A 57,671-nucleotide genomic window follows, 5' to 3' on the forward strand; every position below is an offset into this window, starting at 1 on the left:
GAACCGGCCCGCGACCGTCCGCTGAGCCTGTCGAAGCGTCGTGAGCCGAACTGTGGTCCAGGCCCTTCGACAAGCTCGGGGACCGGGCCTTCACCCCAGGGAGCGGGCTTGCGGCACCGACTCGCGCTCGTCCGCTGAGCCTGTCGAAGCGTCGCACGCCGAACTGTGGTCCCGGCCCTTCGACAAGCTCAGGGACCGGGCTTGCGGGACCGACTCGCGACCGTCCGCTGAGCCTGTCGAAGCGTCGTGAGCCGAACTGTGGTCGCGGCCCTTCGACAAGCTCAGGGACCGGACACTCAGCGGATGGACCGGGCTATCAGCTCAGGGGCCGGCGTTTGCGTTGCGTCGGACCGCGCCGCGCTCTCAGGTCGGCCAGTTCAACTGCACTGCACGCCGGCCCTTCTCGACGTCGGCGTGCGCGCCGCGGAGCGCGGCCGCGACCTCGGGATCGCTGTGCTCGAGGCGTCGCGAGCGGCGTTCCAGGTGGTTCTTGAAGTACGCCCACAGCCCCACGAGCAGGAGGAAGCCGCCGAGACCCGCCCACATCGTCCAGTCCATGACCTCACGGTACGCGCTCGCCATGAGAATCCGTACACAAATCCGCCATCTGATTAGGAAATCGTGACGTCCTGACCTAACCTCGGTTCAGCTCAGTCGACCGGGCTCGGCACGCGGAGCGATTCTCCCGTTTGTGCCATCCGGAGCCTCCGTGAACCCGACTTCCCATCCCACTCGCCGACGTGCGGGTGTAGCGCTCGCCATCGCCGCTCTCGCGGTCGCCGCGGCAGCGACGCTCTCCGGCTTCCACGTGGGTCTGCACGACATCGATCCGCCTGGGTCGAATCGGGCCAGCGAGCTCACGACGGCGCAGACCGTCGGCATCCGCACATGGCAGCCGCACGGTGGCGTTCGCATCGAACCCGATGTGACCTACGGAACCCGGGACGACGGCACGCGCCTCGACCTCGACGTGTGCTCGCCCGCCGCCGAACCGGCGAACGGGCAGGAGCGCGTCGGCGTCCTCTCGATCCACGGAGGCAGCTGGGCGCGCGGCGACAAGGCGAACGACGACTGGCGTCGGGTGTGCGAGTGGTTCGCGTCCGAGGGCTTCGTCGCGTTCTCCGTCAACTACCGCCTCGCTCCGCACAACCTCTTCCCCGCAGCGATCGACGACGTCTCGACCGCCGCAGAATGGGTGCGCGACCACGCCGCCGACTACGGGATCGATCCGGCGCACATCGGCGCCTTCGGCGGCTCGGCCGGCGGAAACCTCGCCGCCCTGCTGGGCACGCGCGGAACCGGCCCGCTCGACGAGGGCTCCCGGGTGGCGGCGGTCGCCGAACTCAGCGGACCCGTCGACCTGACGGATGCGGGCATGCGGTCGGCCGGCGCCTCACCGCTGGTTCACCAGATCGTGCAGACCTACCTCGGCTGCACCGACCTCGCCCGTTGTCCGCAGGCGAAGAATGCGTCGGCGACATCGTTCGTCGACCCGACCGACCCGCCCTTCTTCATCGGCCACTCGCAGACCGAATTCATCCCACTCGGAGAGTCCACCGAACTGCAGAAGCTGCTCCAGGCATCCGACGTCCCCGTCGAGCTCGACGTGAGCGCAGGCGCCTTCCACTCGATCGGCATTCTGGACGAGGGGATGCGGGCGAAGGTCGCCGACTTCTTCCGCCGGACGCTCGGCACGGTTCAGGAGCCGACCGAGCCGACCGTGCCGACCGAGGCTCCGTCGGAGGGCACCGTCGTCGCCGACGGTCAGCCGGCGACGCGCTGAGCATCCGCCAGCCGCCCACGCGGTAAGCGTCGGCCCGCCGGCGACCCGCTGAGCGTCCGCCCGGCACAGCTCACAGAGCCGGCTGCGCTCCGTCGGTCAGGTGGGAGCCGGTGTCGCCGCCGGTCTCCTCGCCGCCCACGAGGCGTACGCCGTTGAAGAAGACGAGCACGTCGTGCGGCGGGCTCGCCGTGATCGCGTCGATGACCTCTCGCGCCTGTCCGTCGCTGAGCGCCTTCTTGGAGACGTCTTCGCCGGCATCGAGCTTGCCGCGCCCGGCGAGATCGAGCACGCCGAGAACGACGGCCGAGATCGACGCCGCTCGCACCACCATGTCGGTGGCGGGGTCCTCGACGGCGCGGCGTTCGAGCTTCACTCCGTAGGTCGCCGCCCGCTCGACCGCTGCGTCGGTATCGACGTCGTCGTCGGCCTTGGTGGGGGTGACGATCTCGACGTCGTGACCGAGACGTGCGGCATATTCCACGGCGATGCGGGCCTCGGGACCAGCGATCTCGCCGGTCGTCGAGGCCACGACCACGGGGCCCGACGCGACGTTGCTCGACGAGAGCACGTGGATGGCGGGTGCCTCGCCGCCGGCGGTCGCCACCGCCGCCACTCCGGTCAGAGCCGACCGCATCCACTCCTGCGGCTTTTCCGGGCGCCCGGTGACGACCGTGTCGATGCCGTTGGCCGAGGCGTACTCGATGGCACCGCCGACCGTGGCCTCGGCCTCGACGTCGCGATGAGGGATGCCGAGCTCGTCCAGTGCTGCCCGCGTCGGGCTGTCGGGCGAGCTGCCGATGAGTTCGAGCTCGGAGGCATAGGCCGAGAGCCGCTTGAGGGCGTCAGTGCTGAGTGCGCCGTCGTCGAGAACGACGACCTGCTTCTGGGGTGAGGGACGGCCGGAGCCGGGAATATCGCTGGTCACATCGTCGATCGTAGGAGTGAACGCCGACACGTGCGCAGCCCTTGACAGAGGGGCGTTGTGGGCGGTCGCTTCGGGATGCCGCCCGCCGTCCCCAGCACCGTCAGCTTCCCCGGATGCGCCGCGAGAGCTCTGCCGCCGTGCGGGCCACCTGGGCGGCGAGCGCGGGCCAGGCATCCGGCGCGATCCCGTCGCGGGGGAACGTCGTCGCGATGGCGGCGGCCGGCCAGCCGGTGTGGTCGCGCACAACGACGGCGACGGAGGCGATGCCGGGCGTGACCTCGCCGTCTTCGGTCGCAAATCCGTCGACGCGGGCGCGGTCGAGGATGGGGCGCAGCTCGCCCAGTCGGTGCGGGCCACCCTCACCGGTGCCGCTGACGAACGCCTCGGCGTTCGGATACAGGGCCCGCACCTGCGCGGGAGGCAGCGCAGAGAGCAGCGCCCGACCCGATGCCGTGAGGTGCGCGGGCAGCCGCACCCCCACATCCGTCACGAGGGAGGGCCGGCGCCGCGCTCGCTCCTCGACGATGTAGAGCACGTCCCGGCCGTGCAGCACTGCGAGGTGCGCGCTCTCGCCGGTGGAGTCGACGAGCGCCGCCACGAGCGGCCGGCCGAGCAGCGAGAGCGGCTGCTGGCGCGAGTAGCCGGAACTCAGCTCGAAGGCCGCGATGCCGAGCCCGTAGCGGCGCGCCTCGGGAAGGTGAACGACGAAGCCGCGCCGCTGCAGCACCGCGAGCAACTGGTACACGCTCGAGCGGGGCAGGCCGAGGCTCGACGCGATGGTCGAGGCCGGCACTGGGCCGCGCTGGGCGGCGAGGTGCGAGAGGATGCGCAGCGTCGCATCCGCCGCCGGGATGGGCGACTTCGCCTCGGCCATGCACCCTCGCCTCCGTGGAATTGCCAGCGTCAGTCTAGGCAAGCGGGCCCGTCAGGCGCTTACGTATGCAGGACCAGCGGCACGGCGAGGCCAGGAGCGGCTCGCCGTGCCGCTCATCCTGCGAATTCGGCCGTGCGTCCGGGATGCCAGACACCGGGCGACGCGACGGCCCACCGCGGTGCGCCGCGAGGGACTGTGATGGGGGAATGAGCAGCACCATCCCCAGCGCCCCAGCGACCCACGGCAGCACCGCGGCGAATCACGGCAGCACCGCAGCCTCCGCGGACTCCGTCACCGTGGGCACCGGCCCGGTCAGCATCGCGGATGTCGTCGCCGTGGCCCGCCATGACGCCCCCGTCATCCTCGACCCGGCCGCCCTCGAGGCCGTGGCCGCGAGCCGTCGCATCGTCGACGCCCTCGCCGACGACCCTGCTCCCCACTACGGCATCTCGACGGGGTTCGGGGCACTCGCGACCACCTACATCGCCGCCGACCGGCGGGCGCAACTGCAGCGCAGCCTCGTACGCTCCCACGCCGCCGGCTCGGGCGCCGAGGTCGAGCGCGAGGTCGTTCGCGGACTGATGCTGCTGCGGCTCTCGACCCTCATGACCGCCCGCACGGGCGTGCGGGCCGAGACGGCGCAGACCTACGCCGCCCTGCTCAACGCCGGCATCACGCCCGTGGTGCGCGAGTACGGATCGCTCGGCTGCTCGGGCGACCTGGCTCCCCTCGCGCACTGCGCCCTCGTGGCCATGGGCGAGGGCGAGGTGCGGGATGCCGAGGGCCGGCTCACGGATGCGGCGAGCGCCCTGGCCGCTGCGGGCATCCGACCGCTGCAGCTCGCCGAGAAGGAGGGGCTCGCCCTCATCAACGGCACCGACGGCATGCTGGCCATGCTCACGCTGGCACTGCACGACCTCGACGGCCTGCTCCAGACGGCCGACATCGCCGCCGCGATGAGCGTGGAAGCACTGCTCGGCACCGAGGCCGTCTTCGCGCCCGAGCTGCACCGGCTGCGGCCGCACGCCGGCCAGGCCGAGTCGGCGGCCAACCTGCTCGCCCTGCTGCAGGGCTCGGGCATCGTCGCCAGCCACAAGGGCCCCGAGTGCACCCGCGTTCAGGATGCGTACTCGCTGCGCTGCGCCCCCCAGGTGCACGGCGCCGCGCGCGACACCGTCGCGCACGCGCGCGCTGTCGCCGAGGTCGAGCTCGGCAGCGCCATCGACAATCCGGTGCTCACTCCGGATGGGCGGGTCGAGTCCAACGGCAATTTCCACGGTGCCCCGCTGGGATACGTGCTCGACTTCCTGGCCATCGCCGTGGCGGATGTCGCGAGCATGTCGGAGCGCCGCATCGACCGCGCGCTCGACCCCGCCCGCAGCAACGGGCTACCGCCCTTCCTGGCGCACGAGGTCGGCGTGGACTCCGGCCTCATGATCGCCCAGTACACGGCTGCCGGCATCGTCAGCGAGCTCAAGCGGCTCGCGACGCCGGCCTCCGTGGACTCGATCCCGTCGTCGGCCATGCAGGAGGACCACGTCTCGATGGGCTGGGCCGCGGCCCGCAAGCTGCGCCGTGCCATCGATGGCCTCTCACGCGTGCTCGCGATCGAGGTGATGACGGCCTCACGCGCGCTCGATCTGCGGGCGCCGCTGGAGCCCTCCGTCGCGACCCGCGCGGTGCGCGAGGCACTGCGTGCAACGGTTACGGGGCCCGGCCCCGACCGCTTTCTGGCCCCTGAGATCGAGGCTGCCGCAGAGTCCGTGAACGCCGGTTCGGTGAACCGGGCGGCCGCATCCGTCGTGGGTGTTCTGCGCTGAATCGGCCGGCTCGGGGAGAGCCCGGAGCGACTGTGCCCCATCGGGCCGCTCCTGCCCATTGTGATGCCACCGCCGCAGTGCGAAACTGAGGGCAACTGCCCCCGAACAGGGGCGTCCATTTCGACTCGAGCGAATGGATCAGGCGAGGCGATGAAGACACCGGCGGAACGAGAAGCGGGGGCGCGACGGGTTGCCTCCCGCCGCGTTGCCGGCCTTGCCGCCCTCTCGCTCGCGACGACCATCAGCATCCTCGGGGTGCCCTCGTTGGCGTTCGCCGATCCGTGCGAGAGCGAGTCGCCGTGCACGACGTCGACTCCCGCTCCCGCTCCCGAGCAACCGACCCCGACGCCCAGCGCGCCGCCGAGCACGGATTCGCCGACCGACGAGTCGACCCCGACACCTACCCCCACACCCGAGCCGACGCCGACCCCGACCCCGACGCCCACCCCCGAGCCCACTCCCACCCCGGAACCGACGCCCACTCCGACTCCGACGCCGGAACCCACGCCCACGCCCACCCCCACACCGGAACCGACGCCCGCTCCGACGGCGCAGCCCACCTCGGGCGAGGCGCCCATGGGAGTACCGGTACGCCGCACGACCGTTCCCGTGACCTCGCAAGCGGATGCCGTGCTCGCGCAGCAGAGGGCGAAGGCGTTGGTCGAGGCCAAGGCCGAAGTGGCCACCGCACAGGCGGAGGTCGCCGCCGCGAACAAGGCGCACCGCGCTGCTGAGGCGAGCTTCGCGGCCGCCAGGGCGATCGCCTCGCAGTTGCACGATCTCGCGGACGCCGCCGACAAGCGGGCAGCGGCCTCGGCACGGGCGCTCATGCAGTTCGCCCGCACGACGGGCGGCCGCGCCGCCCCGAGCGGCCTCGACGTTCTCTTCGACAGCCGCAACAGCGACCTGCTGCGCGGGTTCAGCGCCCTGAGCCAGCTCGAGCGCATCTCCGCTGACCCCGACGGACTGGCCGACCGGGCCAAGCGCGAGGCGGTGCAAGCCCAGACGCTGCACGAGAAGGCCGAGAACGCGACCACTGCGGCGTCGTCGATACCGGTGGACGACACCGAACGCGCGGTCGCATCCGCCACCGAGAAGATGTCGAGCGCCACCGCCGAGCTGGCCTCCGTGCAGGTGGAACTGCTCGCCGTGAGCCCGGCCACCCCGATTCCGAGCGCTCCGGATGCCGGCCAGCTCAGCGACGTCGGCTGGATCGGCCCGGTGAAGGGCCACATCACCGACGGCTACGGTCCGCGGCCCTCGCAGCCCGCGGGAGCCGGTCCCTTCCACTACGGCGTCGACATCGCCGCAGCTTGCTCCACGTGGATCGTCGCAGCGACCTCGGGAACCGTGGTCGACGCCGGCTGGTTCGGATCGCTCGGCAACTGGATTCTCATCGATCACGGCCAGGGGGTCGAGACGGCCTATGCCCACCTCGCCACCGACGGAACGGCGGTGAAGGTCGGCGAACACGTCGAGGCCGGGGAACCCATCGGCCTGGTCGGCAGCACGGGCGCCTCCACCGGCTGCCATCTGCACGTCGAGGTGCGCCTGAACGGCGTGCGCACCGACCCGATGCCCTTCTTCGCCGCCCGCGGCGTGGAACTGGGCCAGTAGCGCCGCCCGACTGTCCGGCATCCCAGACAGCGGGCGGCCGAGCACGATTGTCGCCCGGGTGCCGATGCGGTGGGATCGAGCCATGACCACACCACGTACCGTGCGGGCCGATCGCGGCACGGAGATCTCGGCCAAGAGCTGGCAGACCGAGGCTGCCCTGCGCATGCTGATGAACAACCTCGATCCCGAGGTCGCCGAGCGCCCCGACGAGCTCGTGGTCTATGGCGGAACCGGTCGGGCGGCCCGCAGCTGGGAGGCGTTCGCGGCGATCGAGCACACGCTGCGCGAGCTGGAGTCCGATGAGACGCTGCTCGTGCAGTCCGGCAAGCCGGTGGGCGTCTTCCGCACGCACGAGTGGGCGCCGCGGGTACTCATCGCCAACTCGAACCTCGTGCCCGACTGGGCGAACTGGCCCGAGTTCCGCCGCCTCGAAGCGCTGGGGCTCACGATGTACGGCCAGATGACGGCCGGCTCGTGGATCTACATCGGTACGCAGGGCATCCTGCAGGGCACGTACGAGACCTTCGCCGCCGTCGCGCGTTCGCTCGCGGCCAAGCGGCAACCGCCGGCATCCGGCGCCGCGAGGGAGGCGACCCTCGCGGGCACGCTGACCCTCACCGGCGGATGCGGTGGCATGGGTGGGGCGCAAACGCTCGCCGTCACGATGAACGAGGGCGCCGTACTCGTCGTCGACGTCGATGAGACCCGCCTCGCCCGCCGCGTGGAGCACGGCTACCTCGACGAGTACACCGATGACGTTGAAGCAGCCCTTGCGCGCGTGCTCGCCGCGAAGGCCGCGCGGCGCCCGCTGTCCGTCGGACTCGTGGGCAACGCGGCGACGGTGTTCGCCGACCTGCTCGAGCGCGCAGTCGCCGTCGACATCGTGACCGACCAGACCAGCGCCCACGACCCGCTCTCCTACCTTCCCGAGGGCGTGAGCGTCGCCGAGTGGCACGAACTGGCTGCAGCCGATCCGGAGGCCTTCACCGAGCGCGCCCGCGCCTCGATGGCCAAGCAGGTGGCCGCGATGGTGGGCTTCCACGACGCCGGTGCCGAGGTGTTCGACTACGGCAATTCCATCCGTCGGGAGGCCGAGCTCGGGGGCTATGACCGGGCGTTCGCGTTCCCCGGGTTCGTTCCCGCCTACATCCGCCCCCTGTTCGCCGAGGGGATGGGTCCGTTCCGTTGGGTGGCGCTCTCGGGCGACCCGGCCGACATCGCAGCGACCGACCGCGCGATGCTCGACCTCTTCCCCGACGACGCCCACCTGCGGCGGTGGCTTCTGCAGGCGGCCGAGAAGGTGCGGTTCGAGGGATTGCCGGCCCGCATCTGCTGGCTCGGCTACAAGCAACGACACCTGGCCGGCCTGCGATTCAACGAGATGGTGGCGTCCGGCGAGCTGAAGGCGCCGATCGTCATCGGGCGCGACCACCTCGACTCCGGCTCCGTCGCCTCGCCCTACCGCGAGACCGAGGCGATGCAGGACGGTTCGGATGCGATCGCCGACTGGCCGCTGCTGAACGCGCTGCTCAACACGGCCAGCGGGGCGACGTGGGTCTCGATCCACCACGGCGGCGGCGTGGGCATCGGGCGCTCGATTCACGCCGGGCAGGTGGTTGTGGCCGATGGCACCGCCCTGGCAGCCGAGAAGATCGCGCGCGTGCTCGTGAACGACCCCGGCACCGGCGTGATGCGACACGTCGACGCGGGTTACGAGCGTGCCGCCGAGGTCGCCCGCGAACGCGGCCTGCGCGTGCCGATGTGGGAGTAGGCGTGGGCGGCCCGGGCACCACCCTTCTCACCGGCATCGGCGAACTCGTCACCAACGAGCCGGCGACGCCCGGCGCGGAGCCAGGGCCCCTCGGCATCGTGCGTGACGCGGCGGTGCTCATGCAGGAGGGCGCGATCGTCTGGGTCGGCGCCGGTTCCGATGTTCCACGGATGCTGAGCGAGGCGAATGCCTGGACAGGCTCGGGAGCTGCGGCGAGCGCAGGTGAGCCGGCGCGGGTGAACGCCGGCGGCGCGTGCGTGATTCCCGGCTTCGTCGACAGCCACAGCCACCTCGTCTTCGGCGGCGACCGCGCCGACGAGTTCGCCGCACGTATGCAAGGACGGACATACGAGGCCGGCGGCATCCGATCAACGGTCGCAGCGACCCGCGCAGCCACTGACGACGAGCTCCGGCAGCGGCTGCGCGGCTTCGTGGACGAGATGCATGCGCAGGGAACCACGACGTTCGAGATCAAGAGCGGCTACGGCCTGACGGTCGCCGACGAGGAGCGCCTCGTGCGACTCGCACGCGAGGTGACGCCCGAGGTCACCTTTCTCGGAGCCCATGTCGTGCCCGATGAGTACCGCGACCAGCCGGAGCGCTACGTCGACGAGGTCGTCGGCCCCATGCTCGCCGCCTGCGCTGACCACGCCCGCTGGATCGACGCCTTCTGCGAGCGCGGCGCCTTCACGCTGGAGCAGTCGCGGCGGGTGCTCCAGGCCGGCATGGTCGCAGGGCTGCGTCCGCGACTGCACGCCGCGCAGCTCGGCCCCAGTGCGGCCGTGCGGATGGCCGTGGAACTCGGCGCGGCATCCGTCGACCACTGCACCTACCTCGACGAAGCCGACGTTGCGGCACTGGCCGGCTCGAGCACGGTCGCCACGCTGCTGCCCGGCGTCGAGTTCTCGACCCGGCAGCCCTACCCGGATGCGCGCCGGCTGCTCGACGCAGGCGTCACCGTGGCGCTCGCGAGCGACTGCAACCCCGGTTCGAGCTTCACCAGCTCGTTGCCCTTCTGCATCGCCGTGGCCGTGCGCGAGATGGGGATGACACCCGGCGAAGCGTTGTGGGCGGCGACGGCCGGCGGCGCCCGTGCGCTGCAGCGCTCCGATGTCGGCCGGATCGCGCCGGGATGCCGCGCCGATCTCGTGCTGCTCGGCGCGCCGAGCCACGTGCACCTCGCCTATCGGCCGGGAGTGCCGCTCGTCGACCGGGTCTGGCTGGCGGGCGTGCCGTTCGACGACGGCGCGGCGCGAGCAGGCGCGCTCAGACGGCGACCGAGATGATCTTGAAGTAGGCGCCCGTGGCGTCGGTGAGTGCGGCCATGCGGCCGTAGCGCGAATCGACGGGCGCCTCCACGATGGTGCCGCCGAGTTCGAGCGCACGACCGACCTCCCGGTCGGTGTCCGGCACGCCGAAGTAGACCTGCCAGTTCGAGGGAACACCCTCGGCGAGCGAGAACGATGCGTCGAAGATGCCCGCGAGCTCCTGCTCGCCCGCCGCGAGCACGGAATAGCGGAACGACTCGTCGTTGCCGAGGCGTTGGGTCTTCCAGCCGAACGCGCTCGCGTAGAAGTCGACCGCAGCGGGGTAGTTGCGGGTATGCAGCTCGTGCCAGACGGCGGTGCCGACGGTTCCGTGCACCTCGAAGCCGTTGTGCTGGTCGGGCTGCCAGATGCCGATGACGGCCCCGGTGGGATCGACCGCGTAGCCCATCGTTCCCATGCCGGGCACCTCCATGGGCTCGAACATGTTGGCGCCGCCGGCCTCGCCGATGCGCGCGGCGGTCGCCCGGGCATCCGCCGAGTAGAGGTAGGTCGCCCAGGTGTCGGGGCCCTCGTTGCCCTCCATCTTGGCGCCGAGACCCGCGACCGATTCACCGTCGTGCGTGAACATGACGTAGCCGCCGAACTCCTCGCCGCTGATCGTGGCCTCCCAGCCCAAGAGCTCCCGATAGAAGTCGACGGAGCGGTCGACGTCGGAACTGGACAGGTCGATCCAGCAGGGGGCTCCCTGCACCTGGGTGAACGCGGTCATCGATGGCCCTTCCTCGCGGCAGACGTACGGGGGCGACGATACGCCGCAGCACCCCAGCCCGAAACCCCTCGACGCGCGATACGGCACACGGATGCTGCGATCGCAGGCCCAGCTCAGCGCAGCGCGAAGCCGGCCGTCGCCTCGAGCACGCAGAGTGCCGCCAGTCGCACCGTCCTGCCGTCGGGAGCATCGGCTCCCGCGTCGACCTCCGCGATGTCCATCGAACGCACCCGCGGGTCGGATGCCGCCAGCCGCGCCGCCGCTCTCAGCTCCCACGCCGCGATGCCGCCGGGTACCGAGGCAGGGCATGCGGGAACCACCGAACGGTCGCAGACGTCGAGATCGAGGTCGACGTGGATCGGGCCGCCGCCGGCACCGGCGATGTGCAGCGCCTCGGCCATCACGTCGTGGAGAGGCCGCCGATGCAGCTCGTCACGGTGGATGATCGTGATGCCGGCATCCAGCGCGCGGCGCTCGTAGGCCCGCGAGTTGGCGAAGTCGGCGATGCCCACCTGCACGATGCGGCGCCCATCGAAACCCGCGTCGAGCAACTGGCGCACCGGTGACCCGTTCGACTCGCCGTCGCGCAGGTCGTGGTGCGCGTCGAGGGTGATGAGCCCGGCGGTGGGCAGCTGAGCGCCCCACGCTCCGAGCGCAACCGGGAAGGTGAGGGCGTTGTCCCCACCGAGCGCGACGAGCAGCCGAACGTGCTCCAGGGCATCCGCCACGGCGGCGATGACGCGAGCGGCGCCATCGGCACCGTCGGGCTCGTGCACGTCGCCGAAGTCGAGCTGGGAGCGCCGGTCGAGGTCGAGTTCATCGGGGTCGATCGGATGCCGCACCGACCGGTCCATCGCGAGCGTGGGGCTGTACCGGCGAAGCGCCGCCCGCACGGCCGCGGGAGTGACATCCGCACTGGTCGGCGAGAGCGAGGTCGCGTGGGTGGGAACGCCGAGGATGCCCACGTCGGCCCAGGCATCCGCAGCCGACCGGCCGACCCACTCGGAAGCAGCCGGCCACCCGCCCGCGCGGGGCCAGAGGGGGTCGTGGGGCAGGGCACTCTCGCTCACGGATGCGACGCTACCGGCCGGGCGCCCGCCTCGCGAGAGGCGGCCGGTGACGAAATGCAGGATGCGGCGACCGGCGGGCCGCCTCCAGGCTCGCCGTGCCGCTGGTCCTGCATCCGGCCCGGTGTCGAAATGCAGGATGCAGCGACCGGCGGGCCCCCTCCAGGCTCGCCGTGCCGCTCGTCCTGCATCCGGACGTCGGCTGGGGCGAGGCCTACCCCTTCTCCGCCCCTTCGGAGGTGGACATGATGCGGCGCTGGAAGACGAAGAACAGCACGGCCACCGGGATCGACATGAGCACTGCTGCCCCGAGCTGCAAGGGGTACTGGTTGCCCTTGCCCAGCTGGCCCGAGGTCAGGGTGGCGACGCCCGTGGTGAGCGTGTTCAGTGATTCGCTCTGCCTCGAGATGATGAAGTGCGCGAACTCGTTCCACGATCCCTGGAAGCTGAGGATGAACAGCGTGATGAGGGCGGGCCGCGCCATCGGCAGCACGATCGTCCAGAAGGTGCGGAAGATGCCGGCTCCGTCGATGCGAGCGGCTTCCTCGACGCTCGCGGGAATCGAGTCGAAGAACTGCTTCATGATGAAGATGCCCGCGGCGTCGATGAGGATCGGGATGATCATGCCGGCGTAGCTGTCGTAGAGGCCGAGCTGCTTGAGCACGAGGAAGCGCGGGATGAGCAGTACGACGTTCGGCACCGCCATGATCGCGATGAGCAGGGCGAAGACCGCCGAACGACCGCGGAAGCGCAGGCGCGACAGTGCGTAGCCCGCGAGCGAGTCGAAGAACACCCGTCCGGCGGTGACGCAGATCGTGACGAATGCGGAGTTGAAAGCCCACAGCGGAAGCGGAACGTCGGTGAACAGGCGGCCGTACGCCGCGAACGACCAGGTCTGCGGCAGCAGCGACAGCGGGTTCTGCGTGGCGTCGGCATCCGTCTTGAAGCTGCCGGCCACCGAGATGAGGAACGGGTAGATGTAGACCAGCGCGAGCAGCACGAGCAGCAGGTAGCTGAGCGCGATGCCCGAGAGCAGCCGCGGCGACAGGTGCCGCTTGCGCTGGCGCACGACCCGTTCGGGCGGCGGCGCGCCCTGCGACGTGGTGACCGGCTGGGATGCGGTGGCCGTCATCGTGTCACCGCCCGTCCGGCTGCAGCGAGCTGCGCCTCGGCGGGGCTCTTCGTGGGGCCGGCATCGCCGGGTGGCGCCCCGGCGGCTCCCCCGCGCCTGCGCCGCCGCGGCAGCACGTCCCGATCCCGCAAGACCCAGCGCTGCAGCAGCGTGAAGAACACGATGATGCCGAACAGGATGAACGAGATCGCGGCCCCGCGGCCCCACTTCAGGTCTTCGAACGAGGTCTGGTAGGCGAGGTAGGCCGGCGTCAGCAGGGTCTTGCCCGGTGCGCCGCCGCCGGTGAGGTAGATCTGGTCGAACACCTGCCAGGAGCCGATGAGACCGAGCGTGAGCACGGTGAACAGCGTCGGCTTGAGCAGGGGGAGCGTGATGGAGAAGAAGGTACGGATGCCGCCGGCTCCGTCCACGGTGGCGGCCTCCTCGATCTCGGTGCCGATGTTCTGCAGCGCGGCCAGGAAGAGCAGCATGAACGTTCCCGACGTTGTGAAGATCGCCATGATGATCAGCACGCACATGGCCACGGATGGCCCGCTCAGCCAGTCCCACCAGGTGACGCCGAGCGGTCCGGTTCCGGCGAGCGCCTGCGGCGATCCGGAGATCCCCAAGAGTCCGAGGAAGAGGTGCAGTACCCCTCTCGGATCCGAGAACCAGTTGGGTCCGTTGACGCCGAACCAGGCGAGCACCGAGTTGACGGCACCGGATGCGGTGAACAGGAACAGGAAGATCGTCGTGATCGCGATGGAGCTCGTGACCGACGGGAAGTAGAACGAGGTGCGGAAGAAGCCCTTGCCGCGCAGCATGCGGCGGTTCACCTGAACGGCGAGAAGCAGCGCGAGCGCCGTCTGCAGCGGAACGACGAGCAGCACGTAGTAGAGGTTGTTGCGGATTGCCGTGCCGAAGTCGCGTTGCGCGAGACCGGAATCCACGAGCACCTTCGCGTAGTTCTCGCCGCCGACGAAGTCGGAGTTGCCGAGCGGGGAGCCCAGGCCGTTCCAGTCGCCGAAGCTCACGAACAGGGCCAGCAGGATCGGCAGCACGAGGAAGACGCCGATGATGATGATGGCCGGCGTCACGAACAACCAGCCGTACCGGGCCTCTGGACCGCGGATGCTGCGCGCCATCGCGCTTCCTTCCTCGAGGGATGCCGGCGCGAGAAGCCCGCGCCGGCATCCGTTCGACTACTTGTCGTTCGCCTCGTCGAGCGCCGACTGCAGCTCGGTCTGGAAGGACTTCAGCATCGCCTCCGGGTCGGCGCCCGTGGCCAGGCCCTCCAGTTGCGAGTTGAAGTCGGTGATGACCGCCGCGGCGCCGTTGAAGTTGACCGGCGAGACCGCGTAGTCGGCCGAAGCCACGAACGACGCGTTCTCGGGGTACTTGTCGGCGTAGGTCTTCGCGGCCGCCGTCGTCGACGGGATGACGCCGAAGGCATCGGCGAAGGCCATCTGCTGGTCGTCGCTCGTCAGGTACTCCACGAGCGACTCAGCCTTGTCGGCCGTGTCGGACCCCTTCGGGATGCCCCAGCAGTTCGTGAACGAGAACGTCGACGGGCCACCGGGACCGGCGGGCAGCTCGTATGCGGCGTACTTCGTGTCGGGGTAGTCGCCCTGGATGCCCTTGATCCACGGACCCTCGATGACCATGGCCGCCTTGCCTGCGCCGAGCGCCTCACCCGACCAGCCGGCGTCGAGCTCCGACGGGAACTTCAGCACGCCCTCGTCGTGCAGCTTCTTCACGTAGTTCAGCCCGGCGAGATTCTCCTTCGAGTCGGCGGTGACCTTGTCGCCGTCGACGAGTTCGCCGCCCGCCTGGTTCATGAAGACGCCGACGCGGGCGTACTCCAGGCCGAACGAGAGGCCGGCGACGCCGTTCGCGGTCAGCTTGGTCGCAGCGGCCTCGAGGCTGTCCCAGTCCTTCGGCACATCGGCATCCGTCAGCCCGGCGGCTTGCCAGAGACCGGTGTTGATGATGAGGCCGAGCGTGGAGAAGTCCTTCGGAGCGCACGTGAAGGTGTCGTCATAGGTGAAGGTCTTCTTCAGCGTGTCGATGAAGTCGCCCTTGTTCGACAGGTCGTCGGCGTAGGGCTCGAGGTAGCCGTTGGAGGCGTAGGTCGCGAACTGGTCCCACGCCATGTAGAACAGGTCGGGCGCGTCATCGCCCGCGAATCCCTGGCTCAACTGCTGGTTCAGGTCGCTCGCGGCCACGACGTTCACGGTGGCGTCGTTCTTCTTGCCCCAGGCTGCCGCGGCATCCTTGACGGCCTTCGTCTCGGCGTCGCCGCTGGAACCGATGAGCATGGTGAGCTTGTCGCCTCCCGAGCCGGAGTCGCCTCCTCCGGAGGGCGAGCAGCCCGCCAGCGCCGCGACGGCGACGACGGCGACGCCCGCGAGCGCCATTCTGGTGGTCTTCATGGTCTTTCCTTTCGATCGTGATCGCCGGCTGCTGTGCCTGCGGCCTCTTCCTCGACGGGCGCCAGGTGACTCGACCGGCGAACGACAAGACGTGGGGTGATGAGCTGGTGCCGGTTGGCGGCATCCCTCTCCGCGGCGGCGAGAACCCGCCGCCCGTCACCGAGCAGGATGCGCAGGGTCGCCTCGGCGACGAGGTCGAGGCGCTGGTCGACGCTGGAGAGTCCGACCGCCTTCGCGACGGCGCTGTTGTCGAATCCGACGACAGGGAAGTGCGGCAGGCCGGCCTCGCGCACCGCCATCATGGCGCCGAGCGCCAGAGAGTCGCTCACGCACACGAAGGCCTCGACGTCGGTCTTTTCGGCGAGCAGCCGCTCGACGAGCTGGCGCGCGCTCGGCACCCGCTCGTCGGTTCGCCAGTTGAGAGCGGCCACCTCGTCGGCGCTGACGCCCGCGCGCTCGAGCATCATCCGCTCCCAGCCGTCGCGACGCTCCTTGCCGATGCCCCAGTCGTCTGGCCAGCCGAGGTAGCCGATGCGCTTCAGGCCCCGACCGAGCAGGTGGCGCGTCGCCTCCGCGGTACCGGCGAAGCCGTCGACGTCGACCCAGGCCATGTCGGGGTCGTCGAAGTCGGAGCCCCATGGCCTGCCGAAGGTGACGAAGGGCAGGTCGTTCTCGATCAGCCAGTCGATCCGCTCATCGCGGAACGAGGTGGCCGTCAGGATGACCGCGTCGACGTCGGCGCCGTCCCTGAGGGTTCGGAACTGCTCGATCTCGCCGCGGTGGTCGGGGGCGGTGAAGAGCATCATCCGCAGTCCGCGCTCGGCGGCCTGCTCGGTGAGACTGTGCAGGTAGCGATCCAGCACGGCACCCGAGATGCCGTTCGTCTCGGGATCAAGACGGATGCCGATCGTGGAACTCGTGCGGGTACGCAGGCGTCGCGCAGAGGCGTGTGGACGATAGCCGAGGCGGCCGATGGCGTCGTGCACCCGCTCGCGCGTCTCGGCGAGCACGATCTCGGGGGAGTTCAGCACGTTCGAGACCGTCTGGCGTGAGACGCCGGCGAGCCGCGCGACGTCGGCCACGGTGGGCAGCTGCGCCATGCGTCCTCCTTCGACTGCGGTGTCGGCCAGTACGGCGTTGGGGTTGAACGATCCAACCGTGACTGGGGTCTTCCCATTTGATCGATCAAATCCGTGGTGTTATGTTACCCCTGAACGGGGGCGTGTCAATGCCCGCGCCGCTGGGAATCGGAAGGGGCCGAAGATCATGCCGCATGAGCCAACGCTGCAGCCCCTGCTCCACGACCGACTGGTCACGTTCCGCGCGCCGACTCAGTGCTGGTCGCATTCCGATGGCGGAATGTACGACGGAGTCGACGGCGTCTACGTGAGCGACGTCCGTGTTCTCGACCGCCTGCAGCTGCGGCTCGGCGGCTCCGAGCTCGAACACATCGGCACCACCTCGCCCGCGGCCAGTCGGTCGGTGTTCACATTCCTGGCGCGCGGCCTCGATGCCGGCGGCGCCGATCCCGACGTTCGCATCACCCTCGCCGCGAACGCGACCTCGACCGGCGTCGATTACGAACTGGCGCTCTCCTCGCGCCGGAGTCAGCCCATCGAAACGACGGTCAGCGTCGTACTGAGGGCGGATGCGACGCCGATGGACCTCATCAAGTCGGGACGGTCGGGTTCCATCCCGGGCGACGCGGTCCGTCCTCTCGAGGGCGGCGTGCACTGGTCGGATGGCGGCATCGCGGCGACGCTGGCTGCGCCGGTAGGAGCCGTCGCCCTTCGAGGTGCGGAGATCGAAATCGAGTGGCGGGTCGACGTACCTGCTCGGGGGACGGCATCCGTTCGATGGGGCGTGAGCGCGACGGATTCCCTCTCGGTCGTTCAGGCACCCGAGGGCGCCCCGCCCTGGCGTGCGCCGGAGACGACCGGCCTCGACGACCGCCTGCAGCGCTGGCTGCATCGCGCCGTGAGCGACCTCGACGCGCTGAGGCTGACCATTCCGGGGCGGCCGAACGCGGAGTTCATCGCCGCCGGAGCTCCCTGGTTCTTCACGTTGTTCGGGCGGGACTCCCTCTGGTCGGCACGCTTTCTGCTGCCGCTCGGCACGGCGATCGCCGAGGGAACGTTGCGCGTGCTCGCCGGGATGCAGGGTACCCGCTCCGACGCGGCGACGGCGGAGCAACCGGGCAAGATCATGCACGAGCTGCGCCGGGCGTCGCTCAGCATTCCCGGGGAGGGCATCGAGCTGCCTCCGCTGTACTTCGGCACCGTCGATGCGACGGCCCTCTGGGTGTGCCTGCTCCACGACGCCTGGCGGGCGGGTCTGGCCGATGAGGTCGTGCTCGAACTGTTGCCCAACCTGCGCGCCGCGCTCGAGTGGATGCGGGACTTCGGCGACAGCGATGGCGACGGACTGCTCGAGTACGTGGACGAGAGCGGCCGGGGGCTGTCGAATCAGGGGTGGAAGGACAGCGGCGACTCCGTTCAGTGGAACGACGGAACGCTCGCCACGGGCCCGATCGCACTCTGCGAGGTGCAGGGATACGCCTACGAAGCGGCGATGCACGGCGCCGACCTGCTCGATCACTTCGGCGACGACGGCGGGGCCTGGCGGCAGTGGGCCTCCTCCCTCCGGGAGGCGTTCCACTCGGCGTTCTGGATCGCGTCGCCCGACGGCGCCTATCCCGCGATCGCCCTCGACGCAGCCAAGCGCCCGGTCGACTCGCTCACGAGCAACATCGGCCACCTGCTGGGCACCGGCATCCTCTCGCCCGATGAGGCGACCCTCGTCGCCGAGCGCCTGGTCTTACCACAGCTCGCCTCGGGCTTCGGATTGCGCACCCTCTCGACGGATGCCGCCGGCTACTGGCCGCTCAGCTACCACGGCGGAACCGTATGGGCCCACGACACGGCCATCGCCATCCGCGGGCTCGCGCTCGAGGGGTTCCCCTCCGAAGCGGCCGCACTCGCCGACGGCCTGCTCGAGGCGGCCGTCGCCTTCGACTACCGGATGCCAGAACTCCACAGCGGCGACGCGGCGACCGACGTCGCTGCACCGGCCCCGTATCCCGCCGCCTGCCGCCCCCAGGCCTGGTCGGCGGCGGCGGCCGTGGTGGTCGCCGACGCGCTGCGCCGCTGAGCCGCCCCAAACGCAGGGTGAGCGGCCCGGCAACCCCTGTAGCGGCTCGCCGTGACGCTGGTCCTGCATTTACACACTGCCCACAGCTCGCCCTCAGGCCAAATGCAGGATGAGGGGACAGTCGACCCATATACCGGCTCGCCGCGACGCTGGTCCTGCATCCACACACGCCCACCCGTCACCGGCCCAAACGCAGGATGAGGGGACAGTCGACCCATATACCGGCTCGCCGTGACGCTGGTCCTGCGTACGTGCAACCTCCGTCCACCGATGGAATAACGGCGCGGGCGGCACAGTTCGACACCGATACCCCTGAGGGGTATTCTCGAGCGAGTGAAGGACCGGAAAACGATGGATCACGACCCTCATGACCTGCCCGCTGAGATCGTGCGCCCACATGAGCCCCATGATGCGCCGGGGAGCGAACACTCGGGACACGCTCACGGTCTCCCTGAGCATGGTCACGACGCACACGCCGGGCACGACCCACACTCCGGCCACGCCGGGCACGACCCGCACTCCGGTCACGCCGGACACGGCGGGCACGCCGGGCACGGCGATCACGTCGGCCAGTTCCGGCGGCTGTTCTGGATCATGCTCGTCGTCGCGGTGCCCGTCATCACCTTCAGCCCGATGTTCGCCGACCTGCTCGGCTACTCGCTCGGCGAGAGCGGCATCATCCCGTGGATCTCGCCCATCCTCGGCACGGTGATGTTCTTCTGGGGCGGCTGGCCGTTCCTCTCCGGCGCCCGCAGCGAGATCGCCGCGCGCCGACCCGGCATGATGCTGCTCATCGGGCTCGCCATCACCGTCGCCTACGTCGCCTCGCTCGGGTCGAGCCTCGGCCTGCTCGATCACCACCTCGACTTCTGGTGGGAACTGGCGCTGCTCATCGTCATCATGCTGCTCGGCCACTGGATCGAGATGCGCTCCATCGCTCAGGCCTCATCGGCGCTTGACGCGCTCGCCGCGCTCCTGCCCGACCAGGCCGAACGACTGTCAGCCGACGGCCCCGAACTCGTCGCCCCCTCCGACCTGCGCGTGGGCGATCTCGTCATCGTGCGCCCCGGAGGCCGCGTTCCCGCCGATGGCATCGTGACGGAGGGAACCGCAGACGTCGACGAGTCGATGATCACCGGGGAGTCGCGCGCGGTCGCACGCTCAGTCGGCGACTCCGTCGTCGCCGGAACCGTGGCGACCGACAGTGCCATCCGAGTGCGGGTGAGCGCCGTGGGCGACGACACCGCGCTGGCCGGCATCCGTCGCCTCGTCGCGCAGGCGCAGGCGTCCTCTTCACGGGCCCAGCGCATCGCCGACACCGCCGCCGGCTGGCTGTTCTGGTTCGCCCTCGGCGCCGCCGTTCTCACCGCCATCGCGTGGACCCTCGCCGGCAACCCCGACGATGCCGTCGTGCGCACCATCACGGTGCTCGTTATCGCGTGCCCGCACGCGCTCGGACTGGCCATTCCGCTCGTCGTGAGCATCGCGACCGAGAGGGCCGCACGCGCCGGCATCCTCATCACCGATCGGCTGGCGCTCGAGACGATGCGCACCGTCGATGCCGTGCTCTTCGACAAGACCGGCACACTGACGAAGGGCGAGCCTGCGGTGACGGATGCGGTTGCCGCCACCGGCTTCGAGGTCACCGAGGTGCTCGCCCTGGCCGCGGCCGCGGAGGCCGACAGCGAGCATCCCCTCGGCCGCGCGATCGTCGAGTACGCCCGCCGGCACGGTCTCGCCGTACCTCCCGCATCGGACTTCGAGGCGACCGCTGCCCTCGGCGTGCGCGCCCGCGTCGGCGGCCGCACAGTGGAGGTCGGCGGCCCCGCGCTTCTCGAGCGCGCGCGTGCCGCCGCGTCGGTTGGCAGGACTCCGGCCGCTCTGCAGGGCCTGAGTGACGGTTCCGGTCCTGCAAACGTCCCGAACTCCTTCGAAGCGGATGCCGCTGCTTGGGCTCAGCGCGGAGCGACCGTGCTGCACGTGCTCGTCGACGGGCGCATCGCGGGAGCACTGGCCCTCGCCGACGAGGTGCGCCCGGAGTCGCGGGATGCGGTCGCCGCCCTCCAGGCGGGCGGCATCGACGTCGCCATGCTCACCGGTGACGCGGAATCGGTCGCGCGGTCCGTGGCCGGGGCGGTGGGCATCGAGCGCGTCTTCGCCGGAGTGCACCCCGCCGACAAGGCGGCCGCCGTGCGAGCACTGCAGGCGGAAGGCCGACGCGTCGCTATGGTGGGCGACGGCGTCAACGACGCCCCCGCCCTGGCGCAGGCCGACGTGGGTATCGCCATCGGAGCGGGAACGGATGTCGCCATCGCCTCTGCCGGCGTCATCCTGGTCGGCTCCGACCCGCGCTCGGTCGTCTCGGTCATCGAGCTGTCGAAGGCCGGCTACCGCAAGATGCAGCAGAACCTGTGGTGGGCGGCCGGTTACAACCTGCTCTCCGTTCCGCTGGCGGCCGGCGTGCTCGCACCCATCGGCTTCGTGCTGCCCATGTCGGTCGGCGCGATTCTCATGAGCCTCTCGACCGTGATCGTCGCGGCGAACGCCCAGCTGCTGCGCCGCCTCGATCTGCGACCCGAGGCCGTGCTCGGCCGCTGACAGCCGCGCGACGGCCACGCGTAGCAACACACGACGCGCCGCCCGGGTCATCCGGACGGCGCGTCATGGCGAGGGGATGCCCCGCCCTCGTTGGCCTACTCGGCGGGCACCGCATCCGTCGTCGTGCCGCCGCCCGTGCCGGTGCGAGGCTGCGCCTTGCGTTCACGCCGGGCCTGCTTGCGCGCTGCCCGTCGGTCCAGGCGCTCCGGCCGACGCTCGCGGAAGCCCTCGACGAGGTTGTAGAGCGTCGGCAGCACGACGAGCGTGAGCAGCGTCGACGACACCAGTCCGCCGATCACGACGATCGCGAGCGGCTGCGAGATGAACCCGCCGTGGCCGGTGAGCCCGATCGCCATCGGCAGCAGGGCGAAGATGGTCGCCAGTGCGGTCATGAGGATGGGGCGCAGACGACGGGAGGAACCGTGCACCACGGCCTCACGCACAGCCATACCCCTGCGCCGGTACTGGTTCACGAGGTCGACGAGCACGATCGCGTTCGTGACCACGATGCCGATGAGCATCAGCACGCCCACGAGCGAGGCGACGCCGAGCGGAATGCCCGTGATCACCTGCAGCAGAATGGCGCCGGTCGCCGCGAACGGCACCGAGATGAGCAGCAGCAACGGCTGCAGCAGTGACCGGAACGTCGCCACCATCACGATGTAGACGATGAGGATGGCGGCCAGCAGCGCGAGGCCGAGCTGCGAGAACGCCTCCGACTGGTCGGATGCCACGCCGCCGAGCGACGCGGTGGTTCCCGCCGGAATCTCGGCCTTGTCGACCGCCTGCTGCACCTCGGCGCTGGCCGCGCCGGTGTTGTCGCTGCCGGGCGTGACCGTGACCGTCGCGCTGCGCAGTCCCTTCACGGTGGTGACGGATGCCGGACCCTCGGTCTGCTCGACGGTGGCGAGCGAGTCGAGGCGAACCGGGCCGGTCGCGGTCGGGATCTCGATCGCCGAGACGGCGTCGATGGTCGTGGGCGGATTGGCCGAGGCGATGTAGATCGTGAGCGTCTTCTCATCGATCACGATCGATCCCGCCGACTGCGGCTGCATCACGCCCGACACGTACGAGCTCAACGCGACCTCGCTGAAGCCGGCTTCCGCGGCCTTCGTGCGGTCGACGGTGATGCCCACGAGCGGACGCGAGGCCTCGAGATTGCTCGCCACGTCGCTGACGTCGTCGAGCTTCTTCGCCTGGGCGACCACCGCATCCGTCGCCTTCTGCAGGTCGTCCTGGTTGGAGGCGGTGATGTCGACGGTGATGTTGCTCGATCCGCCGAAACCGCTCGAGGCGGCCACGGTGATGTCGCCGACATCGTCGAGCTTCTCGAGCTCGGTACGCACGTCCGCCTGCACCGCATCGGGGTCGGCATCATCCGCGGTGGTGATCGAGTAGCTGATGCGGTTTCCGCCTCCTCCGCCGAACGCGGAGGCGATCGAGCTGCCGCCCGATCCGATCGAGGTCTGCACGGTCTCGACGCCGTCGGTGCCGCGGATGGTCTTCTCGACGTCGGTGCTCGCGGTGTCCAGTGCCGACAGGCTCGTTCCCACCGGGAGGGTCTGCGAGACCTGGAAGGTGTTCTGGCCGCTCGACCCGAGGAAGTTCGTCTTCATGAACGGCGTGAGCGCGAGGGTGCCGCCGAGCACGAGCACGGCGATCACGATGGTGACCACCGAGTGTTTGAGGGTCCACGTGAGGATGGGCAGGTAGCTGCGCTGCAGCCGCGTGGGATGCGCGAGCTCGTCCGCCGCGGCACCGGTCGCGCCGCCAGCGACCGCCGGCGCCACCGTCGCGGTGCTCGTGCCCGAGTTCGCTGTGGATGCGCCGTTCCCGTCGGCGACGACGACCTCCTGCGCCGAATCCGCCAGCACGGTGACCGTCTCGGGCTGCTCCGGCGCGTCGACCGCCACGACGTGCGCACCGTGATGGGCGCTCGCTCCGGCGGCATCGATCGCGGGAGTCGCACCGGTCTCCACCTCGTCGACGAACGCCGCCGCGGCTGCATCCGCGTTCTTGGGCGCACGCAGGAACCAGTACGCCAGAACGGGCACGATGGTCAGCGCCACGAGCAGCGAGGCGAGCAGTGCGATCGTGACCGTCATGGCGAACGGCCGGAACAGCTCTCCCGTGACGCCGCTGACGAGCGCGATCGGCGCGAACACGGCGACCGTGGTGATGGTGGATGCGGTGATGGCGCCGGCCACCTCGCGCACGGCGTGGACGATGGTCGCCGCCTTGTCGACGCCCGGGACGAGATGGCGCTTGATGTTCTCGATGACGACGATGGAGTCATCCACCACGCGCCCGATGGCGATCGTCAGGGCGCCGAGCGTGAGCACGTTCAGCGTGTAGCCCGAGACCTGCAGGCCGATGAAGGTGATGAGCACCGACGTCGGAATCGAGATGGCCGTCACGAGGGTGGCGCGCACCGACAGCAGGAAGATCAGGATGATCACCACGGCGAAGCCCAGCCCGAGCAGGCCCTCGGTCGCGAGCGACTCGATGGACTGCTGGATGTAGGGCGCCTGGTCGAAGACGACGGTGAACTTCGCGCCCGGGTTCGTGGAGTCCAGCGAGGATTCCAGGTCGGGCAGGCGGTCGCGCACGCCCGTGCTGACCTCGACTGTGTTGGCCGCGGGAAGCTTGGTGACCGCGATCGTGAGCGCCGGCTCTCCGTTGACGCGCGAGATGCTCGTGGTCGGATTGTCGGCGAGGGCCACCGTGGCGACATCGCCGATCGTGGCGGGAGCGACGGGTGTGACCTCGAGCGGAACGGCGGCTTCTGCGCCGGTATCGCCGGCACCGGTGCCGGCATCGGTGCCCCCGGCGCCGGGCTGCTGCGCGCCGGTGGAGTCGCCCGCACCGGCTCCGGCCGATCCGCTGGCGCCCGCTCCTGCGCTGGCTCCGCCACCGATCGGCGCCGAAGGAATGAGCGGAAGCGCGCTCAGGTCTTCGACGCTGGTGAGCTTGGTGCCGAGCTGCACGGAGTAGTTGCGGTCGTCCTGCGTGATGGTGCCGGCGGGAATGAGCACGCCGTTCTGCTGCAGCGCGTCGCGGATGGAGGATGCCGACAGGCCGCGAGCGGCGAGCTTGGCGGCATCCGGCGTGATGGTCACGCGCTGGCCGACGTCGCCGACGAGGGTGGCGTCGCGCACTCCGTCGACGTCCTTGATCTCGCCGATGGTGGTGCGCTTGATCTCGTCCGAGAGCGTGGAGACGTCGTCGACACCCGTCACCGCGACCTGGATGACCGGGATGTCGTCGAGGCTGAGCGCGACCACCTGCGGGTCGGTGTCGTCGGGCAGCTGCGACTTGATGCGGTTGACGCTCGAGAGCAGCTTCTGCTCGGCGAAGGCGAGGTCGGTGCCGTAGGTGAAGCTCGCGCGCACGACCGACAGGCCGGTCGAGCTCGTCGTCGAGGTCGACTCCAGCCCCGTGATGCCCTGGATCGACGTCTCGATCGGCGTCGACAGGTCGGTGTTCACGATGTCGGGCGACGCGCCGGGATAGCTCGTGACGATCGAGAGCTGCGGGAACTGGATCGACGGAGCCAGCTCCTGCTTCAGTCCGCTGAGGGCGATTCCACCGAAGATCGCGACGACGATGGTCACGAGCGCGATGAGCGCCCGGTTCTTCATGCTGAGTGCAGCGAGAGAATGCACGGAGTTCCTTTTGGAAATGGCGTCGGATGCCGCCGGTGCGGCGGGCATATCGGCGACGGCGACGACGTCTCAGTATCGCATTGCAGTCACTGCACTTTTATGACGGGATGCTGTGAGTGCTCGGTCGTCCGCCGCGTCGTCGGGTACTGCGCGGGGTCTCGCTTCCGCTTCCGCGAGGACGGGGCATCGGGGGTCCCGCCCAAAGATGCCCACCGACCCCCGGACCCCCGATGCCCCGTCCTCGCTGCAGCTCTCCTCGGGCCGGTCGTAAGGCTTGTCGGAGGCGGGCAAGCCCGGTCCCTGAGCTTGTCGAAGGGCCCGGCCCCACAGACCGACTCACCACGCTTCGACAAGCTCAGCGAACAGCGAGCAAGCCGATCTCGGAAAGGCCGGTCCCTGAGCCTGTCGAAGGGCCCGGACCCACAGGCTCACTCACCACGCTTCGACAAGCTCAGCGCACAGCGGCTGACGACGCTTCGGAAAGCCCGGTCCCTGAGGCCGAAGGGCCCGGGCCCACAGGCTCACTCACCACGCTTCGACAAGCTCAGCGAGCAGGGACTGACGACGCTTCGGAAAGCCCGGTCCCTGAGCCTGTCGAAGGGCCCGGACCCACACACGGCCGCACCACGCTTCGACAAGCTCAGCGAACACGGGCGAGCCGATCTCGGAAAGCCCGGTCCCTGAGCTTGTCGAGGGGCCCGGTCGCACAGACCGGCTCACCACGCTTCGACAAGCTCAGCGAACAGCGACTCATCACGCTTGGGAAAGCCCGGTCCCTGAGCCTGTCGAAGGGCCCACGCCCACAGACCGACGCACCGCGCTTCGACAAGCTCAGCGAGCAGCGACTGACGACGCTTCGGAAAGCCCGGTCCCTGAGCTTGCCGAAGGGCCTGGACCCACAGGCTCACTCACCACGCTTCGACAAGCTCAGCGAACAGCGACTCACGACACTTAGGGAACCCCAGTCCCTGAGCCCGCCGAAGGGCCGGACGCGTGCCACCATGGGGCTATGAGTCTGCACATCACCGGAGATGCCGCGGCCGACGAACTGCTGAGCACCGACCCGCTCGCCCTCATCATCGGCATGCTGCTCGACCAGCAGGTGCCCATGGAGACCGCCTTCGCCGGCCCGCTCAAGATCCGCGATCGCATCGGCGGCCTGGATGCCGGAAAGATCGCCGGGTTCCCCCCGGAGGAATTCGCCGAGGTCTTCAAGAAGACGCCCTCGGTGCATCGCTTTCCCGGGTCGATGGCGGGGCGGGTGCAAGCCCTGTCCGCCGCGATCGTGCAGGACTGGCACGGCGACGCCGCCGCCCTCTGGACCGACGGCGACCCCGACGGCCCCGAGGTGCTCAAGCGCCTGAAGAAGCTTCCCGGCTTCGGCGAGCAGAAGGCCAAGATCTTCCTCGCCCTTCTCGGCAAGCGCTACGGCTTCACCGGCGACGGCTGGCGCGAGGCCGCCGGTGCCTACGGCGACGACGACGCGTTCCGCTCGGTAGCCGACATCGTCGACGCGGAATCCCTCGCACGAGTCCGCGAGACCAAGCGCGCCGCCAAAGCCGCCGCGAAGGGATAGCGTCCCGCAGTTCCCGCTTCGCACCGGGCCACGGGCCCGCCCCTCATACAGCGCGGCGGGTCCTCCCCGGGCGCGACGGGCCCTGCGGTGGCGACGGGCCCGCCGCCTCCTACTGCACCGTGCGGCGGCGACGCACGAGCGTCAGCACGATTCCCGGCAGCAGCACGGCGAGCGCAGCGAGCGCGAGGCCCGTCGCCTCCACGCCTGTGTGCGCGAGTGCAGTCGCCTGCGCCGAGGCCGTGCCGGTCACGGTGACGGATGCGGTGACCTGGCTCCCATCCGGAAGGATGGCGACGAGGGTGTGCGGCCCAGCGGGCACGGTCGATGGCACGACGGCGTTGAAGATGAACGCCCCGTTCGCGCCGGCCGTCGCCGTTCCGAGCACGACAGGGTCCGAATGCAGTTCGAACCGCACCTGGGCTCCCGCGTCGAAGCCCGCTCCGCCGATCACGATGCGGCCTCCCGCGGCGATCGTCGTCGATCCGAGAACGAGCACGGGCTTGGTCCCGTGCGGTCCATCGCCGGGCTGGCCGCCTCCCGATCCGGGGCCGCCGCCCTCGCCGGGCTGCTGTCCCGCTCCGAAGACGTCGGCGGCGTCACCGAGCCGCAGGAAGACGGTCTCACCGGTCGCGTTGGCGAGGCCGTCGTTGTCGGTCACCCCGTAGAGGGCGCCGTCGGCGGCGATCGTGAAGCCCTCGAGCTTCTCCTGTGTCCACCCGCCGCTCTCCTGCAGCTTCGGCAGCACGTCGATCGCCAGCGTCTTGTCGAGGATGGGCAAGGAGCCCGCCGCAGCATCCGTCGTCGGCACCTGCACCGTGTAGATGCGCTTCACGGCGGCGCGCGGGCCGTTGAGCTTGTCGCGTTCGATCACCGCGAGGGTGTTCTCGTTCACGGCCGTGATCTCGGACAGGCCCATCCAGTCGCCCGCGACGCTGGTGTGCTCGAGACGGTAGCCGAACCACGTCCAGGTGCCCGACGCCAGGTCGTAACGTCCGATGCGCGTGACGTCGTCGCCGTCGATGCCGCCGCTCGCGGCCTTCGGGTCGGTCCAGAGCGGACGCTGGATGACGGCGAACAGCTGCTCGTGCTCCCCGGTGCCGATCGCCGTCAGGCCCTCGAAGCCCCACTTGCCGATGTGCGCCGAGATGTCGGCCGGAAGCGTGACCGTCTGCTGGATGGCGCCGGCGGCATCCGTGCGAACGAGCTTGTTGGACGGTCCGTCGACTCCTTCGATGGCGAGCCAGAAGCCGCCCTCCGGCCGCGCGTAGACGCCCTCGATGTCGAGTGCGACGGGGGCGCCCTTGTCGGTGATGGTGAGTGCGCGAGTGATGTGCGCCGGGGTACGCGACACGTCGACCGTGTACACCGTGCTCGGCGAGACCGCGACGTCGCTCGCCGTGTAGAGCGTCTTCGGGTCGGCCGGGTCGGCGCTGAGCGCGCTGAGCGCCTGCCAGCCGATGGGTGCGCCGGCCGCGACGCCGACAGCCCTCGGGTCCTCATCCGAGACGATGCTCGGCTGGCTGGGATCGCTGTTCCCCAGTCGGTAGAGGTTCACCACCGCACGCACGCCGTTGGCGGCGTCGTCGGTCTCGCTCGAGACCACGAGCATGCCCCGGCTCGGCACGGGCAGGATGCCCTCGGGCCCGTTCGTCGTGAACAGCAGCTGCTTGTAGACCGGATGCGTCGGGTCGCTCACGTCGTAGACGGCGACGAAGTTGCTGCGCTCGCTCGCGACGAACGCATACGGCACGCCGTCGAAGGTTCCGACGGCGAGACCCTCGGGCTCGCTGCCCTTCTTCGCCGCACGGTCGTTGTTGTACAGCCCGTGTCGGTCGGCGAGCCGCTCGTAGCTGTTTCCTGCATCCCAGGCGACGGCTCCCGTGTGGGCGTCGAAGACGGTCCAGCCGCGGGTTCCGCCCTTCCAGTCGCCCTCGTTCGCCGTGGCGAGGTGGTCGTTGCCGATCCAGGCGATCGAGTCGGGCTCGCGGGGCGTGTTCGTGATGGACCCCGAGAGGTCGATGCGGCCGTCCTTCTTCACGTCGATCCCGCTGACAGTGTCGGTGCCCGCCGAGAACACGGAGTCGATGGCCTTGGATGCGAGGTCGACGATCACGACGCCGTTGTTCTCCTGCAGGGTCACCGCGAGCTTGTCGTTCCCGTTGATGGCCACGTACTCCGGCTCGGGGTCCTCGGGCGTGTCCAGGCCGGCCGCGACGAAGGAGCCCAACGCGCTGCCATCGGGGTTCGTGAACGGTACCGGGGTCACGCTCCACGCCTGCACGTCTGCGGCGAGGTCGATCACCTGCACGAAGCCGGCCGGCAACTGCGGCAGGTCGCCCGCCTTCTTGCCCGTGGGCGCGAACGCCTCGTCGCGCTGATTCTCCATCGCGATGGCCGCGTACTTGCCGTCCTTGCTGATGGCGATGGAGTCGGGCTGACCACCCAGGTCGAAGCTCTTCACGGCGCCGTGGTCGCTCGCGCGCAGCACCTCGAGGCGGCCAGACGGATGCGCGAAGTCGCCGCCCGTCTCGTCGATCACCACGAGGAGGTAGTCGCCGTAGGTCGCCACCGACGTCGGCTGGTCGTCTGCGTGCCCGATCTGACCGAGTTCCACCGTGCCCGCACCGACCGGCTTGGCGGGATCGCTCACGTCGACGAAGCCGATGCGCTTGCCGAGCGCATCCGTGTAGATGACGGTCGAGCCGTCCTGGCTGATCGTCGAGATCTCCGACACCGTCGGGGCTGCGGGGTCCACGCCGGCGGGCACATTGAGGTAGACGGGGTAGGTGGCTGTGCGATCGAAGAAGACCGGGGCCGCATCCGGTGCCGCGCTCGCGGCGAGCGGAGTCACGGCGAGGGCGCAGGCGGCGAGAGCGGATGCCGCGAACGCGGCGACGGTACGGGCACGGGGTGCGGGCATGATCGGGCGGACTCCAGCGTCGAGGGCGGTCTGGCCACACACTGGCGGTGCCTCAGGACCGTTCGATGGCCGAGGGCTGTCTGCCGGGCGACGCCCCGGTGAACGGATGGTGCGGCCGGCTCAGACCACGTCGGCCAGGAACCCCGTGTCGGGCATCGGGTTGCGCACGAGCCCCTGCCATGACCGCGCCAGGGCATCGGCGGCCCGGTCGATCTCCTCGGTGCTGTAGCCGATCGGCACGCGCAGAAAGCGCTCGAACGCCCCCTCGGCCCCGAACCGCGGCCCGGCAGCCACGAGCAGGCCCTGCGTGCGCGCGGCGAGGGCCAGCTGCGAGCTCAGCGGCGCCCCGAGGTGCACCCAGGTCGAGAGTCCGCCGTCGACGTGCGGCACGGTCCACTCCGGAACCCGTGCCGCCAGCGCGGTCTCGACGGCGGCGCGCCCCCGACGCAGCACGTCGCCGCGTTCGCGCAGGATGCCCGACCAGCCTTCTCCGAGCAGGTCGGCCACGATGAGCTGCTCGAGCACCGGTGTTCCGAGGTCTCCCGATGATCGGGCCGCGACGAGCTTGCGGATGAGAGAGCGCTCGGCACGGATCCAGCCGATGCGCACCCCGCCCCAGACCGTCTTGCCGACCGAGCCGATGAGCACCGCGGGCCCATACGCCGCCAAGGGAAGCAGCTCGCCCGTGCGGTCGATGTCGAGTTCCGCCGTGGTTTCGTCGGCCACGATCACGGTGCCCTGGCGCGCGGCGGCGGCGAGCATCCGCTCGCGTTGGCCGGCCGGCATGGAGCGTCCTGTCGGATTGTGGAAGTCGGGCATGAGGTACCCCATCGCGGGGCTCGTCGCACGGATGCCGCCGACGAGCTGTTGCTCGTCCCATCCTTCGTCGGAGGTCACGGAGACGGGAACGAGGCGTGCGCCGGCCTGCCGAACCGCTTCGTACGCGTGCGGATAGCTGGGCTGCTCGATGAGCACGCGATCGCCGCGGCCGAGCAGCACCCGGCAGATGAGCGCGATGGCGTGCTGTGCCCCGATCGTCACCATGATCTGCTCGGGGTCGGTGGGCAGCCCCCGAACGCCGTAGCGCGCGGCGATGGCGGCCCGCAGGTCAGGCAGCCCGATCGGGTCGAACCCGCTCCCGCCGAGGTGGCGGGGCAACTCGGCGGCGGCGCGAACGGCGGCCTCGGCAAGTTGCGGCGCCGCCGGAAGCGCCGCCTTGCTGAAGTCGAGCAGACCGCCCCCGACGATCGCCAGGGCCGCGGGGCTCGAACCAGGCAGGCAGGCGAGGGTGCCCGACCCCCGGCGGCTGGAGGCGAATCCCGACTCGCGGAGCGCGGCGTATGCCGCCGTCACCGTGGTGCGGCTGAGCCGCAGCCGCTCGGCGAGTTCCCGTTCGGCGGGCAGGCGACGATCGATGCCGATACGGCCGTCGAGCACGAGCAGACGGATGCGGTCGGCGAGCGCTTGGTAGGCCGGCGCTGCGGCATCCCGCCACTCGCCGAGCAGGTCCTCGAGTGCACGCGCAGAGAGCGGTGATCCCGTCATCAGGCCACTTTAGGCCGATTGGCTCTATCGCGAAAGGCCAATTCGCGATTGGCTCGTGCCATGGCCTTCCCCACCTTCGTGACCGCGAGGCGACGCCCGCGCCGCTTCCTGCACCTGCTCGTCGGCCTCTTCCTCTACGGCATCGCGATCGCCCTCATCGTGCGCGGCCAGATCGGCGCCGCCCCGTGGGACGTGCTGAGCCAGGGGATCGTTCTGCACACGGGGCTGAGCTTCGGAACGGTCGTCGTGATCACGAGCGCGCTCGTGCTGCTGTTGTGGATCCCCCTGCGGCAATGGCCCGGGGTCGGAACCGTGCTCAACGCACTGCTCATCGGACCGGCCGCCGACGTGGGCCTCGCCCTCATCCCCGCCGACATGCCCCTGGCGGCCCGCATCGCATCCTTCGTGGCGGGGCTGCTGCTGCTCGCCGTGGCGACGGGGCTCTACGTGGGCGCGCAGTTCGGGCCGGGCCCGCGCGATGGCCTCATGACGGGACTGCACCGCCGCACGGGATGGAAGATCTGGATCGTGCGCACCGGCATCGAGGGAACCGTCGTGCTTCTCGGCTGGCTGCTCGGCGGCAACGTCGGCATCGGCACGCTCGCTTTCGCCCTGCTCATCGGGCCGCTGTGCCAGCTCACCCTCCCCCGGTTCGCCCTGCGCCTGCCGCCGAAGCAGGCGGCGACCGTGCCCGGAGCATCCGGGGCAGCGGTCGCCGCCTGAACCGAGTCCCCTTAGAGGGACCGCTCGGCGTAGACGCGCATCGCATCGCGTACGAACGCGGCGCCGACAGGACCGCCGTAGTTCGCCGCGAAGCGTTCATCGGCCACGTACATCTCGCCCAGGCCGATGAAGTACGCCTTCGTCGGCCGTCCGCCCTCGCTCCCCGGCGTTCCCGGGATCGAGCCGAGCCAGTCGGCGTGCCGGGCGGCGAGCGCCTGAGCCTCGTCGCCGGAGGGGTCGATGCCCCGCTCCGCCGCCGCCATCCAGTCGCTGCTCAGCTGCTCCTGTCGCGCCTGCCAGTCCTTCTTCTCCGCCTCCGATTTCGAGCGCCACCAGGCGTCGCTGCGCGCGTACGCATCCTTTCCCCAGCGCTGCTCCACCTCGTCGCGGTACTGCGTGTGATCGAAGCCGTCGAACATGTTCTCTGCCATGAGTTGTCCACCTCCCTCCAGTGTTCGTATCGTTCCCTCGACCGAGGCGACCTGCCGCCTCAGCCGCTCCTGCTCGCCGCGCAACCACGCGAGGTGGGTGCGCAGCGCCTCGCCGGCATCCTCCTGGGCGTCGAGCACCTGGGCGATGGCAGGCAAGCCGAGACCGAGCTCCCTCAGCAGCAGGATGCGCTGCAGCCGAACCAGCGCCCGCTCGTCGTAGTAGCGGTAGCCGTTGGTTCCGATGCGGGTCGGCGAGAGCAGGCCCTCGTCACCGTAGTGACGCAGGGTGCGGCTCGTCGTACCCGCACGGCGCGCGATCTCCTGAATCGACCAGTCCATTCCTCTCCCTTCCGTCGTTGTGTTTCCCACGCTAAAGGTTGACGTTGCGGCAAGGTCAAGCAGTCATCCGAATCGCTCTCCAGGGGCACTTGCGGAATGCGCCAACGCGATATATCGTGATACTGCGCCAATGCGATATATCGCGAGTGCTCCACAGGAGCCGGCGCGAGCAGCGAGGAGAGAACGCATGGCAATCGAGAAGTGGATCATCACGCCCGGGCAGACCAAGGTCATCGACCTCGAGCAGGTGCGCGCACTCAAGGTGAGCCTCATCGGCGGACGCGTCAACGTGATCGCCCATGACGAGCCCGGTGCACGGGTGGAGGTCACCTCGGTCTCGGGCAAGGACCTGAAGATCGAGATCGACGGCGACCGCCTGAGCATCGACCACCCGCAACTACGTTGGGACAACTGGATCGACGCCTTCAAGGGCTTCACGGGTCACGCCAAGGCCGAGGTGTCGATCCTCGCCCCGCGCGATGTGGCCATCAAGCTCGGCGTCGTCTCGGCCGAGGCCCTGGTGTCGGGCTTCACGAGCGATGCCCGCCTGAACTCCGTCTCCGGCGACATCGTCGCCGATCACCTCACCGGCGACGTCGAGGTCAACACGGTCAGCGGCGAGCTGAGCGTCGGCAACCACGTGGGCGCCATCCGCGCGAACACCGTCTCCGGCGACATCACCGCGAGCGGAGAGGTGAGCAAGTTCTCGGCCGACGGCGTCACCGGCAACATGGTGCTCGATTCCACCGCGGTGCCGCACGAGATCGTCACGAACACCGTCTCGGGCGCGCTCACCGTGCGGATGCTGCAGGGCGCGGGTGCGCGCTACCGGCTCAACACCATCTCGGGCACCATCCAGCTCGACGACCTGAGCATGCGGGGCACCATGGGCAAGGGGTTCGAGCGCGTGATCGGCGAACTCGACGGCGTCTGGACCGACGTTCAGGCGAACTCCGTGTCGGGCAACGTGTCCGTCGTGCGGCGCGTGGCCGAACGGCACGAGGCATCCGCAAGCGAGAGGAGCGCCGAATGACCCCGCCCGTCTTCGCCCACGGCAACCTGCGCCTCTACCTGCTGAGCCTGCTCTCGGAGGCGCCGCGGCACGGCTACGAGCTCATCCAGGCATTGAGCGACCGCTTCGGCGGCACCTACAGCCCGAGCGCGGGCACCATCTACCCGCGACTCGCCAAGCTCGAGGAGGAGGGGCTGGTGACCAAGCAGAGCGACGGACGCAAGACCACCTACTTCATCACCGATGCCGGCCGGGCCGAGCTCGCGGAGCGCGGGCACGAACTCGACGCGATCGAAGACGAGTTGACCGACTCCGTGCGCCGGCTCGCCGATGAGGTACGCTCCGGCGTGACCGCGGCGATGAAGAGCCTGCGCGCCGATCTCGCGAGCGCCGCCCGCGACGCCAAGCGGTCCGCTCGCCCGGCCGAGTCCTCGCCGAACACACAGCAGGACTCGAACCGTGCCGTTCAGGACGCGGAGGTCGTGATCAACCAGTTCCGCCAGCAGCTGCGCACCGACCTGCGCCTGCAGGCGGCGCGCGGACAGGTGAACAGCGCGAGCGTCGATGCGCTGCGCGAGCAGCTGGACCGGGTGCGGGCGGAATTCCTCGCCTCCCTGCCCCAGGCCTGATCCTCGCCGATTTGCCACTTCTGGTGGGTTCGACGCCCCTTGATCCCACCAGAAGTGGCAAATCGACCGGAGAAGTGAACCCGAGGGGAATCAATCCCAGCTTGACAGCGTTACGCGCGCGAGTAGGTTAGTCCCTCGTGGCAAATGACGGGGTCGCAGCACCCCCACCCGAATTGAAGTCGCCGAAACACTGGATCATCGGCGAGCCGCTCTCCAGCGAGCACCTCGAGGGACAGCTGCTGCCCAAGTACCTCGCGCTGCCGATCTTCGCGAGCGATCCGCTCTCGTCCGTGGCCTACGCGCCGCAGGAACTCATGATGATCCTGCTCGTCGGCGGGCTCTCGTTCCTCACCTTCGCACCGTGGGTGGCCGCCGCCGTCGTGGTGCTGCTCATCACCGTCGTGATGTCGTACCGGCAGCTCGTGAAGGCCTATCCCTCCGGCGGCGGCGACTACGAGGTCGCCCACAAGAACCTCGGCGAGAAGGCCGGACTCGTCGTCGCATCCGCCCTTCTCGTGGACTACGTGATGACCGTCGTCGTGTCGGTCGCATCCGGCGTCGACAACATCATCTCCGCCATCCCGGGGCTGGCTGGGTTCCGGGTGGAACTGGCCGTCGGCTTCGTCATCGTGCTCGCCGCCATCAACCTGCGCGGCGTGAGCGAGTCGAGCAAGGCCTTCGCCATTCCCACGTACGTCTTCATCGGCAGCGTCGCGCTCATGGTCATCGTCGGCGCCGCCCGCATCTTCGCGGGTGACGTGCCCGTCGCCGAGAGCGCCGGCTATGAGGTGAAGGCCGAGCAGATGACGCAGGCGGCCATCGTGCTGCTCCTGCTGCGCTCCTTCGCAAGCGGATGCTCGGCCTTGACGGGCGTGGAGGCCATCGCGAACGGCGTTCCCGCCTTCCGCCAGCCGAAGGTCAAGAACGCCCAGCGCACGCTGCTTCTCATGGGCGGCATCGCGATCGGACTGTTCGCCGGCCTCACCGTGATCGCCCTGTTCTCGGGTGTGCACTACGCCGAGAACCCCTGCGACCTCGTGGGCTGGGCGCAGTGCGCGACCGACCCGCAGCGCTCACTCATGGCGCAGGTGGCCGCGGCGGTGTTCGGCAACAACACCTTCTTCTTCTTCGTCATCCAGGCGGCGACGGCGCTCGTGCTGCTGCTCGCGGCGAACACCGCGTTCAACGGCTTCCCGCTGCTCGGGTCCGTGCTCGCCAAAGACGGCTACGCCCCCAAGTCGCTCTCCACCCGCGGCGACCGCCTCATCTACTCCAACGGCGTGCTGCTGCTCGCCTTGGCGGCCGTGTTCATCCTGCTCGTCTTCCAGGCGAACCTCACCGTGCTCATCCAGCTCTACATCATCGGCGTGTTCGTCTCGTTCACCCTCGGCCAGTCGGGCATGGTGCGCCACTGGCTCCGTGAGCTGCGAAAGCCGGGCGCCCACAGGGCTTCGATCATCAAGAGCCTCACCATCAATTCGCTCGGTGCGGCCATGACGGCCGTCGTGCTCGTCGTCGTCACGATCACGAAGTTCCAGCACGGTGCCTGGATCGTCTTCGTGATGATGCCGATCCTGTTCACGCTCATGCTCGGGGTGAACCGCTACTACCGCGACGTGGCCAAGGAGGTGGAGGTTGATCCGACGACCACCTTCGGCTCGCAGGGCGATCACGCCATCGTGCTCGTGGGCAAGATGCAGAAGCCGGTGCTCAAGGCCTTGGACTACGCCATCGCCGCACGTCACGAGAGCCTCGAGGCCGTCCACGTCTCCATCGACGATGCGGAGACCAAGCACCTCAAGAAGGAATGGGCGGCGATGAACATCCAGGTGCCGCTGCGCATCGTGCGTTCGCCCTACCGCGACATCAGCTACCCCCTCATCGCGCACATCAAGGGCCGGCGTGCCGAGCACGGCTCCGAGGTGACGACCATCTACATGCCGCAGTACATCGTGGGCCACTGGTGGGAGACCCTGCTGCACAACCACAAGGCCCGTCGCATCCGTCAGAAGCTCATGCTCGTGCACGGCGTGACGATCGCGCTCGTGCCGTGGCTGCTCGACTCCTCCACGCTCATCTACGGCCGCCGCTCTCGGCCCCTTCCCGGTCAGGACCGGCGCGGCGAGCCCGTGCGGCCGGCCGCCCGGCGTCCGTTGCCGATTCCCCCGCCTGCCAAGGCCGGCGCCGCAACGGTCACGGTCGGTGCGCCTCCCGCGGTCTCGCGGCCGTCGTCGTCGCGGCGCCGCAAGCGCAAGTAACACGGGGGCGCCCCAGCGGTTCTACGATGGCCGAGTGACTCCCGCCCCTGCGTCCCCCGCCCGACAGGGCCTGGGGCGCTCGGTGAGTGCCGTGGCCGTCGGCGGCCTGGTGGGCACCGGCATCCGCCTGGCGATCGACGCGGTCCTTCCGCACGCCGGCGCCGACTTCCCGTGGGCGACCCTTCTCATCAATGTGTCCGGAGCGCTCGCCCTGGGCTGGCTCGTCGGGGGCATCTGGAAGCGCCCCCACGTGCCCTCCTGGCTTCGGGCCGGACTCGGCGCCGGGGTACTCGGCTCCTACACGACGTTCTCGGCCATGGTCGTCTCCGTCATCGACATGGGCGCGTCGGATGCCGGGGCCGGCGCGGCCGCCTACCTGGCCGCCTCGCTCGTCGTCGGATTCGCCGCCGCTGCTCTGGGGCTCGCCGTCGGCTCGCGCCAGGCGCACCGGCGCATGCCGCATTCCATCGACGATGCGGGCCGCACGCTATGAGCGTGCTCGCGGTCGTGGGTGCGCTGCTCGGCGGGTCGTTCGGTGCCGTCGCCCGCTTTCTCCTGGCCTACCGGTTGCCGGTTCGGCGCGGTCACCTGCCGTGGGGAGTGCTCGTCGCAAACGTGGTCGGTTCGGGGATCGGCGGAGGAATCCTGGCGCTCGCGGGGCGCGCAGCCGTCTCGGCGGACTGGAAGTACGTCATCCTCAGCGGCCTGTGCGGCGGGCTCACGACCTTCAGCACCTGGAGCGTCGAGAGCATCGAGCTGCTCGACGGCGGGCGCTGGCGCGCCGCCGTGTTGAACGTGCTCGTCAATCTCGCGCTCGGGTTCGCCGCCGCTGGGGGCGCGTACCTGCTGCTGCGCTGATCGGCAGCTCGGCCTCAGAGCATCGAGACGATCTGACGGGCGATCATGCGCCCGGCCCGCTGCGCCCCGATCGTGGAGGCCTGCGGCCCGTAGCCGGCGAGGAAGATGCGGGGATCCGTCCACGACGCGCCGTTGCCCACGCTGATTCCGCCGGCCTTCTCGCGCAGCCGCAGCGGCCCCAGGTGTCGCAGCTCCGGCCGGAATCCCGTTGCCCAGATGATGGCATCCGCGGGGGCGAAGCTGCCGTCGTCCCATCGCACGCCGTCGGGCTCGATGCGGTCGAACATCGGCCTGGCCACGAGCAGCCCCCGCTGGATGCCTGCGGCGATGCGACGCGACTTCGGCACACCCGTTCCGCTCACGATGCTCGGAAGGGCGCGCCCGGATCGCGCCGCCTCGTCCTGCATCGCGACGGCGGCGGATGCGCCCTCGAGGTCGAGGTGCTCCGAATCGATCCAGTCGATGGGGCGCCGCGACACCCACTGCTGCGAGGCGGCGACCCCTTCCAGCTCGAGCATGAAGCCGATCGCCGACGTGCCTCCCCCGACGACGATCACGTTCTGGCCGCGGAACTGCTCGGCCGAGACGTAGTCGGCGGTGTGCACATGAGAGCCGCGGAAGTCGCGCATGCCGGGGTAATACGGCACGAACGGCGAGCCCCAGGTTCCGGTGGCGTTCACGAGGAACTGGGTGATCGTACTGCCGCGGCTGTGGCGCAGGATGAGATCGGCGCCCCGGTTCTCGACGCCGGTCACCGAGACGGGCCGCTGCACGTTCAGCTGGTAGTACTGCTCGTAACTGCCGTAGTAGGCGGCCACGATGTCGCGCGCCGGCCAGTCGCGGTCGGCAGTCTCGAACGAGAGTCCCATCTCGGCCATGCCCGGGAGGTCGTTCACCCGATGCGCACTGCCGAGCTTCAACGCCTCCCAGCGGTGCTGCCAGGCGCCACCGGCACTCGGACCGCGGTCGTAGACGATGAAATCGCTGCCAGGGGCCAATTCGAAGCGCCGCAGGTAATAGGCGACGGACAGGCCCGCCTGACCCGCGCCGATGATCACGACCCTGGTCCGCTCGATTGCCATAACGCCCCATATCCCAACATGTGGCGCTGTGAGCCGTGCCCTGGGCGCTCCAGCCCATCATGCTAAACTAATCCGAAGTTTTCATTACCGGTTCACACGCCGGTGTGCGCATCGCGCCGCCGGCCAGTCATCGTGAGGGGGTCTCGCATGGGGCGCGGCCGTCAAAAAGCGAAGCACACCAAGGTTGCTCGCGAGCTCAAGTACTTCAGCCCGGACACCAATTACAGTGCCCTGGAGCGGGAGTTGAGCCACGGCGATGAGCGCCTGGATGAAGACCTCGCCAAGTGGCCGGAGTACGACCCCGATGACTACGTGGACCACTACGCCGCCGAAGACGAGCCCAAGCGCGCCTGAGTTCGACCTTCGGCCGCTGATCCGCATTCCTCGCGAGACGACCTGTGCCCGCTGGAGTCAGTCGCTCAGAGCGTCGCGGGCGGCGATGAGGGCGTCGGTGAGCGTTTCCGGATCGCGCAGCGCCAGGCGGGCCGAGCCGATGGCCCGACGCGCTGCTGGTCCGTCGTCGCCACTCCTCGGCTCACGGCTCGCGAGTCGAGCACTTTCAAGGGTGAGGGGAATCCACTGCGCCGGCCCGGCGACCCTGCCCCGGGTGAGCCGACGCAGGTCGTCGTACGGCCCGGCGACCGCCTGCAGCTCGCGGCATGCCGCGCCGACGGCAGCCAGGTTCTCGGCTGACGGTTGCGTCAGGTGCTGCGAAATCGCCGCGAGCACCGCCCCGATCCGCAGCCGCACGACCCCCGACGACCGGATGGGGAGGAGCACCAGGGCCGGGAGCACGGCGATCAGCGCACCCAGGACGATCTCCTCCCACCGTTCCACGAGCCGGAACGGCGGTGCACCGCCCAGCTGCTGCACGATCGCGAGCGCCACGGTGACGGCGGCGGCCCACCAGGCGTAGCCGAGATCCCGCAGCAGTAGTCCGGCGAAGACCGCTGCCAACGCCCCGGCGATGGCGAGACCCGGCGCCGCATCGGCATTCAGCGCGAGAAGGAAGACCAGCACCGTGCCCGCCGCCGCGCCGACCACCCGATGGGCCGCCTTCTGCAGCACGTCGGCGCGCCCACGGTTGCCGACGACGACGATGACGGTGGTGATGACGATCCACGACCAACGGTCGGGGAAGGCCAGCAGACCCACGATGAAGGCAGCGGACACCGACACCGCCATCTGCATGGCCAGGCGGATGGTGGCCCTCGGCCGCAGCCGCGATGCTCTCGCCCCGCCTGCCGGCGATGCCATCGCGGATTGCGCGGCCGACGCAGGCGGAGGCCCCAGCAGTCCCAACCGTCGAGCGCACACCTGGCTGATGGTGACCCACACCCAGGCGACGACCCCGACCGCGATGGGGATGAGCAGCGCTCCCAACGGGCCGAACCGGTCGCTGTGGCCGCCGGGTGCGATGAGCAACGCGACGAAGGGGATGGCGAGCAGGCCGCCGATACGTCGCCACACTCCGCCGGGGATGCGTAGCAGGACGGACACCGTCAGGCCGACGACGTAGAGTCCGGCTCCCAGCCACGGCGCGTGAACGAGGGCGGAGCCGATGCCGGAGGCGGCGATTCCGATGATCGGCAGCGCCACTCCGGCTTCGAGCCGACCGCGACGATCGCGTTCGAGCTGACTGCGCGCGAGCGAGGCAGTCATGGCGATGCCGAGCACGGCCGGGCCGAGTTCCGGGTCGATCAGCAGTACGGTGGCGAGCGTCAGCAGCACGGCCGACATCGCGACGACGGCGGGACGCCATGGCACGCGCACGCTGCGGCGCTTGGGCGCACCAGCGGTCATCGCTCAGTCCGCGTAGCGACCGACGAGCCTGACGGCGCCGCCGTTCACGCCCTTCTCACCCTGGACGAAGCCGCTGGTGTCGTGCTCGGCGGTCGAGATGCGGCCGGCCTCCCACGCGTGGATGCCCTCCGCCTGCAGCGCCGAGACGATCCCGGCCGCGGCATCCGGAGCCACGACCGCGAACATGCCCACCCCGAGGTTCCAGGTGCCCTCGGAACTCTCCAGCGAGGTGTTGGCGAGCTCGCTCAGCACGCGGAACACGGCAGTCGGCGACCAGCTCGAGCGCTCCAGCTCGACCCACGAGCCGAGGGGCAGCACGCGGGCGAGGTTCGCCGCGATGCCCCCACCGGTGACGTGGCTCAATGCATGCACCGCACCGCCGAGCGTCGGGTCGGCGAGCAGGCGAACGAGCGGTCCGGTGTACAGGCGCGTCGGCTCCAGGAGCGCCTCGCCCACAGGGCCGCCGAACTCGGGCAGCGCGTCGGTGTAGCCGATGCCCTTCTCGCCCAGGATGTGGCGCACGAGTGAGAACCCGTTGGAATGCAGGCCGGAGGAGGCCATGCCGAGGACGACATCACCGTGCCCCACCCGCTCGGCGCCGAGCACCGCATCGGCCTCGACGGCGCCGACGGCCGCTCCGGCGACGTCGTAGTCGTCGGCACCCATCAGACCCGGATGCTCGGCCGTCTCGCCGCCGACGAGAGCAGTGCCGGTCTCGCTGCAGGCTTGCGCGATGCCGCCGACGATGGCGGCGATGCGCTCGGGCACCACCCGCCCGCAGGCGATGTAGTCGGTCATGAACAGCGGTGTCGCGCCGACGACGATGATGTCGTCGACGACCATGCCGACCAGATCCTGTCCGATCGTGTCGTGCTTGTCGATCGCCTGGGCGATGGCGACCTTGGTGCCGACGCCGTCGGTCGACGTGGCCAGCAGCGGCCGCTTGTAGGAGGTGAGGGACGAGACGTCGAAGAGTCCCGCGAAGCCGCCCACTCCACCCAGCACGGAGGGGCCGTGGGTCTTGGCGACCGCGGCCTTCATCAGCTCGACGGCCCGGTCGCCGGCCGCGGTGTCGACGCCGGCGGCTGCATAGGAGGAGTTCGCGCTCACGTCTCAAGGGTAGTCGGCGAGACAGGCGCCGCATCCCGCGGTCATCGTGCCCGGTAGACCCCCGTAATGTCGCGCGTCGGCCGTAGAATTCTCCTATGCGGGCCGACAGCCAGCCGTCGTGGATGATTCGCGAGGATGCCAGCATTCCCGTGCTCCTCGTGCTGTGGCTGCGCCAGTCGCTCGGCATCGCCTCGCCGGCTCACCTGCCACCGCTGCGCGGGGTCACGCTGCCCGCGCGCACGCCTCGTGACGTGGATGCCCAAGACCGGCTCGAGCGGCAGTGGCGCGACTGGTGGGCGATGACGGTGGAGCCCGAGGCGCATCCCTCGCCGGTTCCGCTGCAGCTGATCGACGGGTACGACACGGCGCTCGCACTGCCCGTGTCGGGCGCCGAAGACCTCGAGGCCGCGGTGCGTCCGCTCAGCGCGGAGGCGATGACCTGGGCGCGCAAGGCGCACGACACGTATGCCCAGGCCTCCATCGCGAAGTCCGCCGACTCCTACCGCGCCTATGCCGGCACCATCGCCGAGCACGAGCGCGAGGTGGGCCGGAGGGCGCACTCCTTCGAGTTGAACGTGCAGGTTCTGCCGCTCGCCGAACGGGGCGTGTGGTGGATCGGGTCGCTCACCGTGGCGGTGACGGATGCGCTGCGCACCGACGCAGCCGCGTTCAACACCGCCATCCACCCGATCATCGCCGAGATCGCCTGAGGCCTGCTCCGCCCGGCCGTACACTCGCTGCATGGCCATCTGGTTCGGCGAGATCGACCTCGCCCGCGCGATGGAGCGCAGCGCTCCCACCCTCATCCGCACGCTCGGCATCGAGCTCGAGCGCCTCGATGACGACGCCCTCTACGGCCGCATGCCCGTGGACGAGCGCACCCGGCAGCCGGGCGGCGTTCTGCACGGCGGGGCATCCGTCGCCTTCGCCGAGACGCTCGCCAGTTGGGGATCGACCTTCACCGTCGACACGGAGAAGTACTACTGCGTGGGCATGGAGATCAACGCCAACCACGTGCGCCCGGTCGCCGACGGGTGGGTGCACGGTGTCGCCAAGCCCCTCTCGCGCGGACGCACGACCCAGGTCTGGGAGGTGCGCATCACGAACGCCGACGAGAAGCTCGTCTGCATCTCGCGCTGCACCCTCGCCGTACTCGAGACGCCGTCGCGCTACTGACCCTCCGGGGCTGCCGACCGAAGTGGAGCACGACGGCACAGATGCGGCCCGCGACGCGACCGGAAGTGACGCTCGGCGGCTGCGCATCCGCCGCCCGCGTGCAGCCGATGCGCAGGGTCGGGTATGGGAGACTGTCAACGGTCCGCTCGGGCCGAGCACCCCAGCCCTTCAGGAGTCAACGCTCGCATGTGCGGCATCGTCGGACTCGTCTCGACAGAGGCGGCCAATCAGCAGATCTACGACAGCCTTCTCCTTCTCCAGCACCGCGGACAGGACTCCACCGGCATCGCGACCGCCGACGGCTCGACCTTCCACATGCACAAGGCCAAGGGCCAGGTGCGCGAGGCGTTCCGAACGCGCGACATGCGCTCGCTGCTCGGCAACATGGGCCTGGGGCACGTGCGCTACACCACCAAGGGCGCGGCGGAGCGTGAGGAGGAGGCACAGCCCTTCTACGTGAACGCGCCGTACGGCATCATCCTCGTGCACAACGGCAACCTCACGAATACGCGCGAGCTCTCCGACGACCTCTTCCGCATCGATCGCCGTCACGTGAACTCCGCATCCGACACCGAGATGCTGCTGAACGTGCTCGCCACCGAGCTGCAGGGCCAGATCACGAGCCTCGAGCTCGACCCCGACCAGATCTTCTCGGCCGTCACGCAGGTGCACGAGCGGGTCGAGGGGTCGTACGCGGTCATCGCGCTCATCGCCGGCCACGGCCTGCTCGCCTTCCGCGACCCGTACGGCATCCGGCCCCTCATCCTCGGCAAGCGCGTGACGGATGCCGGCAAGGACGAGTACATCGTGGCATCCGAGTCGCTCGTGCTCGAGAACGGCGACTACGAGATCGTGCGCGACGTCGCCCCGGGCGAGGCGGTCTTCATCTCGCTCGGAGGCGAGCTGTTCACCCGCCAGTGCGCGCAGAACTCGCAGTTGGTGCCGTGCTCGTTCGAGTACGTCTACCTGGCCCGGCCCGACTCCATCATGAACGGCATCTCGGTCTACGAGGCCCGGCTTCGCATGGGCGACCGGCTCGCCGACACCATCGCGGCCCACATGGACAAGGGCGACATCGACGTCGTCATGCCCATCCCCGACTCCTCCCGACCCGCCGCGATGCAGGTGGCGCGCAAGCTCGGCATCGAATACCGCGAGGGGTTCTACAAGAACCGCTACATCGGGCGCACGTTCATCATGCCCGGGCAGGCGCAGCGCAAGAAGAGCGTCCGGCAGAAGCTGAACGCCATGGGCACCGAGTTCAAGGGTAAGAACGTGCTCATCGTCGACGACTCGATCGTGCGCGGCACGACGTCGAAGGAGATCGTGGAGATGGCCCGCGCCGCCGGCGCGAACAAGGTGACCTTCACCTCGGCGGCGCCCCCGGTGCGGTATCCCCACGTGTACGGCATCAACATGCCCTCACGCACGGAACTCGTCGCCCACGGGCGCAAGATTCCCGAGATCGCGACGGAACTCGGCGCCGACAGCATGATCTATCAGGAGGTCGCCGACCTCAGTTCGGCCATCACCCAGGGCAGCGACGTCACGAGCCTCGACCTCTCGTGCTTCACGGGCGAGTACGTGACGGGCACGGTGACGCCGGAGTACCTGGACTGGGTGGAGCGCACGCAGCTCTCGTAGGCGGGCGGAGCTTTTCGGCGGGCTCAGGGAACGGCCGGGTGGCCTTGGGAGGGCACCGCTCGCTGAGCTTGGGGCCGCGCCGCCGGCTCCGGCGCGAAACTCCGGCTCCGCGCGAGGCGACTCAGTTGAGCGGACGCGTCGAGCTGTGCTCCACCGTCATGCGGCGAGCGCGCTTGGCGTAACGCCGGTCGAGCACTACAGCGACGAGACCACCGAGCGCGAGGCCGACCACGCCCAGGAACAGCACCAGGAACCCGAACACCTGACCCACGTTGTAGGCGTCGTTGGCCGGGAACGCGAAAGTCAGCACGAGGGCGATCACGACCCCGAGAATCGCGCCGAGGCCCATGAACCGCCAGTACCGCGGCGAGCGTCGCACGACGGCCTCCTCGCGATCGGTCTCGACGACTTCACCCTCGTCGATCAGCACGGCCTCGCCGTCTTGCGGAGGCACGTCGGCGTCCTGCGCTCGAGCGTCGCCGGCGGCGGCATCCGGATTCACCTCACGCGCGTCGGCACTCGAACGCGCAGGATCAGACGGCGGAAAGCCGCGGCCGTCGGCATCGGGAGTACTCACCCCTCCATTGTCCCATCGACGCGAACGTCGACCTGTCCCTCGCGTCCCTTCGGAAGAGCGAGGAGATTCCGAAAAGCGAGGCGATTCGGAGCGACACGCCGGTTCAGAACGCGACACGCCCGGCGAACCGGAGAGATCCCTCGCTTTTCGGAATCTCCTCGCTTTTCGGTCAGGCAGTCGAAAACCGGCGGGATCGTCCCCAGACGCGTCGCCCTCACACGCGCACGAGCGGAAGCAGGCCCTCCAGGTTCGCCCGAAGGCCAGAGGCGTGCACCGATCCGGATGCGGTGGCCTCCGCCCACGCCAGCCGCCCGGTCGCGAGCTCCAGCCAGGTCGCGGCATCCGTCTCGATGACGTTCGGCGGGGTGCCTCGTGTGTGCCGGGGGCCGGCGATGCACTGCACGGCGCCGAACGGCGGCACCCGCATCTCGACGGTGTTGCCCGGCGCGCGGTCGGCGAGCGCCTGCAGCGTGAAGCGAACCGCGAGCGCGCGCACGTCGCGTGGCGCGGCTTCCGCGGCGTCGGCCCACGAACGCAGCGCGCCCATGCCGGCCGCTTCGTCGATGCGTGCGCGTGCCATGCCTTCATTCTGCCCGCGAATCGGCACAGCTTCGGAGCCGTTACCCTTGAGGCCGTGAAGATTCTCGTGCTGGGTCCGGGCGCGCGTGAGCATGCCATCATCACGGCGCTGCTCGCCGACAACGGCGGGCACGAGGTCGTCTGCGCACCGGGCAACGCCGGCATCGCAACCGACGTTGCGACGCATCCGCTCGACGCGAACGACCCGCTGGCCGTGGCCGACTTCGCCTCTTCCGGCAACTTCGACCTCGTCGTCATCGGACCCGAGGCTCCCCTCGTGGCCGGGGTCTCCGACGCGGTGCGCGCCGCGGGCATCCCGGTCTTCGGTCCGAGCGGTGCGGCGGCCGCCCTCGAGGGGTCGAAGGCGTTTGCCAAGCGGGTGATGGATGCCGCGGGCGTTCCGACCGGACGGTCCGTGCGCGCCGTCACCGTGCACCAGGCGGCCGAGGCCATCGACACGTTCGGCGCGCCCTATGTGATCAAGGCCGACGGACTCGCGGCCGGCAAGGGCGTTCTCGTGACCGAGGACCGCGACGCGGCACTCCGCCACTGCGAGCAGTGGGCCGGGCACGGCGGAGTGCTCATCGAGGAGTTCCTCGACGGGCCAGAGGTCTCGCTCTTCCTCCTCTCCGACGGCGAGCACGTTCTGCCGCTCTCGCCCGCGCAGGACTATAAGCGCCTGCTCGACGGCGACGCCGGACCCAATACCGGCGGCATGGGTGCGTACTCGCCGCTGCCGTGGCTCGCCGACGCCTTCGGCAGCGAGCGGGCCTTCGTCGACGAGGTCATCGAGACCATCGCCCTGCCGACAGTGCGTGAGCTCGCCGCCCAGGGAACGCCGTTCGTGGGACTGCTCTACTGCGGCCTCATCGTGACGCGCGACGGCATCCGCGTCATCGAGTTCAACGCCCGCTTCGGCGATCCGGAGACGCAGGTCGTGCTGCCCCGGCTCGAGACGCCGCTCGCCGAACTCCTCTACGACGCCGCGACCGGCTCGCTCGGAGACCGCGAACGCCCGCTGTTCTCGTCCGATGTCGCGGTCACCGTGGTGCTCGCGAGCGAGAACTACCCCGAGACGCCGGTGACCGGCCGCGTTCTCGAGGGCCTGGCCGACGCAGCGGCGGTACCCGGTGTGCACATCACGCACGCCGCAACGACGGATGCCGCGGACGGCACCGTGCGCACCTCCGGCGGCCGGGTGCTCAGCGTCGTCGCCGTGGGCCGTGACTTCACCGACGCGCGGGCCCGCGTCTACGACGCCCTGGGCCGCATCCACCTCGAGGGCGGCCAGTACCGCACCGACGTCGCCGCGCGCGTCGCGCACTGACCCGGACCCGGGCCCCGGCGCCCGGTGCCCCGGCCGTACCGCGGCATCCCGACCCCCTGGCGTTGCGCCACTTCGCCGGCCGTTGCGCCAGTAGATGTGGCGCAAGCGCCGCGCAAGTGGCGCACCCGCGGGGAAAGCGCCGCGCAAGTGGCGCACCCGCGGGGAAAGCGCAGCCAGCGCAGGCCGCGTTCGGCGTTGCCTACACTGGGAGCGTGAGCGACGCGCCCCTGAACCTGCCCGGATTCACCCACGTCTACTCGGGCAAGGTGCGCGACCTGTACGAGCCCGCATCGCCGACGGGCGAGGAACCCGAGACCGTTCTCGTCGTCGCGAGCGATCGGGTGAGCGCCTTCGATCACGTGCTCGAACCCGGCATCCCGGGCAAGGGCGAACTGCTCACGACCCTCAGCCTGTGGTGGTTCGACCAGCTGCACGTGCCCAACCACCTCGTTCCCGAGCATCGTCTCGACGGATCGAGCGCCATCCCCTCCGAGGTGACCGGCCGCGCGATGCTCGTGAGGAAGCTCGAGATGTTCCCGATCGAGTGCGTCGTTCGCGGGTACCTCACCGGTTCGGGCTGGAAGGAGTACCAGAGCTCCGGAACCGTGTGCGGCATCCCGCTTCCCGAAGGACTCGAGAACGGCGACCGGCTTCCCGAACCGCTCTACACCCCCGCCTTCAAGGCCGCGCAGGGCGAGCACGACGAGAACATCAGTTTCGAGCGCACCGTCGAACTCGTCGGGCCCGACGTCGCGGCCGAACTGCGCGAGCTCTCGCTGGCCGTGTTCGCGCAGGCGTCGGCGGTCGCCGAAGCGCGCGGCGTGATCCTGGCCGACACCAAGTTCGAATTCGGCCGCGACCCCGAGACCGGCGTGACGACCCTCGGCGACGAGGTGCTCACGAGCGATTCGAGCCGGTACTGGGATGCCTTCGCCTGGGAGTCGGGCACGACCCCCGAAGAGCGCATGGCGAGCTTCGACAAGCAGATCGTGCGCGATTGGCTCGCCGCGAACTGGCACGACGACGGCGTGAGCACTCCGCCTCCGCTGCCTCCGGCCATCACCGAGCGCACGGCTGCGCGCTACCGCGAGTTGCTCGAGAGGCTCACGAGCGACGCCGTCGCGTAGGCACCGCCGCGCCGCGGTTCCGGGCCTGTCCCGGGGCGGATCCCGCCGGCATCCGGATGCCTCGCCTCCTCCCGACGACTCGCGCCGACGCGATCTGCACGACACCCCCCGAACGGGTTAGCCTGCTGGCATGCGAGTGAAGATGTGCAGCATCCACGTGGATGATCCGGCTGCGGCCTTCGCGGTCTACACCGAGACGCTCGGCTTCGAGCCGCTCATCGAGCTGCCCGAGCACATGCTCTATGTCGTGCGCTCGCCCGAAGACCGCGACGGGGTCGGGCTGCTGCTCGAACCGAGCGACAACCCGCTCGCGCAGGCCTACAAAGAGGGCCTGTACTCCAGCGAGATTCCCGTGATCGTCTTCGGGGTGCCCGACGTGCAGGCGGAGTACGCCCGGCTACGCGCGGCCGGCATCGAGTTCCGCGGCGAACCAGTGAACACCGAATGGGGAACGTCGGCGATCTTCGACGACGGATGCGGCAACCTCGTCCAGCTGCACCAGGACTGACGCCTGCACCAGGACTGAAGCCGCCGCGGAATGGTGCCCCGCCGCCCGCGGTTGCATTCAGTGTGACCACGCATCCCGTCGACCTGCTTGCCGACGACACCGCCATGGGCGCGGTGACGCTGCGCGTCGGCGACCTCGACCGCATGATCGCGTACTACCGCGACGCCGTGACGCTCGAACTCCTGAGCCACGAAGGCCCCGTAGCCGTTCTCGGCCGCGGCAGGACGCCGATCATCGTGCTCGAGCACGCCCCCGAACTGCGATCGGCCGATCCGCGCAGCGGCGGGCTGTACCACACGGCCATCGTCTTCGATTCGCAAGCCGCGCTCGCCGCGGCCGTGTACTCCGTGGCCCGACGGCATCCCGGCAGCTTCACCGGCAGCGCCGATCACCTCGTGAGCACCGCCTTCTACTTCACCGACCCCGAGGGCAACGGCGTGGAGCTCTACTGGGACCGCGACCGCTCCACCTGGAGCTGGGTGCACGGCCGGATCGAGATGGACAGCCTCGCCCTCGACCCGAACGCCTTCCTGCAGCAGAACCTCAGCGAGCAGGGGCTCGCCGGCGAGCGCGTCGGCAGCGCCGTCGTCGGCCACGTGCACCTCTCGGTCGGCGACGTGAACATCGCCCGCACCTTCTACGTCGAGCAGCTCGGGTTCCAGACGACGGCGGCGTTCGGCGCATCCGCCCTGTTCGTCTCGGCGGGCGGCTACCACCACCACATGGCCATGAACACGTGGAGCAGCGCGGGCGCCGGGCGACGCCGCCTCGCGCTCGGGCTGGGGCAGGTGCAGATCGCCGTGCCCTCGGCCGATGACCTCGGCTCGCTCGGCGAACGGATGCGGCGCTTCGGCGTGCAGGCACGGGACGATGGCCGCGCCCTCTCGTTCGAGGACCCCTGGGACAACACCATCCGCGTCGCGCCAGCCGACTGATCCCGGCACCTCGGCAGGTGCCGCGTGGAAGCGTCCCCGGGGCGGGTTAGGCTGAAAAAGCCGAGTTTCGAGGAGGCGTCCGTTGGTCGTGCAGAAGAACACGCGGGAATTCGATCCGGGCATCGTCACCGATTTCCGCGACCGGATGAGCTACGGCGGATACCTCGACCTCGACACGCTGCTGGCCGCCCAGCATCCGATCAGCCGGCCGGAGCACCACGACGAGCTGCTGTTCATCATCCAGCACCAGACGACGGAGCTGTGGCTGAAGCTCGTGCTGCACGAGCTCGACGACGCGCGCCGGCTGCTGCGCGACGACCAGCTCCCCCAGGCCCTCAAGCGCATCGCCCGGGTCAAGCACATCCAGCGCACGCTCACCGAGCAATGGTCGGTGCTCGCCACCCTCACACCGAGCGAGTACGCCGAATTCCGCGACTTCCTGGGCAACTCCAGCGGCTTCCAGTCGTGGCAGTACCGCGCGGTCGAGTTCGTGCTCGGCAACAAGAACGCCCGCATGCTCAGCGTGTTCGCGACGGATGCCGCCGCGACCACCGCGCTCGAGAACGCCCTGGAAGAGCCCAGCATTTACGACGAGTTCCTGCGCTATCTCGCCCGGGCAGGGCATCCGGTGCCCGCGCACGTGCTTCAGCGCGACGTGCGCGAGGCCTGGGTCTTCGACCGAGAGCTCGTGCCCGTCTTCACGGCGATCTACGAAGACGCCGACGGTCAATGGGCCGCCTACGAGGCCTGCGAGGAGTTCGTCGACCTCGAGGAGAACTTCCAGCTCTGGCGCTTCCGGCACCTCAAGACCGTGGAGCGCACGATCGGCATGAAGCCGGGCACCGGCGGTTCCGGTGGGGCCCGCTTTCTTCAGAAGGCCCTCGAGCTCACCTTCTTCCCCGAGCTCTACGCGGTGCGCACCGAGATCGGACAGCCGTGATCGATGAGGGCATGTTCCTCGGGGTCGAGGAGTACTGGGCGGGGGGATGGCACGGCCGCTCCGTGTTCCGCGTTCGCGAGGGTTTGCTCTACCCGGTCGGCGGCGACCAGCTCGTCACCGACGTCGAGCTGCCGGGCACCCTGTTCCCGCGGCTGACCGACCACCACGTTCACGTCGGCCTCGTCGATGCCGAGCAGATCATGCCGGGCGGCATCACGGCGGTGGTCGATCTGGGCTGGGTGCCGCGGTTGGCCGCCGAGTGGCACACCGAGAGCGGATTCCCCGGGTCCCCCCTGCCCGAGGTGCGCATCGCCGGGGGCCTGCTCACCTGCGAGGGCGGTTATCCGGTCAACGCCGGCTGGGCACCGGCGGGAGCCGCCGTCGAACTGCGCGGCCCCGCGGATGCCGACGCCGCCGTGCGCGCACAGATCGCGCTCGGCGCATCCGTCATCAAGGTCACGGTCAACAGCGACGAGGGTCCGGTGCCGAGCCCCGAGCTGCTCACCGCCATCGTGACGGCGGCACGCGCCCACGGGGTTCCCGTCGCGGCCCATGTGCAGGGCGATGGAATGACCCGACGGGCACTGGATGCCGGCGTGAACGTTCTCGCGCACACGCCCTTCACCGAGGTGCTCGACAGCGACATCGTCGCTCGGCTTTCGAGGGCCGGCACCGCCGTGGTCTCCACGCTCGACATCCACGGCTGGGGATCGCCGACCGACGAGTACGAGAACGCGCTCGTCAACCTCACCCGCATCGCCGCCGCGGGAGGACGGGTGCGCTACGGCACCGACCTCGGCAACGGTCCGCTGCCGGTCGGCATCAACCCGCGCGAACTGGCCGCCCTGGCCGATGCCGGCCTCGACCGCGAGGCGCTCGTCGCGAGCATCGCCGGCACGTGGCAGCCCTCGAGCATCGGACCGCGACTGGCGTGGGTGCCGGGGAGCCCTCCCGAGACGGCCGCCGAGACGGCCGAATGGCTCTCGGGTGCCCGCGCGAGCACCATCGACTACCTCGAGGAGACCCTGGTATGACGACGACGGCCCCCGACACGATGCTGTCGTACGCCCGGCGCATGGATCGCTCCGACGGGCTCGCGCACTACCGCCGGCGTTTCGTCGAGAGCGACGAGCTGCTCGCCTACTTCGACGGGAACTCGCTCGGGCGCCCTCCCATCGCCACGGCGGAACGAATGGCGCAGTTCGTGACGGATGCCTGGGCCGGCCGGCTCATCCGCGCTTGGGACGAGGAATGGATGGAGCTGCCGTTCACCATCGGTGACGAACTCGCGGCTGCGGCCCTCGGCGCCGCACCTGGCCAGACCTTCATCGGTGACTCGACGACCGTGCTGCTGTACAAGCTCGCGCGCGCCGCGATCGACGCGAGGCCCGAGCGCACCGAGATCATCACCGACACCGACAACTTCCCCACCGATCGCTACCTGCTGCAGGGCATTGCAGCGGAACGCGGGTGCACCATCCGCTGGATCCAGAGCGATCCCGCATCCGGGGTCTCGCTGCAGCAGGTGCAGGATGCGGTCAGCGAGCGCACCGCGCTCGTGCTGCTCAGCCACGTCTCGTACCGCTCGGGCTTCCTCGCCGACCTGCCGGCCATCACGCGCGCGGCCCATGAGGCCGGCGCCCTGGTGCTCTGGGACCTCTGCCACTCCGTCGGCTCCGTGCCGATGCAGCTCGACGCGGATGAGGTCGACCTCGCCGTTGGCTGCACGTACAAGTACCTCAACGGCGGACCGGGCGCACCCGCGTTCGGCTACGTGCGCTCCGACCTGCAGCCGGTGCTCGCCCAGCCCATCCAGGGCTGGATGGGAGCGGCAGACGTGTTCCTCATGGATCCCGAGTACCAGCCGGCTCCCGGCCTGCGCCGCTTCCTCAGTGGCACCCCGGCGGTGCTCGCCATGCTCCCCATGCGCGAGACCATCGCCATGATCGCGGAGTGCGGCATCGACGCCGTGCGCGCCAAGTCGCTCGGCCTCACCTCGTTCGCGATCGAGTTGTCGGATGCGTGGCTCGCCCCGCTGGGCGTGAGCCTGGCATCCGAACGCGACGGCGCACGGCGCGGCGGACACGTGACGCTGTCGCATCCGGCGATGCGCGTGGTGACCGAGCGGCTCTGGAGCCGGAACGTGATTCCCGACTATCGCGAGCCGGGCGGGCTGCGCGTGGGTCTCTCGCCGCTCACGACGAGCTTCGAGGAGGTCTACCGCGGCATGGAGGCCGTGCGCGACACCCTGCGCGAGGTACTGAGGGAGCAGTCGGGCCTGCAGTGACCGGGCCCGTCGAAGGGCCGCCTCCCAGCGCACAGAACGACGCTTCGACAAGCCGGTCCCTGAGCCTGTCGAAGGACCGCCACCCAGCGCACCGAACGACGCTTCGACACGCCGGTCCCTGAGCATGTCGAAGGGCCGGCACCCCGCGCACAGAACGACGCTTCGACAAGCTCAGCGAACAGCAACCGACCCCCAGCGCACGCTCGCCGCTTCCACACGCCGGTCCCTGAGCCTGTCGAAGGGCCGCCACCCAGCGCACCGAACGACGCTTCGACAAGCTCACCGAACAGCGGTCGACCGCCGCTTCCACACGCCGGTCCCCGAGCCTGTCGAAGGGCAGCGTGCCCGAAGGTCTGCCCTCCCATGCCCGCATCCCCTCGTCGCCGGCGCGGACACTGGGGCAGTGGAACGAAAGGCGGGCGCCTCTCGCCCACCGGCCGACTCCGCCGCGCGCACACAGCGATCGGGACCTCGGCCCGCGGACGAGAGGAACGATGGCGGCTTCGGTGTGCTGCACCGGCTGCAGCGCACCGCGGGAAACCATGCCGCGGCCCAGCTGCTGCGTCACTCACCGACGAACGCGACGGCCGCACCGGCATCGCCCTCCCCTGCACTGCAGCGCGATGCGGTCGCGCAGCGCGACGATCCCCCGAAGAGCACGTCGGTGCCCGAGGTGGAGATTCCCCTCATCCCGCCGTCGTGGCTGCACGAGCCCGGGCGGGCGGACATGCTCGTCGCCGTGGCCGGCGACAAGATGGTCGCACTCCCCGCCGCCGGCGTCTTCCGCCTCGTGCGCCCGCAGACACCGGAGATCCCCCAGGCCGATCCGACCGCCGTGCTCACCCTGCCGACCATCGCGAAGGAGAGCGCCAAGGCGGTGCGAACGGGACCCACCACGAGCTTCCTGATCGACGCGGGCGGCAGGCCCGATGTCATGGTGCCCACCGACCCGATCGTCGTGACTCCCGGAGCACTCGCGGTCATGAACGCCGCTCTCGGCGTGCAGGGGCCGACCGGCATGGTCATCACGCACCTTCACGACGATCACGTGCAGAGCTTCGTGGAACTCGTCGTCGCCAGTCGCATCCGGCCCGAGAACATCCACTTCCCCGAGGGCTTCGCCAGCAACCCGGCGGCCCCATCGAGCACGTTCGCGCGTCTGCTGCGTGCGCTGCAGGCCGACACTCGCGCGCAGGGGTTCGGCCACACGCCGACCGCGCAGTACGGCACCATCCGCACGCCGGCGCAGGGCAACTGGTGGAAGATCGAACTGCGGCAGGGAGAGGTGACCTTCGAGCTGTACGGACTCACCGGTGCCTTCCGCGCACTCGAAGCGCGGCGGGCGGCGGGCCAGCAGCAGAAATCCGCGCGTCTGCCCAGTGGCGAGCAGGTCGAGAGCCTCGCCGACACGGCATCGCTCATCACCCGGGTCACGCACGTTCCCAGCGGCATGCGGATGCTGTTCCCGAGCGACGCGCGCTTCAACGACCTCGGCCTGCTCAAGCGGGCGATGGGGGCGGAGGACTATCGGGAGATGCTGAGTGGCGTCAAGGTCGTCGAGGGCCTCGGCCACCACATCGGCGCCCTCGAGAGCAGCGCCGACCAGACCGCCTTCGCCGAATTCCTCAAGGACGCCCAGCTCACCAACGGCCGGCTCATCGTCATGGCCCAGTCGCAGGAGACCCGCAGCGGCAGGCAGTTCCTCAACCGCAGCATGATCGCCGCCCTGAACGAGGCGGGCATCGACGTGCACGTCGCACTTGAGCCAACCGCCGGCGTCGGCACGTTCACGGTCGACAGCGCCGGCCGGGTGACGTACGCCGGGCCTGGCCGGGCCGAGTCGTTCCTGTCGTCGGCTCCGGTGCGCGCCGAGATCGACCGCCTCAACCAGTTGCGCGCCGTCGAACGCACCCTCACCCGTTTCGAGCGGTTCGCGGAGCCGCAGTATCGCCGGTCGCAGGAGGTGAAGGCCGCCCGCGAGCAGCTCGAGAACGTTCTCGACAGCTTCATGGACACGACGGCCGGCAATACCCGACCGGGCGCCGGCCGCGCACAGCAGAGCGTGCGCGATCCCGTCGCGCAGGCGGCGGCGCTGAGCCGGGCACAGCAGACCCGGGCACCGGTCGAGAGCATCCTCAGCACCGGGTTCATGGACGGGCTGGAAGAACTGGGGCGCCTGGGCCCGCACTACGAGGTCTTCGAGCGCGAGGTCGAGGCCGCCCGCAAGACCGGCCGCATGTCGGATGAGGGAATCGACGCCCTCTGGGAACTGCATCCCGAGACCGCACGGCGCCTGCTGGGATCGAGCGGTCTCTCGCGGCAGCAGCAGCGTTCGGTCGCCCGTCAACTCCCGGGCCAGCCCGCGTCCGTGCAGGTGCGATCGGTCGCCGCGGTGCTTCTGCTCGTCGAAGCGGCGAACCTCGCGGCGCCGATCGTGCAGGAGATCCGCGCGAGCCGGTACGGTTCACATGTGAAGCCCGCGCTCGACGCGATCATGTGGTGGCAGGCCAAAGGCGTCTTCCCGACGATGGAGGCCGTCGACGACAACCTCTGGCCGTGGGACAACGAGTGGACGACGGATGCCAAGCGCATCCAGACCCTGCTCGAAGACGACGAGGTCTCCTACCTCACGCTCACGGGCATCCCCGACGACAACTGGGACCGGTTCACGGTCTGGGCATCGGGCAAGCTCCGCAACGTGCGCGACTGGCAGACCCATATCGTCGACAGCCCGGCCATCCGCAGCAAGAGCGGCCAGTTCATGGGCGACGAGACGTTCGAGTACCTGACCTCGGAGGTCAAGGGCGAGACCGTCGGGTTCGACCTGACGACGACGTGGAGGTCCTCGCCGCGCCTCGACCTGATCCTGAAGGCCGCCGCCAAGGAGGTGGTGAAGAACAGCGACACCGAGATTGCCAACATCGAGAAGCAGCAGGGCGACTCCTACGGACCGGCCGTGGTCTCCGACCGCGGCTTCACCGCACCGTTGTACGGTTCGATGGCCAAGGCAACGGGCAAGGTGCGCTTTCGTTCAGGAGTCGACCCGGTTCTCTACACCGTCTACCTCCACAGCGCGCGCACGGGCTACAGCACCGACTCGCTGTTCTACACCTTTCCGAACACCGTCACCGGCCATGAGGTTCCCGAGGGTTACACCGTCGTCGGCGGCGCCGACTACAACACCTATTCCCGGGTGCTGGCGACGCGGAACGACTTCGTCATCAAGAACGCCGACGGCTACGGCGGCCACCGGGCGGGCGTGCTGCGACCGAACACCCTCGAGGTGCTGCTCGCCAAGACGGCCGACCTCGAGGCTCCCAAATGAACGCGCCGAATCCGGCGATCTCAGCCCTCGTGCGCAGGGCGGCCGGGACGATCTTCGAACCCCAGGGGGCGATGCTCCTGGCCGCAGCGGCAGCCGCCGCCCCTGAGGCAGCGACGACGCAGTTCAGCGATCCGGCCAACGCCTTCCTCGTGGCGTGCGGGGCGGCCAACGCGGGCTCGCGCCAGGATGATGACGTGCGCGACCGGCTCGAGCGTGCGGCGTTCGCCGTTCCCGATGCCGACCGGCTCTGGGTGCTCTCCGTCGCGGAACGCCTCATCGCCCGAGTGGATGCGACCTGGGCGTGGTCGCTCATCGACCGGCTCGTCGGCGCCGGGCCCGCGCTGGCTCACGCCATCGGCCTCGATGTCGCCGCCCAGGCCGAGCGAACGGGGGCAGTGCCCTGGGAGCCCGGCGCCGAGGCGCCGCCCGTGGTCTCTCGACAGTTGGCGGCCGACCGCGCCGCCCGGGCGGCGGTCGCCGGCCACCGCTCCAACCACGGACCGATGCACGCCCTGCGGCTCGATCCGACCGGTGCCAATCTGCTGCCATCGGAGGCCCGCGTGCTACTCGCCGGGGCGGCGGGACTCGACCCCGCGTTCGCCGTGGAGACCGGCACCGCCCTGCTCGCGAACTTCGTGCCCGCAGACCTGCAGGAGGCCTTCCGCCTGGTTGCGGATGCCGCCGTGCGGGCCGGCATCGGTGATGCGGTTCTCGACCGTGCGCGCACCGACGGATTCGTCGCCGAACAGGCGACCTGGGCCGCCGCGGCTGCGGCGGCCGGCGCCGTGACGGGCCAACCGTTGCTCGAGCTTCTCGACGGGCTGGCACAGCGCGTCGACGACGAACTCGATCCCGGTCGCGAATTGGTCGCCGGGCTCCCCATCCTCGAGGCGTTCGCCCACGCCGGAGCGGTCGGATCCCTCATCGACCGGGCCGTCCACTGGCAGGCCCCCGCATCGCTCGTGATCGATCGGCTGTTCTTCGCCGAGGCGGCAGGCGCCGCCGCGGCGCTTGCGCAGCATCCGGCCTTCGACGAGTTCGTCGCACGTCGCGCGGATGCGGCACTCTACAGCGCGCAGTACGACTGGTGGCCCGCCGAAGCGAGCGAGGATGAGGCTGCAGCCACCGACCCCGAAGACGTGGCCCGCGAGGACGTGGCCCGCGAGGCGCTGGCCGTGGTGGCCGCGGCGCCACTGAGGCCCTTGCCGGGAAGCCTCGCCGACATCGTCGGCTGGCCGGACCCCGCAAGGGCCTCAGTGAACGGACCGATGCCTAGCTGACGCGACCGGTGGTTCCTGTCGCGACCTCACCCGCGGTCGCCTGGCCCTCGGTGAGCCCGGCATCGGCGCGCTGGCCGACGGCATCCGTCGCGCCCGTCGCCGGGTGACCCGGCGCCTTGCCCCACGACACCGTCTGCTTGGGCTTGGCGAAGAACAGCACGACGATCGCTCCGAGCGCGAACCCGGCGATCGGCAGCCACAGGGACTGCGACATGGCCGTCGTGAATCCCCCGGCCACCTGGGCGGGCAGCGATCCTCCGCCCGACTGCTCGGCCGCCTGCGTGCTGAACCCCGGGAGTTCCGCGGTCAGCCGCGCGTTGATGAGTGCAGTGATGGCGGCACTTCCGAAGACCGAGCCGACCTGCCGGGTGAGGTTGTAGACGCCGGAACCGGCGCCGGCCTTCTGCGGCGGCAGGTTGCGGGTGGCGTTGGAAGCGAGCGGCGCCCAGATGCCCGACATTCCGAGACCCAGGGTGGCCGACGGGATGAGAAGGATCCAGAGCGGGATGTCGGGGGTGATGATGCTCGACATCCAGATGAGGGACGCCGAGATGATGACGAACCCGCCGAAGGCGATCCACTTGGGGTCGACCTTGTCGGTGAGTCGGCCGATGACGGGTGCCATGAAGCCGGACACGACCGCGCTCGGTGCCATCAAGAGCGCAGCCTGGGTGGGCTCGAGACCACGCGCCACCTGGAAGTAGAAGGCGAGCGGAAGCGGCATCGACACGATCGAGAGGCCGACGAGCGTGATGGCGACGTTCGAGAGGGCGAAGTTGCGCTCCTTGAACAGGTCGAGGGGCAACAGCGGCTCATTGCGGTTGAAGCGC

At 69.9% G+C, this 57,671-nt stretch carries 46 protein-coding genes (1 of these 46 running past the window's edge); 27 read left to right on the forward strand and 19 right to left on the reverse strand.

Annotated elements, in window-relative coordinates:
• Positions 1-363 precede the first annotated feature (363 nt).
• Positions 364-582, reverse strand: coding sequence for a hypothetical protein (locus WDJ51_RS02665; RefSeq protein ID WP_337850884.1), 219 nt, complete (start codon positions 580-582; stop codon positions 364-366).
• Positions 583-709: 127 nt separating this feature from the next.
• Between WDJ51_RS02665 and WDJ51_RS02670 the strand changes: the two genes are divergently transcribed.
• On the forward strand, positions 710-1,783 hold the full coding sequence (locus WDJ51_RS02670) for an alpha/beta hydrolase (RefSeq protein WP_337850885.1): 1,074 nt from the start codon (positions 710-712) through the stop codon (positions 1,781-1,783).
• 70 nt (positions 1,784-1,853) lie between these two features.
• Here WDJ51_RS02670 and WDJ51_RS02675 read toward each other — a convergent pair whose 3' ends face one another.
• Positions 1,854-2,708 (reverse strand): hypothetical protein, encoded by an 855-nt coding sequence (locus WDJ51_RS02675; protein WP_337850886.1) that lies wholly within the window; start codon positions 2,706-2,708, stop codon positions 1,854-1,856.
• A gap of 100 nt (positions 2,709-2,808) precedes the next feature.
• Positions 2,809-3,582: an IclR family transcriptional regulator gene (locus WDJ51_RS02680; RefSeq protein ID WP_337850887.1), complete on the reverse strand. Its 774-nt coding sequence runs from the start codon at positions 3,580-3,582 to the stop codon at positions 2,809-2,811.
• Between the two features lie 206 nt (positions 3,583-3,788).
• Here WDJ51_RS02680 and hutH point away from each other — a divergent pair, with 206 nt between their 5' ends.
• From hutH to hutI, 4 genes are all read left to right on the forward strand, one after another.
• On the forward strand, positions 3,789-5,402 hold the full coding sequence (gene hutH / locus WDJ51_RS02685; protein ID WP_337850888.1) for a histidine ammonia-lyase: 1,614 nt from the start codon (positions 3,789-3,791) through the stop codon (positions 5,400-5,402).
• A gap of 150 nt (positions 5,403-5,552) precedes the next feature.
• Positions 5,553-7,019 (forward strand): M23 family metallopeptidase, encoded by a 1,467-nt coding sequence (locus WDJ51_RS02690; protein ID WP_337850889.1) that lies wholly within the window; start codon positions 5,553-5,555, stop codon positions 7,017-7,019.
• Positions 7,020-7,101: 82 nt separating this feature from the next.
• The gene (locus WDJ51_RS02695; RefSeq protein WP_337850890.1) at positions 7,102-8,790 is read left to right on the forward strand and encodes a urocanate hydratase; all 1,689 of its coding nucleotides are present in this window, start codon (positions 7,102-7,104) and stop codon (positions 8,788-8,790) included.
• A 2-nt stretch (positions 8,791-8,792) separates the two neighbouring features.
• On the forward strand, positions 8,793-10,076 hold the full coding sequence (gene hutI, locus WDJ51_RS02700; protein WP_337850891.1) for an imidazolonepropionase: 1,284 nt from the start codon (positions 8,793-8,795) through the stop codon (positions 10,074-10,076).
• Here the strand turns inward: hutI and WDJ51_RS02705 are convergent.
• The 6 genes from WDJ51_RS02705 to WDJ51_RS02730 form a co-directional block, all read right to left on the reverse strand.
• Positions 10,057-10,827 carry a VOC family protein gene (locus tag WDJ51_RS02705; RefSeq protein ID WP_337850892.1) on the reverse strand — a complete coding sequence of 257 codons (771 nt, stop codon included), beginning with the start codon at positions 10,825-10,827 and terminating at the stop codon, positions 10,057-10,059. The genes hutI and WDJ51_RS02705 overlap by 20 nt on opposite strands.
• A 113-nt stretch (positions 10,828-10,940) precedes the next feature.
• Positions 10,941-11,897, reverse strand: coding sequence for an arginase family protein (locus tag WDJ51_RS02710; RefSeq protein ID WP_337850893.1), 957 nt, complete (start codon positions 11,895-11,897; stop codon positions 10,941-10,943).
• Between the two features lie 211 nt (positions 11,898-12,108).
• Complete coding sequence (locus WDJ51_RS02715) at positions 12,109-13,026, reverse strand: carbohydrate ABC transporter permease (protein ID WP_337850894.1); 918 nt, start codon at positions 13,024-13,026, stop codon at positions 12,109-12,111.
• Entirely contained in the window at positions 13,023-14,150 is a 1,128-nt protein-coding gene (locus WDJ51_RS02720) for a carbohydrate ABC transporter permease (RefSeq protein WP_337850895.1), read from the reverse strand. The genes WDJ51_RS02715 and WDJ51_RS02720 overlap by 4 nt, the downstream gene beginning before the upstream one ends.
• A gap of 57 nt (positions 14,151-14,207) precedes the next feature.
• Positions 14,208-15,437: a sugar ABC transporter substrate-binding protein gene (locus tag WDJ51_RS02725; protein WP_337850896.1), complete on the reverse strand. Its 1,230-nt coding sequence runs from the start codon at positions 15,435-15,437 to the stop codon at positions 14,208-14,210.
• Positions 15,434-16,537 carry a LacI family DNA-binding transcriptional regulator gene (locus WDJ51_RS02730; RefSeq protein ID WP_337850897.1) on the reverse strand — a complete coding sequence of 368 codons (1,104 nt, stop codon included), beginning with the start codon at positions 16,535-16,537 and terminating at the stop codon, positions 15,434-15,436. The genes WDJ51_RS02725 and WDJ51_RS02730 overlap by 4 nt, the downstream gene beginning before the upstream one ends.
• Positions 16,538-16,703: 166 nt before the next feature.
• On the opposite strand from WDJ51_RS02730, the gene WDJ51_RS02735 reads away from it, so the two are divergent.
• Positions 16,704-18,587: a glycogen debranching N-terminal domain-containing protein gene (locus WDJ51_RS02735; protein ID WP_337850898.1), complete on the forward strand. Its 1,884-nt coding sequence runs from the start codon at positions 16,704-16,706 to the stop codon at positions 18,585-18,587.
• A gap of 351 nt (positions 18,588-18,938) precedes the next feature.
• Positions 18,939-21,185, forward strand: coding sequence for a heavy metal translocating P-type ATPase (locus WDJ51_RS02740; RefSeq protein WP_337850899.1), 2,247 nt, complete (start codon positions 18,939-18,941; stop codon positions 21,183-21,185).
• A gap of 95 nt (positions 21,186-21,280) precedes the next feature.
• Here WDJ51_RS02740 and WDJ51_RS02745 read toward each other — a convergent pair whose 3' ends face one another.
• A complete protein-coding gene (locus tag WDJ51_RS02745) occupies positions 21,281-24,850 on the reverse strand; it encodes an efflux RND transporter permease subunit (protein WP_337850900.1) in 3,570 nt (1,189 codons plus the stop codon).
• 1,009 nt (positions 24,851-25,859) lie between these two features.
• Between WDJ51_RS02745 and WDJ51_RS02750 the strand changes: the two genes are divergently transcribed.
• Entirely contained in the window at positions 25,860-26,426 is a 567-nt protein-coding gene (locus WDJ51_RS02750) for an HhH-GPD-type base excision DNA repair protein (RefSeq protein ID WP_337850901.1), read from the forward strand.
• Between the two features lie 109 nt (positions 26,427-26,535).
• Here WDJ51_RS02750 and WDJ51_RS02755 read toward each other — a convergent pair whose 3' ends face one another.
• A complete protein-coding gene (locus WDJ51_RS02755) occupies positions 26,536-29,346 on the reverse strand; it encodes an esterase-like activity of phytase family protein (RefSeq protein ID WP_337850902.1) in 2,811 nt (936 codons plus the stop codon).
• Positions 29,347-29,466: 120 nt separating this feature from the next.
• Positions 29,467-30,891, reverse strand: a complete 1,425-nt coding sequence (gene yczR, locus WDJ51_RS02760; RefSeq protein ID WP_337850903.1) for a MocR-like transcription factor YczR — start codon at positions 30,889-30,891, stop codon at positions 29,467-29,469.
• Between the two features lie 60 nt (positions 30,892-30,951).
• Here yczR and yczE point away from each other — a divergent pair, with 60 nt between their 5' ends.
• Positions 30,952-31,614, forward strand: coding sequence for a membrane protein YczE (gene yczE, locus WDJ51_RS02765; RefSeq protein WP_337850904.1), 663 nt, complete (start codon positions 30,952-30,954; stop codon positions 31,612-31,614).
• Between the two features lie 11 nt (positions 31,615-31,625).
• Here yczE and WDJ51_RS02770 read toward each other — a convergent pair whose 3' ends face one another.
• A complete protein-coding gene (locus tag WDJ51_RS02770; protein WP_337850905.1) occupies positions 31,626-32,384 on the reverse strand; it encodes a MerR family transcriptional regulator in 759 nt (252 codons plus the stop codon).
• Positions 32,385-32,571: 187 nt separating this feature from the next.
• On the opposite strand from WDJ51_RS02770, the gene WDJ51_RS02775 reads away from it, so the two are divergent.
• The 5 genes from WDJ51_RS02775 (at position 32,572) to crcB (ending at position 37,141) form a co-directional block, all read left to right on the forward strand.
• The gene (locus WDJ51_RS02775) at positions 32,572-33,417 is read left to right on the forward strand and encodes a DUF4097 family beta strand repeat-containing protein (RefSeq protein WP_337850906.1); all 846 of its coding nucleotides are present in this window, start codon (positions 32,572-32,574) and stop codon (positions 33,415-33,417) included.
• The gene (locus tag WDJ51_RS02780; protein WP_337850907.1) at positions 33,414-34,025 is read left to right on the forward strand and encodes a PadR family transcriptional regulator; all 612 of its coding nucleotides are present in this window, start codon (positions 33,414-33,416) and stop codon (positions 34,023-34,025) included. Before WDJ51_RS02775 ends, WDJ51_RS02780 begins: the two co-directional genes overlap by 4 nt.
• A gap of 137 nt (positions 34,026-34,162) precedes the next feature.
• Positions 34,163-36,283, forward strand: a complete 2,121-nt coding sequence (locus WDJ51_RS02785) for an APC family permease (RefSeq protein ID WP_337850908.1) — start codon at positions 34,163-34,165, stop codon at positions 36,281-36,283.
• 34 nt (positions 36,284-36,317) lie between these two features.
• Positions 36,318-36,776: a fluoride efflux transporter FluC gene (locus WDJ51_RS02790; protein WP_337850909.1), complete on the forward strand. Its 459-nt coding sequence runs from the start codon at positions 36,318-36,320 to the stop codon at positions 36,774-36,776.
• Entirely contained in the window at positions 36,773-37,141 is a 369-nt protein-coding gene (gene crcB, locus WDJ51_RS02795) for a fluoride efflux transporter CrcB (protein ID WP_337850910.1), read from the forward strand. The genes WDJ51_RS02790 and crcB overlap by 4 nt, the downstream gene beginning before the upstream one ends.
• Before the next feature lie 14 nt (positions 37,142-37,155).
• Here crcB and WDJ51_RS02800 read toward each other — a convergent pair whose 3' ends face one another.
• Positions 37,156-38,223 carry an NAD(P)-binding domain-containing protein gene (locus tag WDJ51_RS02800; protein WP_337850911.1) on the reverse strand — a complete coding sequence of 356 codons (1,068 nt, stop codon included), beginning with the start codon at positions 38,221-38,223 and terminating at the stop codon, positions 37,156-37,158.
• 147 nt (positions 38,224-38,370) lie between these two features.
• On the opposite strand from WDJ51_RS02800, the gene WDJ51_RS02805 reads away from it, so the two are divergent.
• Positions 38,371-38,577, forward strand: coding sequence for a DUF3073 domain-containing protein (locus tag WDJ51_RS02805; protein WP_337850912.1), 207 nt, complete (start codon positions 38,371-38,373; stop codon positions 38,575-38,577).
• Between the two features lie 57 nt (positions 38,578-38,634).
• On the opposite strand, the gene WDJ51_RS02810 is transcribed toward WDJ51_RS02805, so the two are convergent.
• The gene (locus WDJ51_RS02810; RefSeq protein WP_337850913.1) at positions 38,635-40,026 is read right to left on the reverse strand and encodes an FUSC family protein; all 1,392 of its coding nucleotides are present in this window, start codon (positions 40,024-40,026) and stop codon (positions 38,635-38,637) included.
• Between the two features lie 3 nt (positions 40,027-40,029).
• Positions 40,030-41,136, reverse strand: coding sequence for a phosphoribosylformylglycinamidine cyclo-ligase (gene purM, locus WDJ51_RS02815; protein WP_337850914.1), 1,107 nt, complete (start codon positions 41,134-41,136; stop codon positions 40,030-40,032).
• Positions 41,137-41,231: 95 nt separating this feature from the next.
• Here purM and WDJ51_RS02820 point away from each other — a divergent pair, with 95 nt between their 5' ends.
• The 3 genes from WDJ51_RS02820 (at position 41,232) to purF (ending at position 43,956) form a co-directional block, all read left to right on the forward strand.
• The gene (locus WDJ51_RS02820) at positions 41,232-41,846 is read left to right on the forward strand and encodes a zinc-binding alcohol dehydrogenase (RefSeq protein WP_337850915.1); all 615 of its coding nucleotides are present in this window, start codon (positions 41,232-41,234) and stop codon (positions 41,844-41,846) included.
• Between the two features lie 31 nt (positions 41,847-41,877).
• Entirely contained in the window at positions 41,878-42,312 is a 435-nt protein-coding gene (locus WDJ51_RS02825) for a PaaI family thioesterase (protein WP_337850916.1), read from the forward strand.
• Positions 42,313-42,498: 186 nt separating this feature from the next.
• Positions 42,499-43,956: an amidophosphoribosyltransferase gene (gene purF / locus WDJ51_RS02830; RefSeq protein ID WP_337850917.1), complete on the forward strand. Its 1,458-nt coding sequence runs from the start codon at positions 42,499-42,501 to the stop codon at positions 43,954-43,956.
• A gap of 121 nt (positions 43,957-44,077) precedes the next feature.
• Here the strand turns inward: purF and WDJ51_RS02835 are convergent, their stop codons facing one another.
• Together WDJ51_RS02835 and WDJ51_RS02840 are read right to left on the reverse strand one after the other, a co-directional pair.
• Positions 44,078-44,533 carry a hypothetical protein gene (locus WDJ51_RS02835; RefSeq protein ID WP_337850918.1) on the reverse strand — a complete coding sequence of 152 codons (456 nt, stop codon included), beginning with the start codon at positions 44,531-44,533 and terminating at the stop codon, positions 44,078-44,080.
• A gap of 214 nt (positions 44,534-44,747) precedes the next feature.
• The gene (locus tag WDJ51_RS02840; protein WP_337850919.1) at positions 44,748-45,113 is read right to left on the reverse strand and encodes a sterol carrier family protein; all 366 of its coding nucleotides are present in this window, start codon (positions 45,111-45,113) and stop codon (positions 44,748-44,750) included.
• Positions 45,114-45,167: 54 nt separating this feature from the next.
• Here WDJ51_RS02840 and purD point away from each other — a divergent pair, with 54 nt between their 5' ends.
• The 9 genes from purD (at position 45,168) to WDJ51_RS02885 (ending at position 56,841) form a co-directional block, all read left to right on the forward strand.
• Positions 45,168-46,439, forward strand: coding sequence for a phosphoribosylamine--glycine ligase (gene purD / locus WDJ51_RS02845; RefSeq protein WP_337850920.1), 1,272 nt, complete (start codon positions 45,168-45,170; stop codon positions 46,437-46,439).
• Between the two features lie 212 nt (positions 46,440-46,651).
• Positions 46,652-47,566: a phosphoribosylaminoimidazolesuccinocarboxamide synthase gene (locus tag WDJ51_RS02850; RefSeq protein WP_337850921.1), complete on the forward strand. Its 915-nt coding sequence runs from the start codon at positions 46,652-46,654 to the stop codon at positions 47,564-47,566.
• A gap of 130 nt (positions 47,567-47,696) precedes the next feature.
• Positions 47,697-48,074 (forward strand): VOC family protein, encoded by a 378-nt coding sequence (locus WDJ51_RS02855; protein ID WP_337850922.1) that lies wholly within the window; start codon positions 47,697-47,699, stop codon positions 48,072-48,074.
• 104 nt (positions 48,075-48,178) lie between these two features.
• Positions 48,179-49,009, forward strand: coding sequence for a VOC family protein (locus WDJ51_RS02860; protein ID WP_337850939.1), 831 nt, complete (start codon positions 48,179-48,181; stop codon positions 49,007-49,009).
• An 82-nt stretch (positions 49,010-49,091) separates the two neighbouring features.
• Positions 49,092-49,949, forward strand: coding sequence for a tryptophan 2,3-dioxygenase (gene kynA, locus WDJ51_RS02865; RefSeq protein ID WP_337850923.1), 858 nt, complete (start codon positions 49,092-49,094; stop codon positions 49,947-49,949).
• Positions 49,946-50,983, forward strand: coding sequence for an amidohydrolase family protein (locus tag WDJ51_RS02870; protein WP_337850924.1), 1,038 nt, complete (start codon positions 49,946-49,948; stop codon positions 50,981-50,983). The genes kynA and WDJ51_RS02870 overlap by 4 nt, the downstream gene beginning before the upstream one ends.
• Positions 50,980-52,236 carry a kynureninase gene (locus WDJ51_RS02875; RefSeq protein ID WP_337850925.1) on the forward strand — a complete coding sequence of 419 codons (1,257 nt, stop codon included), beginning with the start codon at positions 50,980-50,982 and terminating at the stop codon, positions 52,234-52,236. Before WDJ51_RS02870 ends, WDJ51_RS02875 begins: the two co-directional genes overlap by 4 nt.
• Before the next feature lie 508 nt (positions 52,237-52,744).
• Complete coding sequence (locus WDJ51_RS02880; RefSeq protein ID WP_337850926.1) at positions 52,745-55,561, forward strand: hypothetical protein; 2,817 nt, start codon at positions 52,745-52,747, stop codon at positions 55,559-55,561.
• Positions 55,558-56,841 carry a hypothetical protein gene (locus WDJ51_RS02885; protein WP_337850927.1) on the forward strand — a complete coding sequence of 428 codons (1,284 nt, stop codon included), beginning with the start codon at positions 55,558-55,560 and terminating at the stop codon, positions 56,839-56,841. The genes WDJ51_RS02880 and WDJ51_RS02885 overlap by 4 nt, the downstream gene beginning before the upstream one ends.
• Here the strand turns inward: WDJ51_RS02885 and WDJ51_RS02890 are convergent.
• Positions 56,834-57,671: the 3' portion of a DHA2 family efflux MFS transporter permease subunit gene (locus WDJ51_RS02890; RefSeq protein WP_337850928.1), read on the reverse strand. Its footprint extends 743 nt past the window's final position; the window shows 838 of its 1,581 coding nt (coding positions 744-1,581); its start codon lies beyond the right edge, outside the window; the stop codon is at positions 56,834-56,836. The genes WDJ51_RS02885 and WDJ51_RS02890 overlap by 8 nt on opposite strands.

Source organism: Rathayibacter sp. YIM 133350 (assembly GCF_037404875.1).
In the GTDB taxonomy this organism is placed as follows: Bacteria; Actinomycetota; Actinomycetes; order Actinomycetales; family Microbacteriaceae; genus Orlajensenia.

What these genes read in the sequence shown, in the direction of transcription:
- WDJ51_RS02735 (WP_337850898.1), top strand. Translation starts at nt 16,704, where the DNA reads ATGCCGCATGAGCCAACGCTGCAGCCCCTGCTCCACGACCGACTGGTC.
- yczE (WP_337850904.1), top strand. Translation starts at nt 30,952, where the DNA reads ATGGCCTTCCCCACCTTCGTGACCGCGAGGCGACGCCCGCGCCGCTTC.
- WDJ51_RS02665 (WP_337850884.1), bottom strand. Translation starts at nt 582, where the DNA reads ATGGCGAGCGCGTACCGTGAGGTCATGGACTGGACGATGTGGGCGGGT.
- WDJ51_RS02825 (WP_337850916.1), top strand. Translation starts at nt 41,878, where the DNA reads ATGGCCATCTGGTTCGGCGAGATCGACCTCGCCCGCGCGATGGAGCGC.
- WDJ51_RS02820 (WP_337850915.1), top strand. Translation starts at nt 41,232, where the DNA reads ATGCGGGCCGACAGCCAGCCGTCGTGGATGATTCGCGAGGATGCCAGC.
- WDJ51_RS02810 (WP_337850913.1), bottom strand. Translation starts at nt 40,026, where the DNA reads ATGACCGCTGGTGCGCCCAAGCGCCGCAGCGTGCGCGTGCCATGGCGT.
- WDJ51_RS02705 (WP_337850892.1), bottom strand. Translation starts at nt 10,827, where the DNA reads ATGACCGCGTTCACCCAGGTGCAGGGAGCCCCCTGCTGGATCGACCTG.
- WDJ51_RS02720 (WP_337850895.1), bottom strand. Translation starts at nt 14,150, where the DNA reads ATGGCGCGCAGCATCCGCGGTCCAGAGGCCCGGTACGGCTGGTTGTTC.
- WDJ51_RS02715 (WP_337850894.1), bottom strand. Translation starts at nt 13,026, where the DNA reads ATGACGGCCACCGCATCCCAGCCGGTCACCACGTCGCAGGGCGCGCCG.
- WDJ51_RS02690 (WP_337850889.1), top strand. Translation starts at nt 5,553, where the DNA reads ATGAAGACACCGGCGGAACGAGAAGCGGGGGCGCGACGGGTTGCCTCC.
- crcB (WP_337850910.1), top strand. Translation starts at nt 36,773, where the DNA reads ATGAGCGTGCTCGCGGTCGTGGGTGCGCTGCTCGGCGGGTCGTTCGGT.
- WDJ51_RS02875 (WP_337850925.1), top strand. Translation starts at nt 50,980, where the DNA reads ATGACGACGACGGCCCCCGACACGATGCTGTCGTACGCCCGGCGCATG.
- WDJ51_RS02695 (WP_337850890.1), top strand. Translation starts at nt 7,102, where the DNA reads ATGACCACACCACGTACCGTGCGGGCCGATCGCGGCACGGAGATCTCG.
- WDJ51_RS02730 (WP_337850897.1), bottom strand. Translation starts at nt 16,537, where the DNA reads ATGGCGCAGCTGCCCACCGTGGCCGACGTCGCGCGGCTCGCCGGCGTC.
- WDJ51_RS02885 (WP_337850927.1), top strand. Translation starts at nt 55,558, where the DNA reads ATGAACGCGCCGAATCCGGCGATCTCAGCCCTCGTGCGCAGGGCGGCC.
- yczR (WP_337850903.1), bottom strand. Translation starts at nt 30,891, where the DNA reads ATGACGGGATCACCGCTCTCTGCGCGTGCACTCGAGGACCTGCTCGGC.
- WDJ51_RS02755 (WP_337850902.1), bottom strand. Translation starts at nt 29,346, where the DNA reads ATGCCCGCACCCCGTGCCCGTACCGTCGCCGCGTTCGCGGCATCCGCT.
- WDJ51_RS02740 (WP_337850899.1), top strand. Translation starts at nt 18,939, where the DNA reads ATGGATCACGACCCTCATGACCTGCCCGCTGAGATCGTGCGCCCACAT.
- hutH (WP_337850888.1), top strand. Translation starts at nt 3,789, where the DNA reads ATGAGCAGCACCATCCCCAGCGCCCCAGCGACCCACGGCAGCACCGCG.
- WDJ51_RS02750 (WP_337850901.1), top strand. Translation starts at nt 25,860, where the DNA reads ATGAGTCTGCACATCACCGGAGATGCCGCGGCCGACGAACTGCTGAGC.
- WDJ51_RS02800 (WP_337850911.1), bottom strand. Translation starts at nt 38,223, where the DNA reads ATGGCAATCGAGCGGACCAGGGTCGTGATCATCGGCGCGGGTCAGGCG.
- WDJ51_RS02775 (WP_337850906.1), top strand. Translation starts at nt 32,572, where the DNA reads ATGGCAATCGAGAAGTGGATCATCACGCCCGGGCAGACCAAGGTCATC.
- WDJ51_RS02805 (WP_337850912.1), top strand. Translation starts at nt 38,371, where the DNA reads ATGGGGCGCGGCCGTCAAAAAGCGAAGCACACCAAGGTTGCTCGCGAG.
- WDJ51_RS02860 (WP_337850939.1), top strand. Translation starts at nt 48,179, where the DNA reads ATGGGCGCGGTGACGCTGCGCGTCGGCGACCTCGACCGCATGATCGCG.
- WDJ51_RS02840 (WP_337850919.1), bottom strand. Translation starts at nt 45,113, where the DNA reads ATGGCACGCGCACGCATCGACGAAGCGGCCGGCATGGGCGCGCTGCGT.
- purF (WP_337850917.1), top strand. Translation starts at nt 42,499, where the DNA reads ATGTGCGGCATCGTCGGACTCGTCTCGACAGAGGCGGCCAATCAGCAG.
- WDJ51_RS02780 (WP_337850907.1), top strand. Translation starts at nt 33,414, where the DNA reads ATGACCCCGCCCGTCTTCGCCCACGGCAACCTGCGCCTCTACCTGCTG.
- WDJ51_RS02680 (WP_337850887.1), bottom strand. Translation starts at nt 3,582, where the DNA reads ATGGCCGAGGCGAAGTCGCCCATCCCGGCGGCGGATGCGACGCTGCGC.
- WDJ51_RS02770 (WP_337850905.1), bottom strand. Translation starts at nt 32,384, where the DNA reads ATGGACTGGTCGATTCAGGAGATCGCGCGCCGTGCGGGTACGACGAGC.
- WDJ51_RS02725 (WP_337850896.1), bottom strand. Translation starts at nt 15,437, where the DNA reads ATGAAGACCACCAGAATGGCGCTCGCGGGCGTCGCCGTCGTCGCCGTC.
- WDJ51_RS02855 (WP_337850922.1), top strand. Translation starts at nt 47,697, where the DNA reads ATGCGAGTGAAGATGTGCAGCATCCACGTGGATGATCCGGCTGCGGCC.